This is a genomic window from Actinoplanes sp. CA-252034 (genome assembly GCF_050956125.1).
GTDB lineage: Bacteria > Actinomycetota > Actinomycetes > Mycobacteriales > Micromonosporaceae > Actinoplanes.
Window position 1 is genome coordinate 9,889,563 of record NZ_CP191846.1, and the last position, 57,671, is coordinate 9,947,233.

At 70.6% G+C, this 57,671-nt stretch carries 48 protein-coding genes, 1 tRNA gene and 3 pseudogenes (1 of these 52 only partly in view); 24 read left to right on the plus strand and 28 right to left on the minus strand.

Annotation, left to right across the window (positions count from 1 at the left end; translation table 11 throughout):
* Positions 1–485: 485 nt before the first annotated feature.
* The 3 genes and pseudogenes from ACQPZW_RS44625 to ACQPZW_RS44635 form a co-directional block, all read right to left on the minus strand.
* Positions 486–559 (minus strand) — tRNA-Met (locus tag ACQPZW_RS44625).
* 62 nt (positions 560–621) lie between these two features.
* Positions 622–3,569, minus strand: a pseudogene (locus ACQPZW_RS44630) (UPF0182 family membrane protein).
* A gap of 129 nt (positions 3,570–3,698) precedes the next feature.
* A complete protein-coding gene (locus ACQPZW_RS44635) occupies positions 3,699–4,727 on the minus strand; it encodes a YlbL family protein (RefSeq protein ID WP_433792041.1) in 1,029 nt (342 codons plus the stop codon).
* Between the two features lie 90 nt (positions 4,728–4,817).
* Here ACQPZW_RS44635 and ACQPZW_RS44640 point away from each other — a divergent pair, with 90 nt between their 5' ends.
* Positions 4,818–6,053, plus strand: coding sequence for a zinc-dependent metalloprotease (locus tag ACQPZW_RS44640; RefSeq protein WP_433792042.1), 1,236 nt, complete (start codon positions 4,818–4,820; stop codon positions 6,051–6,053).
* Positions 6,054–6,062: 9 nt separating this feature from the next.
* Here ACQPZW_RS44640 and ACQPZW_RS44645 read toward each other — a convergent pair whose 3' ends face one another.
* Together ACQPZW_RS44645 and ACQPZW_RS44650 are read right to left on the minus strand one after the other, a co-directional pair.
* Entirely contained in the window at positions 6,063–6,659 is a 597-nt protein-coding gene (locus ACQPZW_RS44645; RefSeq protein ID WP_433792043.1) for a hypothetical protein, read from the minus strand.
* A gap of 113 nt (positions 6,660–6,772) precedes the next feature.
* On the minus strand, positions 6,773–7,303 hold the full coding sequence (locus ACQPZW_RS44650) for a M48 metallopeptidase family protein (protein WP_433792044.1): 531 nt from the start codon (positions 7,301–7,303) through the stop codon (positions 6,773–6,775).
* Between the two features lie 446 nt (positions 7,304–7,749).
* On the opposite strand from ACQPZW_RS44650, the gene ACQPZW_RS44655 reads away from it, so the two are divergent.
* The 3 genes and pseudogenes from ACQPZW_RS44655 (at position 7,750) to ACQPZW_RS44665 (ending at position 10,616) form a co-directional block, all read left to right on the plus strand.
* Positions 7,750–7,911: a DUF5679 domain-containing protein gene (locus ACQPZW_RS44655; RefSeq protein ID WP_170153756.1), complete on the plus strand. Its 162-nt coding sequence runs from the start codon at positions 7,750–7,752 to the stop codon at positions 7,909–7,911.
* A gap of 207 nt (positions 7,912–8,118) precedes the next feature.
* Positions 8,119–9,242: pseudogene (locus tag ACQPZW_RS44660) on the plus strand (hypothetical protein).
* Between the two features lie 27 nt (positions 9,243–9,269).
* On the plus strand, positions 9,270–10,616 hold the full coding sequence (locus tag ACQPZW_RS44665) for an ABC1 kinase family protein (protein ID WP_433792045.1): 1,347 nt from the start codon (positions 9,270–9,272) through the stop codon (positions 10,614–10,616).
* 374 nt (positions 10,617–10,990) lie between these two features.
* On the opposite strand, the gene ACQPZW_RS44670 is transcribed toward ACQPZW_RS44665, so the two are convergent.
* The 3 genes from ACQPZW_RS44670 to ACQPZW_RS44680 all read right to left on the minus strand — a co-directional run bounded on the left by ACQPZW_RS44670 (position 10,991) and on the right by ACQPZW_RS44680 (position 14,088).
* A complete protein-coding gene (locus ACQPZW_RS44670; RefSeq protein WP_093619169.1) occupies positions 10,991–11,353 on the minus strand; it encodes a WhiB family transcriptional regulator in 363 nt (120 codons plus the stop codon).
* Between the two features lie 145 nt (positions 11,354–11,498).
* Positions 11,499–11,831 (minus strand): hypothetical protein, encoded by a 333-nt coding sequence (locus tag ACQPZW_RS44675; protein WP_433792046.1) that lies wholly within the window; start codon positions 11,829–11,831, stop codon positions 11,499–11,501.
* A gap of 118 nt (positions 11,832–11,949) precedes the next feature.
* Positions 11,950–14,088 carry an ATP-dependent DNA helicase UvrD2 gene (locus ACQPZW_RS44680; RefSeq protein ID WP_433792047.1) on the minus strand — a complete coding sequence of 713 codons (2,139 nt, stop codon included), beginning with the start codon at positions 14,086–14,088 and terminating at the stop codon, positions 11,950–11,952.
* Between the two features lie 83 nt (positions 14,089–14,171).
* Here ACQPZW_RS44680 and ACQPZW_RS44685 point away from each other — a divergent pair, with 83 nt between their 5' ends.
* The gene (locus ACQPZW_RS44685; RefSeq protein WP_433792048.1) at positions 14,172–14,420 is read left to right on the plus strand and encodes a mycoredoxin; all 249 of its coding nucleotides are present in this window, start codon (positions 14,172–14,174) and stop codon (positions 14,418–14,420) included.
* 37 nt (positions 14,421–14,457) lie between these two features.
* On the opposite strand, the gene ACQPZW_RS44690 is transcribed toward ACQPZW_RS44685, so the two are convergent.
* Positions 14,458–15,042: an SMI1/KNR4 family protein gene (locus ACQPZW_RS44690; RefSeq protein WP_433792049.1), complete on the minus strand. Its 585-nt coding sequence runs from the start codon at positions 15,040–15,042 to the stop codon at positions 14,458–14,460.
* Positions 15,043–15,214: 172 nt separating this feature from the next.
* Between ACQPZW_RS44690 and ACQPZW_RS44695 the strand changes: the two genes are divergently transcribed.
* A complete protein-coding gene (locus ACQPZW_RS44695) occupies positions 15,215–16,558 on the plus strand; it encodes a hypothetical protein (protein WP_433792050.1) in 1,344 nt (447 codons plus the stop codon).
* A complete protein-coding gene (locus ACQPZW_RS44700) occupies positions 16,540–20,094 on the plus strand; it encodes a GDSL-type esterase/lipase family protein (protein WP_433792051.1) in 3,555 nt (1,184 codons plus the stop codon). Before ACQPZW_RS44695 ends, ACQPZW_RS44700 begins: the two co-directional genes overlap by 19 nt.
* Before the next feature lie 50 nt (positions 20,095–20,144).
* Here ACQPZW_RS44700 and ACQPZW_RS44705 read toward each other — a convergent pair whose 3' ends face one another.
* From ACQPZW_RS44705 to ACQPZW_RS44720, 4 genes and pseudogenes are all read right to left on the minus strand, one after another.
* Complete coding sequence (locus ACQPZW_RS44705) at positions 20,145–21,026, minus strand: phytanoyl-CoA dioxygenase family protein (protein WP_433792052.1); 882 nt, start codon at positions 21,024–21,026, stop codon at positions 20,145–20,147.
* A 56-nt stretch (positions 21,027–21,082) separates the two neighbouring features.
* The gene (gene nudC / locus ACQPZW_RS44710; protein WP_433792053.1) at positions 21,083–22,030 is read right to left on the minus strand and encodes an NAD(+) diphosphatase; all 948 of its coding nucleotides are present in this window, start codon (positions 22,028–22,030) and stop codon (positions 21,083–21,085) included.
* A pseudogene (locus ACQPZW_RS44715) lies at positions 22,027–23,342 on the minus strand (M16 family metallopeptidase). The gene nudC and the pseudogene ACQPZW_RS44715 overlap by 4 nt, the downstream one beginning before the upstream one ends.
* Positions 23,339–24,646 (minus strand): M16 family metallopeptidase, encoded by a 1,308-nt coding sequence (locus ACQPZW_RS44720; RefSeq protein WP_433792054.1) that lies wholly within the window; start codon positions 24,644–24,646, stop codon positions 23,339–23,341. The pseudogene ACQPZW_RS44715 and the gene ACQPZW_RS44720 overlap by 4 nt, the downstream one beginning before the upstream one ends.
* A 294-nt stretch (positions 24,647–24,940) precedes the next feature.
* Here ACQPZW_RS44720 and ACQPZW_RS44725 point away from each other — a divergent pair, with 294 nt between their 5' ends.
* The 4 genes from ACQPZW_RS44725 to ACQPZW_RS44740 are packed head-to-tail and all read left to right on the plus strand — an operon-like array spanning position 24,941 to position 28,147.
* Positions 24,941–25,354 carry an RrF2 family transcriptional regulator gene (locus ACQPZW_RS44725; protein WP_433792055.1) on the plus strand — a complete coding sequence of 138 codons (414 nt, stop codon included), beginning with the start codon at positions 24,941–24,943 and terminating at the stop codon, positions 25,352–25,354.
* Positions 25,355–25,362: 8 nt separating this feature from the next.
* Positions 25,363–26,442 carry an ABC transporter substrate-binding protein gene (locus ACQPZW_RS44730; protein WP_433792056.1) on the plus strand — a complete coding sequence of 360 codons (1,080 nt, stop codon included), beginning with the start codon at positions 25,363–25,365 and terminating at the stop codon, positions 26,440–26,442.
* Positions 26,443–26,469: 27 nt separating this feature from the next.
* A complete protein-coding gene (locus ACQPZW_RS44735; protein ID WP_433792057.1) occupies positions 26,470–27,216 on the plus strand; it encodes an ABC transporter ATP-binding protein in 747 nt (248 codons plus the stop codon).
* Entirely contained in the window at positions 27,206–28,147 is a 942-nt protein-coding gene (locus tag ACQPZW_RS44740) for an ABC transporter permease (RefSeq protein WP_433792058.1), read from the plus strand. Before ACQPZW_RS44735 ends, ACQPZW_RS44740 begins: the two co-directional genes overlap by 11 nt.
* Here ACQPZW_RS44740 and ACQPZW_RS44745 read toward each other — a convergent pair.
* Complete coding sequence (locus ACQPZW_RS44745; protein ID WP_433792059.1) at positions 28,144–29,037, minus strand: hypothetical protein; 894 nt, start codon at positions 29,035–29,037, stop codon at positions 28,144–28,146. The two genes, ACQPZW_RS44740 and ACQPZW_RS44745, sit on opposite strands and share 4 nt — an antisense overlap.
* Positions 29,038–29,310: 273 nt before the next feature.
* Here ACQPZW_RS44745 and ACQPZW_RS44750 point away from each other — a divergent pair, with 273 nt between their 5' ends.
* The gene (locus tag ACQPZW_RS44750; protein ID WP_433792060.1) at positions 29,311–30,024 is read left to right on the plus strand and encodes a lysophospholipid acyltransferase family protein; all 714 of its coding nucleotides are present in this window, start codon (positions 29,311–29,313) and stop codon (positions 30,022–30,024) included.
* Positions 30,025–30,248: 224 nt separating this feature from the next.
* Here ACQPZW_RS44750 and cspE read toward each other — a convergent pair whose 3' ends face one another.
* Positions 30,249–30,452 (minus strand): transcription antiterminator/RNA stability regulator CspE, encoded by a 204-nt coding sequence (gene cspE / locus ACQPZW_RS44755; RefSeq protein WP_093619181.1) that lies wholly within the window; start codon positions 30,450–30,452, stop codon positions 30,249–30,251.
* Positions 30,453–30,675: 223 nt separating this feature from the next.
* On the opposite strand from cspE, the gene ACQPZW_RS44760 reads away from it, so the two are divergent.
* Positions 30,676–31,080 carry a pilus assembly protein CpaE gene (locus ACQPZW_RS44760; protein ID WP_433792061.1) on the plus strand — a complete coding sequence of 135 codons (405 nt, stop codon included), beginning with the start codon at positions 30,676–30,678 and terminating at the stop codon, positions 31,078–31,080.
* Positions 31,081–32,140: 1,060 nt separating this feature from the next.
* Here the strand turns inward: ACQPZW_RS44760 and ACQPZW_RS44765 are convergent.
* The 4 genes from ACQPZW_RS44765 to ACQPZW_RS44780 form a co-directional block, all read right to left on the minus strand.
* Positions 32,141–35,833, minus strand: coding sequence for an ATP-dependent helicase (locus ACQPZW_RS44765; RefSeq protein WP_433792062.1), 3,693 nt, complete (start codon positions 35,831–35,833; stop codon positions 32,141–32,143).
* The gene (locus tag ACQPZW_RS44770; RefSeq protein WP_433792063.1) at positions 35,830–40,182 is read right to left on the minus strand and encodes a UvrD-helicase domain-containing protein; all 4,353 of its coding nucleotides are present in this window, start codon (positions 40,180–40,182) and stop codon (positions 35,830–35,832) included. The genes ACQPZW_RS44765 and ACQPZW_RS44770 overlap by 4 nt, the downstream gene beginning before the upstream one ends.
* 315 nt (positions 40,183–40,497) lie before the next feature.
* Positions 40,498–41,103: a TIGR00730 family Rossman fold protein gene (locus ACQPZW_RS44775; protein WP_433792064.1), complete on the minus strand. Its 606-nt coding sequence runs from the start codon at positions 41,101–41,103 to the stop codon at positions 40,498–40,500.
* A 1-nt stretch (position 41,104) separates the two neighbouring features.
* On the minus strand, positions 41,105–41,866 hold the full coding sequence (locus ACQPZW_RS44780) for a TIGR00730 family Rossman fold protein (RefSeq protein ID WP_433792065.1): 762 nt from the start codon (positions 41,864–41,866) through the stop codon (positions 41,105–41,107).
* Positions 41,867–42,038: 172 nt separating this feature from the next.
* Here ACQPZW_RS44780 and ACQPZW_RS44785 point away from each other — a divergent pair, with 172 nt between their 5' ends.
* Complete coding sequence (locus tag ACQPZW_RS44785; protein WP_433792066.1) at positions 42,039–42,209, plus strand: hypothetical protein; 171 nt, start codon at positions 42,039–42,041, stop codon at positions 42,207–42,209.
* Here the strand turns inward: ACQPZW_RS44785 and dapE are convergent.
* Entirely contained in the window at positions 42,206–43,276 is a 1,071-nt protein-coding gene (dapE, locus tag ACQPZW_RS44790) for a succinyl-diaminopimelate desuccinylase (RefSeq protein ID WP_433792067.1), read from the minus strand. The genes ACQPZW_RS44785 and dapE overlap by 4 nt on opposite strands.
* A 67-nt stretch (positions 43,277–43,343) precedes the next feature.
* Between dapE and dapD the strand changes: the two genes are divergently transcribed.
* Positions 43,344–44,291 (plus strand): 2,3,4,5-tetrahydropyridine-2,6-dicarboxylate N-succinyltransferase, encoded by a 948-nt coding sequence (gene dapD / locus ACQPZW_RS44795; protein ID WP_433792068.1) that lies wholly within the window; start codon positions 43,344–43,346, stop codon positions 44,289–44,291.
* Between the two features lies 1 nt (position 44,292).
* Here dapD and ACQPZW_RS44800 read toward each other — a convergent pair whose 3' ends face one another.
* Positions 44,293–45,099: a LysR family transcriptional regulator ArgP gene (locus tag ACQPZW_RS44800; protein ID WP_433792069.1), complete on the minus strand. Its 807-nt coding sequence runs from the start codon at positions 45,097–45,099 to the stop codon at positions 44,293–44,295.
* A gap of 70 nt (positions 45,100–45,169) precedes the next feature.
* Between ACQPZW_RS44800 and ACQPZW_RS44805 the strand changes: the two genes are divergently transcribed.
* From ACQPZW_RS44805 to ACQPZW_RS44840, 8 genes are all read left to right on the plus strand, one after another.
* Entirely contained in the window at positions 45,170–45,772 is a 603-nt protein-coding gene (locus ACQPZW_RS44805; protein ID WP_433792070.1) for a LysE/ArgO family amino acid transporter, read from the plus strand.
* Positions 45,769–46,857, plus strand: coding sequence for a MerR family transcriptional regulator (locus ACQPZW_RS44810; RefSeq protein WP_433792071.1), 1,089 nt, complete (start codon positions 45,769–45,771; stop codon positions 46,855–46,857). The genes ACQPZW_RS44805 and ACQPZW_RS44810 overlap by 4 nt, the downstream gene beginning before the upstream one ends.
* A gap of 493 nt (positions 46,858–47,350) precedes the next feature.
* Positions 47,351–47,869, plus strand: coding sequence for a class I SAM-dependent methyltransferase (locus ACQPZW_RS44815; protein WP_433792072.1), 519 nt, complete (start codon positions 47,351–47,353; stop codon positions 47,867–47,869).
* A gap of 500 nt (positions 47,870–48,369) precedes the next feature.
* A complete protein-coding gene (locus ACQPZW_RS44820) occupies positions 48,370–48,879 on the plus strand; it encodes an LEA type 2 family protein (RefSeq protein WP_433792073.1) in 510 nt (169 codons plus the stop codon).
* 72 nt (positions 48,880–48,951) lie between these two features.
* Positions 48,952–49,446 carry a hypothetical protein gene (locus ACQPZW_RS44825; RefSeq protein ID WP_433792074.1) on the plus strand — a complete coding sequence of 165 codons (495 nt, stop codon included), beginning with the start codon at positions 48,952–48,954 and terminating at the stop codon, positions 49,444–49,446.
* 31 nt (positions 49,447–49,477) lie between these two features.
* A complete protein-coding gene (locus ACQPZW_RS44830; protein ID WP_433792075.1) occupies positions 49,478–49,903 on the plus strand; it encodes a hypothetical protein in 426 nt (141 codons plus the stop codon).
* Entirely contained in the window at positions 49,900–50,559 is a 660-nt protein-coding gene (locus tag ACQPZW_RS44835; protein ID WP_433792076.1) for a hypothetical protein, read from the plus strand. The genes ACQPZW_RS44830 and ACQPZW_RS44835 overlap by 4 nt, the downstream gene beginning before the upstream one ends.
* A gap of 321 nt (positions 50,560–50,880) precedes the next feature.
* Positions 50,881–51,492: a hypothetical protein gene (locus ACQPZW_RS44840; RefSeq protein ID WP_433792077.1), complete on the plus strand. Its 612-nt coding sequence runs from the start codon at positions 50,881–50,883 to the stop codon at positions 51,490–51,492.
* Positions 51,493–51,498: 6 nt separating this feature from the next.
* On the opposite strand, the gene ACQPZW_RS44845 is transcribed toward ACQPZW_RS44840, so the two are convergent.
* Genes ACQPZW_RS44845 through fdxA form a run of 4 tightly spaced genes read right to left on the minus strand, consistent with a single transcriptional unit; the run spans position 51,499 to position 54,892 of the window.
* Entirely contained in the window at positions 51,499–52,746 is a 1,248-nt protein-coding gene (locus ACQPZW_RS44845; protein ID WP_433792078.1) for a DUF4407 domain-containing protein, read from the minus strand.
* Positions 52,747–52,797: 51 nt separating this feature from the next.
* Positions 52,798–53,448, minus strand: coding sequence for an SIMPL domain-containing protein (locus ACQPZW_RS44850; RefSeq protein ID WP_433792079.1), 651 nt, complete (start codon positions 53,446–53,448; stop codon positions 52,798–52,800).
* A gap of 20 nt (positions 53,449–53,468) precedes the next feature.
* Positions 53,469–54,569, minus strand: coding sequence for a succinyldiaminopimelate transaminase (gene dapC, locus ACQPZW_RS44855; RefSeq protein WP_433797823.1), 1,101 nt, complete (start codon positions 54,567–54,569; stop codon positions 53,469–53,471).
* The gene (gene fdxA, locus ACQPZW_RS44860) at positions 54,566–54,892 is read right to left on the minus strand and encodes a ferredoxin (protein ID WP_433792080.1); all 327 of its coding nucleotides are present in this window, start codon (positions 54,890–54,892) and stop codon (positions 54,566–54,568) included. Before fdxA ends, dapC begins: the two co-directional genes overlap by 4 nt.
* 83 nt (positions 54,893–54,975) lie before the next feature.
* Between fdxA and ACQPZW_RS44865 the strand changes: the two genes are divergently transcribed.
* Positions 54,976–55,938, plus strand: a complete 963-nt coding sequence (locus ACQPZW_RS44865) for a GNAT family N-acetyltransferase (RefSeq protein ID WP_433792081.1) — start codon at positions 54,976–54,978, stop codon at positions 55,936–55,938.
* On the opposite strand, the gene ACQPZW_RS44870 is transcribed toward ACQPZW_RS44865, so the two are convergent.
* The 3 genes in view from ACQPZW_RS44870 to mshB are tightly spaced (at most 58 nt apart) and all read right to left on the minus strand, a layout consistent with a single transcriptional unit that may run on beyond the window.
* Positions 55,935–56,420, minus strand: a complete 486-nt coding sequence (locus ACQPZW_RS44870; RefSeq protein WP_433792082.1) for a hypothetical protein — start codon at positions 56,418–56,420, stop codon at positions 55,935–55,937. The genes ACQPZW_RS44865 and ACQPZW_RS44870 overlap by 4 nt on opposite strands.
* 58 nt (positions 56,421–56,478) lie before the next feature.
* The gene (locus ACQPZW_RS44875; RefSeq protein WP_433792083.1) at positions 56,479–56,961 is read right to left on the minus strand and encodes a hypothetical protein; all 483 of its coding nucleotides are present in this window, start codon (positions 56,959–56,961) and stop codon (positions 56,479–56,481) included.
* Positions 56,958–57,671, minus strand: the 3' portion of a protein-coding gene (gene mshB, locus ACQPZW_RS44880; RefSeq protein ID WP_433792084.1) for an N-acetyl-1-D-myo-inositol-2-amino-2-deoxy-alpha-D-glucopyranoside deacetylase. The gene runs 153 nt beyond the window's last position; 714 of the gene's 867 nt are visible here — the last part of the coding sequence; its start codon lies off the right edge, out of view; the stop codon is at positions 56,958–56,960. Before mshB ends, ACQPZW_RS44875 begins: the two co-directional genes overlap by 4 nt.

Below are 57,671 nucleotides of genomic sequence, written 5' to 3' on the forward strand. Positions count from 1 at the left end.
AACTGGTTCTTCGTCGACGAAAAGAACTGGCGGAGGCCGGTCCGGGGGGAGCTGCAAATTTAGGCACCCGCGAAGGACGGAGGGGCGAAGGCAAAGGGGCGAGGAGGCGAGAGGACGAAGGAAAGGGGCGAAGCCCCGAACACGCGCCGCAAGGGCTGAAGCCCGAACACACGCCGCGAGGAGCGAAGCCCCGAACACGCGCCGCAAAGGGCGACGCCCGAACACGCGCCGCGAGGGGCGAAGCCCGACCACGCGCCGCAGGGGCTGAAGCCCCGACCACACGCCGCAAGGGGCGACGCCCGAACACGCGCCGCGAGGGGCGAAGCCCCGAAGCACCCACCACCAGGGGCGAAGCCCCGAAGTGACCAGCACCACACGACCACCCGCAGCCAACCGTAACGCGGGGGTCCGGGGGCTCGGCCCCCGGTGAAACGCGAAGAGGGCCCCAGTCCGCGCTTTCCGCGGACAAGGGCCCCCTGCACTCGTAGCGGGGACAGGATTTGAACCTGCGACCTCTGGGTTATGAGCCCAGCGAGCTACCGAGCTGCTCCACCCCGCGTCGGTTCCTAAACACTAGCGCACTTGCTCCGGGGGCCGCAAAACGGCCCCCGGAGACAAGGCTCACCCGCTTGGTGTGGGTGTGGGGCTGGTGTTCGTGCCGGCCTTCTGCACGGTCTGGAACTGGTTGATCGCGTCATCGAGGGCCTTGGTGGCCTCACCGATCTTGATCCAGTCGTTGGCCCGCTGTGCGGACTTGAGGTCCTCGATCGCCTTGTCGACGGCGGCGGCTGCCGCCGTCAGGTCGCCGGGGACCTGTACGGGCGGGCTGGACGGCGACGCGCTGGTGCTGGGCGTCGGCGAGGCCCCGGGGCTCGGTGTGGTCGGCGTGCTGGGCGTGCCGGCGGGCGGCGCGACGTTCTTGCCCAGGGCGGCGATCGCTTCGAGGCCCTTGGTGAGGTTGTCCTCGAGGACGACGTACGTACCACCGTCACCGTAGGACATCAGCACCTTCTGCAGCAGTGGTGCGGCGTTGGCCTGGCTGCTCTTCACGTAGACGGGTTCGACGTACAGGATGTCGTTGCCCAGTGGCAGTGAGATCAGGTTGCCGTAGAGGACCGAGGCCTGGCCGTTCCGGTTGAGCAGGGTCAGCTGGTTGGCGATGGTCTCCTTGTTGACCATCAGCTGGTGCACCTGGACCGGCCCGGGGCGATCGTGTCGTCGCGTAGCTCCAGTATCTCCAGCCGTGGTTCGCCGTTGACGTACGAGCCGGAGACGAGGGCCGCCATGTTCTCCCGTTTGAGCGGGGTCACGCCGGCGGTCAGCTGGAAGCGGGTCTCGTCCTGCTCGGGGAGCTTGACGTTGAGGTAGAACGGTGGCTGGAACCCGCTCTGCGGCGCGTCGGGCGCGTTCGGCACCTGCCAGAAGTCCTCGCCGGAGAAGTACGTCCGCGGGTCGGTGACGTGGAACCGGGTGAGCAGGTTGCGCTGCACCTTGAACATGTCGGCCGGGTAGCGGAAGTGCTCGGCGAGCGTCTGCGGGATCTTGTCCTTCGGCACGATCAGGTCGCCGCCGAAGGCCTTGTTCCACGCCTTGAGGATCGGGTCCTTCTCGTCGTACTCGTAGAGGGTGACCGAGCCGTCGTACGCGTCGACGGTCGCCTTGACCGAGTTGCGTATGTAGTTGACGTCGTCGCGGGCGAGCGCGAACGACCCCGTGCCGGTGAGCTCGTCCTTGGTCTCGGTGGCCAGGTTGATCTTCTGGGCGTACGGGTAGGTCTTCGCGGTCGTGTAGCCGTCGAGGATCCACACGATGCGCCCGTCGACGACGGCCGGGTACGGGTCGCCGTCGATGGTGAGGAACGGCGCGACCTTGGCCACGCGCTCCCGGGGCTCGCGGATGTACATCACCTTGGAGTTCGAGTTGACCGCGTCGGACAGCACGAAGTTGCTCTCGGTGTTCTTGATCGCGAAGACCATCCGGCGGAAGAACGACCCGATCTCGACGCCGCCCTTGCCGGTGTACGTGTAGTACACCTCACCGGCGTTGCTGGCCTCGCCCTGCGGCCGGTCGAACTCGACGTTCTTGCCGGCCTCGCTCTGGCCGACGATGGCGTACTCCGTCGACTTCTCGCCGTAGTAGATCCGGGGCTGCGCGGCTTCGAGCTGCTCGGTCGGCGTGATGCAGTCGTTGACGTTCTCGGAGCTGTCACTGCCGAGGACACCGGAGGCGAAGTACGGCAGACCGGTGCCGCACTTCTGGTTGGCCGGCGCGGCCACCAGGCCGTAGCCGTGGGTGTAGACGGTGTGGCGGTTGAGCCAGTTGCTCTGCTGCGGGGTCAGCTTCTCGTCGTCGATCTCGCGGGCGCCGACCACGTAGTCCTGGGTCTTGCCGTTGATCGTGTAGCGGTCGACGTCGAGCTTGTCGCCGAAGTCGTAGAAGCCGCGGGACTGCTGCGACACCGTGAACGCCTGCGAGACGAGCTGCGGGTCGATGATCCGGACGTTCTGGGCGCTGACGTCCGACGCCAGTGTCTCGGGTGGCCGGCCGTTTCCGGTCGGATACTGCGAGACCTCGGTGTTCTCCAGCCCGAACGCCGTTCGCGTGGCCGCGATGGACCGCGCTATGTAGTCCTGTTCCTTGTCGTACAGGCTCGGCTTGACCTGGAAGTTCTGAACGGCGAGCGGGTAGATGCCGCCGATCGCGACCGCCGAGATCGCCAGCAGGGCCAGCGAGACGCCGGGCCAGACGAGGTTACGCATCACCGCGTTGGAGAAGACGATGATCGCGATCGCCACCACCACGGAGATGTAGGCGAGGATCTCCTTGGCCGGCAGCAGCGCGTTCACGTCGGTGTAGCCCGCGCCGTACAGCCCCGGCGACACGTGCTGCTCGAGCAGGAGCGCACGCCGGTCCAGCACATACGCCACCGCCTTGAGCAGCACGAACACCGCGACCAGCGAGGTCAGGTGGGCGCGGGCCGCGGCGGTCATCCGGTCGCCGACGCCCTGCAGGCGCACACCGCCGAAGATGTAGTGCACGGCGAGCGAGCCGATCACCGACAGCACCACGGCGGTGAAGCCGAGACCGAGCACGTAACGCCACAGCGGGTACTCGAAGATGTAGAAGGAGAGGTCAACGCCGAACTGGGGATCGGTCTCCCCGAACGAGCCGCCGTTCTGGAACAGCATCCAGTCGCTCCACCGGCTCTGCGCGGAGAGTCCCGCGAAGAAGCCGATGATGACGCCGGTGACGGCGATCCAGGTGCCCAGGCGGGGCGCCAGGATCATGCGGTAGCGCTCGAGCGTGGCCTGTTCCGCTGAATGTGGGCGCAGCAGCGGGCGCAGACGGTACGCCAGGTAGAGGTTGCCGGCGACGATCGCCGTCATCGCCGCGCCGACCACCAGGAACAGGACGAGCCGGGTGATCAGCACCCCGGAGAAGACCTGGGTCTTCTGCACCTCGTCGAACCACAGGTAGTCGGTGTAGGCGTCGATGCCCCAACCGAGCAGCGTGAAAAGAATGAATACCCCGACCAGGACGCCGACGGTCACGCGACCGCGCCGGCTCATCCTCGGCAGAGGACTGTTACGCATGACCAACGTTGGCTCCACACTTCGTCTGGCCGGTGTTTCACCTTACGATGTCGCATCCAGCTTCTATACGCGGCAGAACTGTCTCGTCACTACCGGCGTGTGCAATCACGATGCCGAGCACGGTTTCGGGTCGTTCCCGGCGGTGAAGGTCTTGAGCGCGGTGAGCGCGTCGTCCACCGTGGCCACCTCGGCCATGGTGAGGCCGGGCCGGGCGTTGCGCAGCGCCTCCGCACAGTTTTCCTGGGGGACCAGGAAGAGCTCGGCCCCGGCTTTCTCGGCGCCCGCCAGTTTCTGCGGGATGCCACCGATCGCGCCGACCTTGCCGTCGTCGTTGATCGTCCCCGTACCGGCGATGATCTTGCCGCCGGTCAGGTCCTCGGGACGCATCTTGTCGATGATGCCTAGGGCGAACATCAGGCCCGCGCTCGGGCCGCCGATCTTGTCTAGATCGATCTCGATCTCGAACGGGTGGGGCTGTTTGGTGGCGATCTCGATGCCGATCCTCGGTTTGCCGTCCGTCGCGTCCGCCCGTGAGGTGATCCGCGCGGTCGCCGCCTTGCCGCCGCGCTCGTAGGCGACCGTCAGCGCGGTCCCGGCCGGCTTGGCCCGGACCAGCTCCGCGACCTGGCTGTCCCGGGTGATCTCGGTGCCGTCGATCGCGGTGATGACGTCGTCGGCCTGGAGTACGCCCTCGGCGGCCCCGCCGGCCGTGACCTTGCCCACGGAGACCACCACCGGATAGCCCAGCTCGCGTAGGGCGACCGTCTCGGCGCTGGTCTGCGACTCTTTCCACTCCTGGGCGTTCTGCTCCTGGACCTGGGCCTCGCTGCGGTCCGGCGGGTAGATCAACTCGCGTGGCACCACCGCGTCGGAGTCGCTCAGCCAGCCGCGGATCGCCCACACCAGCTCCACCTGCGATTGCACGTTGACCGTGGTGAGGCGCAGCTGCCCGGCGGACTTGGAGGTCTCGCCCTTCGTGACCTGGATGACCTCGGTCCCGTTCTCGACTCCGAGGGTGTCGACCGTGGGACCGGGCTTGAGAACCACGTAGGGCATCGGTGCGACCATCACACCGGCGGCCAGCAGAGCGGTGATCAGGGCGCCGAGGATGACGGTGACACCGCGACGTCTCATGCGCGTGAGCGTACCCACCCTGTCTGAGTTCTCTCTGAGCTGATACCTCCGTCAGTCCGCTGCGGGCTTTTCGCGCGTACCGTTGGGGACGTGCCTGATATCCCGTTCGGCTTCTCCCTGCCGGGCGCGCAGCCGCCCGACCCCTCCGACCCGCAGCAGATGCAGCAGTTCATGGCGCAGCTGCAGCAGATGTTCGCCGCACCCGGCAGTGGCCCGGTCAACTGGGACCTGGCCCGTCAGGTGGCCGCCAGCCAGCTCTCGGCGGCCGGTGACCCCGCGGTGAACATGCTGGAGCGCCACCAGGTCGAGGAGGCTCTGCGCCTCGCCGACCTGTGGCTCGATCCGGTGTGCGCGCTCCCCAGTGGCATCCACAAGTCCGTCGCATGGAACCGCAACGAGTGGATCTACAACACTCTCGACGTCTGGAAGAAGCTGTGTGAGCCGATCGCCGGCCGCATGGTGGGCGCCATGGGCGACCTGGTGCCCGAGGAGGCCCGGCTCCAGCTCGGCCCGATGCAGTCGATGGTCGCCACGCTCGGCGGCGCGCTCTTCGGTGGTCAGCTCGGGCAGGCCTTCGGCCAGCTCGCCGCCGAGGTGCTCTCGGCCGGCGACATCGGGCTCCCGCTCGGTCCGGCCGGCACCGCCGCCCTCGTTCCGGCCAACATCAAGGCGTACGGTTCCGGGCTCGAGCTCCCCGAGGACCAGGTCCGGTTGTACGTGGCGTTGCGCGAGGCCGCCCACCAGCGGCTCTTCGGCCACGTCCCGTGGCTGCGCGCGCACGTCCTGAGCGCCGTCGAGACCTATGCCAGTGGCATCACGGTCAACCGGGAGGCGATCGAGGAGGCGATGAGCCGCGTCGACCCGACCGATCCGGAGTCGATGCAGGCGATGGCCCTCGAGGGCATCTTCACGCCCGAGGACACCCCGCAACAGAAGGCCGGCCTGGCCCGGCTGGAGACCGCACTCGCCCTGGTCGAGGGCTGGGTCGGTCAGGTGGTGGACGCCGCCGCCGGAGACCGGTTGCCGTCGGTGGTGCCGCTCGGTGAGGCGTTCCGCCGTCGCCGGGCCGCCGGCGGGCCGGCCGAGCAGACGTTCGCCGCCCTGGTCGGTCTGGAGCTGCGGCCGCGCCGCCTGCGTGAGGCCGGCGCCCTGTGGACCGCGGTCACCGAGCACCGGGGCATCCCGGGGCGGGACGCTCTCTGGGATCACCCGGACCTGCTGCCGACCGACGAGGACTTCGCCGATCCGGAGGTCTTCGCCCGCACCCGTTCCGACTGGGACATCAGCGAGCTGGACAACCTGGGCGAGGGCCCGAAAGAGGACTGACCAGCACGATCAGCCGCCGAGGAGGGCCCGGGTGTTGTCCCAGCCCTCCAGGGCGGGGTCGAGGCCGGCCAGGTCGGCCGGGCCGCGCAGCCGCCGCCACGGTGGCGTCGAGGTGACGTCGCCGGGCGTCGGCGCGGTGCGGCGCAGCAGCTGCGCCGACGCGGTGTCCAGGTCGTGGTCGACCAGCCAGTCCGGCGCGGGCAGACCGGCGGCGACACCGAAGAGACCCCCTCCGGGGCCTGCGGGGGCCACCGCGACAGCCTTGCCGTCCAAGGGCCGCAAAAGCTTTCCCAGAGTCATTCCGGGTACGTCCGGAGCGTCGCCGGCTATCACGGCGGCCTGGTCGAACCCGTCCGCGGCGGCCGCGGCGAGCACGGGCAGCACGGTCGGTGCCGGGATCTCGTAGATGCGCATGCCCGGCCAGGCGATCTCCTCGGCCAGTGCCCGGTCGGCCGGCATCGCGGCGATCGCGGCCTCGGCCTGGGCGAGTCGTGCGAGCAGGTCGACGACGTCCTCGGCCATGGCGGCGCGCCAAGCCGTCAGGTCGACTCCGGGTGGGCTCCACGGCACCGGGACCAGCATCGTCACCACTACACGCCGCGTCACAGCGCCACCCTACTCAGCGTGCTCACGGTCGGGTGCTCACGGCGTACCCCCGGAGTCGCCGAAGGCGCCGGATCGTCGGTGACGGGATCGCGGGGCCGCCGCCGCGCCTGATCCTATTCGGCCATCACCAGGGTGCCGGCCGCTGAGACGCCCTCCAGGTAGCCGCGTGCGCGCTCGGCCTTGGGGAAGCGGTTGACCAGGTCCCAGAAGCGGGTGCTGTGGCTGGGGACGACGAGGTGGACCAGCTCGTGCAGGAGCACGTAGTCGATGACCCAATCGGGCATCTCCTGGATGCGGTGCGAGATCCGGATCGTCGCGTCGTCGGGAGTGCAGGAGCCCCAGCGCCCGTTCTGGTTCGTCACCCAGCGCACACTCGCCGGGACGACCCGGTCGGCGTGATCGGCCAGGTACCGGCTGATCAGGCGGTGGGCGCGGGCCAGCAGCTCGGCATCGGTGCACCGCAGCCGTTCCTCGCGAGCTTCCAGACGGGCGAGCATGCGCTCGACCCACTCCGTCTCCTCCGCGCGGGAGAAGCGGTCCGGGATGAGCACCACGACTCGCTCGCCGTCGCGATAGGCGGACACCGTCCGTCGCCGGCGCTGGCTGCGCCGCACTTCCACGACAGGCTTGCGCACGCGGGCCATTACCGGCTCGCGTGGCCCAGATTCGGGTTCACATTGAGACGCTAATCCGCCGCACCCCGGTTACCGCAAGAGTACGGACAATGACGGTCGCGGTATATGAGCACTTCGCCCGCATATACCCGAAAAAAATTTCCCCACCGGCAACAGTGGTGACACCCGTCAACCTAGACCATCGTCGACTCACACGCCCAACCGGCATTTCTGTCCGTTTTATGCCTTTACGATGGGAATCGTCGGCGTGTCCCGGCAAAACTGGCCAAAAAGGGCAGGCCGGACCGGCACACTCACGTCGTCGGCGACAGCGCCGACGCTGCGCTGACATGGAACCGGCCTGACCTGGGTAAGTGACCGCCCCGGACGGGTGGCCACATCCGCGTGGCAGGTTCGCGCCCGCCGCCGCAACTGGGCGACGGGCCGGGCGGCCGACGATACGACGAGGAGGAACCGTGGCCGACAACACGTACAACGGCTACTGCGTGAAGTGCAAGGAGAAGCGCGACTTCCAGGGTGAGGTGGCGGTCTCCAAGACCGGTATGAACATGGCCAAGGGCAAGTGCCCGGTCTGCGGCACCACGATGAACCGCATCCTGGGCAAGGCCAAGGCGTGAACGAGATCCGGGGAGGACAGCCGGAGACGGCCGCCCTCCCCGGCAGGCTCCACCCGTAACCGTGGTCACTCTGACACGTTGAGTCAAGTAAGCCACTAGAGCACCTGTGGATAACTCACGTAAAGCTGTGGACAACCCTCGCCAGGGCAGTGAGGGTCTGTGGATAACATCATCGCTCCGCAGCTTTGCAGTGACACCCTGTCACTCATGAACCGGACACCCCTGCCCCGGCCTACCCTCATCCCGGGGCTCCCCCGTTTCTGGCGTGGCCCCGGAGAGCTTCAGCTCGGTCTCGATCCCGAGCACGGCGTGGTCGTGCAGCTGCCCGATCCACGCGCTGCCGGGGTGCTCGACCTGCTCGACGGCCGGCACTCCGAGCGCCTCGTCCTGGCTCGAGCTGCCGGCCTGGGCGTGCCCGCCGCCGAGACGCTCGCCCTCCTCGACCTGCTCCACTCGGTGGGTCTCGTGCTTCCGTCGCCGGCACTGCTGCCGCCGGCTCTACCCGCCGTCATCCGGCACCGGCTCACCTGCGAAGCGGCCGCGCTCGCCCTCGGCTCGGCCGGTCCCCGCCCCCGGCCCGGGGACGATCCGTCGCCGGCACGCGTCCTGCGGCGCCGCCGGTCGGCCCGGGTCGTGGTCAGCGGGCGCGGGCGGCTCGGCGCCACGGTCGCGGTCGCGCTGGCCGAGGCCGGTGTCGGCCACGTCCATCCCGAGCTGTCCGGTGTCGTCGGGGCGGCCGAGATCACCGGTTCGCCGCTGCGGCCGGAGGACATCGGGGCGCCGAGGCGGGTCGCCGTGGAGACCGCGATCCTGCGGACCGCTCCGGGCACCGGCGTCCATCCGGTACGGCGTACGCCCGCCTCCCTGGTCGTGCAACTCGCCCACGACGAGCCGCCCGCCCTCCTCGCCGCCGGATTCGCCGCGCGGCGTCAGCCCCACCTCGCGGTCGCGATCCGCGACGGCGTCGCCGTGATCGGCCCTCTCGTGCCCGCCGGCGGTGGCCCCTGCTTGCAGTGCGTCGACCTGCACCGCCGGGAGCGTGACGGCGGCTGGACCGGGGCGCAGGCGGCCGCACCGGGCGGCGCCGAGCCGTGCGCGGTGGCCACCCTGCTGGCCGCCACCGCCTACGCGACCGGGGAGGCTCTCACGTTCCTGGACGGCGGCGCACCGGAGACCCTCGGCGTCGCCGTCGAGATCTCCGCCCCGGCCGTTTCCGTCGGCGGACCTGGACGGCACACCCGGCCTGTGCGTGCCAACAGCGTCGACGGAGGCCAACCTTCACGGGACCTTCACCGCATAACCGCCAAACCACCTCGCGACGGGCCGGGTGAGGGCAGGCCGTCGGTCACAATGATCTGGTGACGGACATACCGCGCCGCGCCGCGTCCCGGACAGCCAAGCTCGCCGCACTCCCGCTCGGTTTCGCCGGGCGAGCCGCGCTGGGCCTCGGCAAGCGGGCAGTCGGCATAGCCTCCGATGTCATCTCCGCCGATATTCAGCAGCGGACCGCCGAGCAGCTCTTCAGCGTGCTGGGGCAGCTCAAGGGCGGGGCGATGAAATTCGGTCAGGCCCTGTCGGTGTTCGAGGCGGCCCTGCCCGACGAGATGGCCGGCCCGTACCGGCAGGCGCTGACCAAACTGCAGGAGGCGGCGCCGCCGATGCCGGTGGCCAACGTGCACAAGGCGCTGACCGAGCAGCTCGGGCCGGACTGGCGGGACCTGTTCGCCGAGTTCGACGACACCCCGGCCGCCGCCGCGAGCATCGGCCAGGTGCACCGGGCGGTCTGGAAACTGCCGCCCGCCCGCCGCAACGCGAAGCCGAAACTGTTGCCCGTGGCCGTCAAGGTGCAGTATCCGGGCGCCGGCGACGCCCTGGTCGCCGACCTGAAGCAGCTCTCCCGGCTGGCCGGCATGTTCAAGATCATTCAGCCCGGCATGGACATGAAGCCGCTGATCGCCGAGCTCCGCGACCGGATCGTCGAGGAGCTCGACTACGAGATGGAGGCGGAGAGCCAGCGCGCGTTCGCGGCCGCCTACCAGGACGACCCGGAGATCTTCGTCCCACGGGTGGTGGCGTCCGCGCCGCAGATCCTGGTCACCGAGTGGGTCGACGGCACTCCGCTGTCCGCGGTCATCGCCGACGGCACCCAGGCCGATCGCGACGAGGCCGGCCGTCTGATGGCGATCCTGCACTTCTCCGCGCCCAGCCGGGCCGGGCTGCTGCACGCCGACCCGCACCCCGGCAACTTCCGGATCCTGCCGGACGGCCGCCTCGGCGTCATCGACTTCGGCGCCGTCGCCCGCCTTCCCGGGGGTCACCCCGAGCCGATCGGCCGCCTGGTCCGGCTAGCCCTGGACGGTGAGGCGCAGGCGGTCGTCGACGGCTTGCGCGAGGAGGGTTTCGTCAAGCCGACCGACGACATCGACGCCCGGGCGCTGCTCGACTTCCTGCTCCCGATGATCGAGCCGGTCGCGGTCGACCGGTTCCGCTTCACCCGCAGCTGGATCCGCAACGAGGCCGGGCGGTTGGCCAACCCGAGGGGCCCGGCTTATGCGTTGAGCCGCAAGCTCAACCTGCCACCGTCCTACCTGCTGATCCACCGCGTGACGCTCGGCTCGATCGGTGTCCTCAGCCAACTCGAGGCCGAGGCCGCTTACCGCGAGATCCTCCAGAAATGGCTGCCCGGCTTCGCCCCCGTCACCTGACCGACCTCCATGGACTCGCTCGCCGGGCGCTCCGATGAGCGCCCGGCGACGTCGTCACGCTCCTGACCGGACCCGCCGATGACGGCCTCGGCCGGGTAAAGGGGAACGGCCCGTCCGCATCGGCGGACGGGCCGTTCCTCATCGATGGTGGTCGTCAGAGTCCGGCGCCGAGCTCACGGGACGTCCGGCTGCGAGCGTCCATGGTGATGCGGCGAGCGGAGCGGTAGGCCTCAGGTGCACGGTCACGCTGAGGCCGAGGCATTCGGGCCCTCGACAACGCCTCTTGAAGGATTCTCATCTTGGTCTCTCCGTTTGCAGTCATCTCGGTTCTCGGCTTTCGGATCTCGATCTCGGTTACGGGGAGGGTGGTCATCTCATGCAGCCAAACGAACTGAGCTGCGGGTGTCGAGGCCGTTGGCGGCGAGGCGCTCCTCCACCTCGACAGCCAGCTCGGCGTCGCGAGCGACGTCGGCCTTACGCGGACGGCCACGGGGCCGCTTGCGCGGGACCACGGCGCCACGCTCGAAGATCTCGCCACCCCAGACACCCCAGGGCTCCGCACGGTCGACCGCACCGGCCAGGCACTCGGCGCGCAGCGGGCAGTCCCCGCAGAGCGACTTGGCCAGCTCCAGCTGGGCCGGGGAGTCGGAGAACCACATGTCCGGGTCGAACTTCCGACAGGGCAGGTTTGCCTCGAGGTCGACGGTCATGTCGATCGGGGCCAGCGCCAGACTCATAAAGCCCGGTCACCTCTCTCTTCTTCTCGATCTTCTGGATCGTTGTTCAATTCGTACTTCCGGCCGGTTCGGCCGGAAAAAGATTCGAGGCCGCGGATCCCGGTTAGGGGTTCCGCGGCCTCGAGGTGAGCCGGTTGGTCTGTTGTCAGACCGGCCTTCCTCGAGGCGGGACACCGCTGCCACCATCCGTGTAGCGCTTGACGGAGATGGTGCTGTTGCTGCCCTTGAAGCCAGTGGTCCCGTTGTGTCCGCTGATACGCACCAGGGCCGATTCGCCCAATTCGGCCTGGGCCGGGACCTGGTGCACCTGCGGAGCCGGGACGAACCTTGCCGCGGTCGGCAGGGTCCGGACGAGCTCGACCTGGGTCCGCTCAGCGGTCAGCCACGCCGGAGCGGCGGTGGCGGGCAGCGAAACGGGCAGAGCGCAGGCAGGGTTCAGCAGCGTCGACGGAACGCGCATCAGCATGTCGAGCTTCATCTTGGCCACCTCCTCCGTTGCATTGCACTCGTAGTCGAACCCCCGCGAACCCACTGCTCGCCAAGGTGTGTTCTGAGGCTATGCCTGCCCTACACGAGAGGGCAAACGAATTAACGGACTAGTTTTCAAAGTTTTTCGTCGCAAGATCATTCGGGCTCGCTCCGGCCACCAGAGCGAAGACCGCGTCGCCGTACTGGCCCAGCTTGCGGGGGCCGATCCCGGCGATCGCGAGCAACTGGGCCGGGTTCGCCGGGCGGCGTTCCGCGACGGCCACCAACGTCGCATCCGTGAACACCACGTAAGCAGGGACTTTGAGTTCGGCTGCGGTGCTCGCGCGCCACACCTGGAGACGCTCGTAGAGGTCTTCGTCCAGGTCGGACGGGCAGGTCGGGCAGCGGCCCAGCTTCCGGTCGGCGCCGGCCAGCAGGGTGACCCCGCAGATCCGGCAGGAGGACACCTGAGGGCGGCGACGCTCGGGCCTCCGGCCGGGCTCGGCGGTGCGCGGTTCGACCCCACCACCGCGTGTGAGCTGCGGCAGGAAACGGCACGGGCGCCGGGTTCGGCCGCCCGGGGAGCGCGATTGGCCGTACGACAGCCAGAGCACGTGGCGGGCGCGGGTCACTCCGACGTAGAGCAGGCGGCGCTCCTCCTCCAATTGCTCGGCCGTCTTCGCGTACGTCGTCGGGAGGGTGCCGTCAGCGAGGCCGACCAGGAACACCGCGTCCCATTCGAGGCCTTTGGCGGAGTGCAGTGAGGCGAGAGTGACTCCGGACACAGTCGGCGCGTGCTGCTGCTCGGCCCGGCGGATCAGCTCGTCGTTGAAGGCGGCGAGTGACACCTCCCGCTGCAGCCGGCCGGCCTCGCCGATCGGCAGGATCTCCGGCGACGCCGCATACTCCTCGGCCAGCGCCACCAGGGCGGCCAAGGCCTCCCACTGCTCGCGGGCGGCGCCGCCGGGCGGAGGCTGGTGCCGGTTCCAGCCGGTCGCCGAGAGCGCCTCCACGACCGCCTCCACGAGCGGCGTCTCCCCCGGAGTCGACCGCACGGCGGCACGCAGCGCGACCATCGCCTTCCGTACCTCGGCCCGCTCGAAGAACCGCTCGGCGCCGCGGACCAGGTACGGCACCTCGGCGTCGGCGAGCGCCTCCTCGTACGTCTCGGACTGCGCGTTGGTGCGGAAGAGGACCGCGATCTCGCTCGCCGGGGTGCCGGCCGCGATCAGCTCACGGCAGCGCCGGGCCACCGCGACCGCCTCGCCGTGCTCGTCCGGGAAGATCTTGAGCTCCGGCTCGGGCCCGGGCGGCCGCTGGCCGACCAGCTCCAGCCGCAGTTTCGCCTCGGTGCCGCGGGCCTGCTGGATCACCGCGTTGGCCAGACCGACCACCTGCGGCGTGGAACGATAGTCACGGACCAGCCGCACCACCACGGCGCCGCGGCGCTGCCGGGGGAAATCGATGAGGTATGCCGAGGTCGCACCCGTGAACGAGTAGATCGTCTGACTCGCGTCGCCCACCACGGTCACGTCGTCCCGCCCGCCCAGCCAGGCCTCCAGCAGCCGCTGCTGCAACGGGTTGACGTCCTGGTACTCGTCGACCACGAAGTGCCGGTACTGGGCGCGGATCTGGTCGGCGACGTCCTGGTGCTCCTCGATGCCCCAGACCGCGGCGCGCAGCAGGTCCTCGAAGTCGATCACGCCCTGCCGGCGTTTGAGCTGCTCGTAGGCGGCGAAGACCTCACCCATCCGGGCCGGCTCGTACGGTGGCTCGCGCAGCGCCTTGGCCGCGGCCACCGCATACTCCCCCGGCTCGACCAGGGACGACTTGGCCCACTCGATCTCGCCGGCCAGGTCTCGTGCGGTGGTGCGGTCCGCGCGTACCCCCGCTCGGGCCGCCGCGAGGCCCACCAACCGGGCCTTGCTCTCCAGCAGCTCGGGCATCTGCCGGCCTTCGAGGAGCCGTGGAGCGAAGTAGCGGACCTGCCGCAGCGCGGCGGCGTGGAAGGTCCGGGCCTGCACCCCGCCGGCGCCGAGCGCACCGAGCCGGGCCCGCATCTCGGCCGCGGCCCGCGCGGTGAAGGTGACCGCGAGCACATGCCGCGGGCTGATCTCGCCGGACATCGTCCGGTACGCGATCCGATGGGTGACCGCCCGGGTCTTGCCCGTGCCGGCGCCGGCCAGGATGCAGACCGGACCAGCGGGCGCGGTCACCGCCGTACGCTGATCGGGGTCGAGCCCGGCCAGCACTCCTTCAGTCCGCACGGTAGGGAATCATGACACCCCGGCGGGGTGTTGTGCCTGTCAGCCGCACCGCTGTGTGACCTGTATCGAAGGAGCCCTGACCGATGCTGACCATGTACTCGACGTCCTGGTGTGGGTATTGCCACCGCCTCAAGTCGCAGCTCGACCGCGAGGGCATCGCCTACGACGTCGTCGACATCGAGCAGGACGAGGCCTCGGCCGCGTTCGTGCGCAGCGTCAACGGCGGCAACCAGACGGTCCCGACGATCCGTATCGTCCCGGAGGCCGGCGGCGACGAGATCGTCCTGACGAACCCGTCGATCGTGCAGCTGAAAGCAGCTCTGGCCGCCTGATCCCACAGAAAGGCCCCGGTTCTCGCCGGGGCCTTTCTCATGTCAGCTTCCGGATCTCCGGTGGGACGTTGAACGGGATGTCCCACTCCTCGTCCTCCTGGGACCAGACGAAGAAGCCGCGCTCGATACCCTCGGCCCAGCCCCGGACCACCTCTCCGAACGAGGCGACGACCGGGGTGAAGACGCCGGTGGGCTGCTGGGCCCACAGGTGGATCGGCACCGCGTCATCGGTGGCGGAGGAGAGGTCGGCGAAGAGGAACGCGGTGTGCCCGGAGACCACCGGGAACCACCACGGCGCCCACTCGCCGTTCCAGTTCTCTCGATTCTCGGGGAACGAGCCGGACCACTCGACCCGCTCGCGCCACGCCTCGATCGCCTCCTCGAGCGAGAGGAACAGCCACGCTCCCGCGCCGATGCGGCTCTCGCTGACCCAGCAGCCTTCCCGGACCCCGTCGTGCCAGCCCCACCAGCGCCGTAGCTCCCCGGGGAGGACGAGCCCCGTCTCGGCCTCCAGCTCCGCACGGCGGGCATCGGTCAGACCGGGGGCGAGCTCGTCGGCGATCGGTGAGCCCTGCGAACGCCAGGCCGCTTCCAGACGAGCCAGATCGTCATCTCCCAACATCGGCACATCATGTCATCCGAGCGCAGATCGCCGGCCGTCGATCACGGCGACATTGTGATCCACGGCATAGGCCGTTCGGGTTCAACGGGACGCTGGGACATCGACCGGAAACCTATCGTCATCAACTCATGATCTTCCACATATGGATGGAAGCGTTGAGGCGAGAGGCCATATGAACAAGAGACGACTGCTTCGTACGGCACATGCCGCGCTGGCTTCGCTCGGTGCGATCCTGGTGCTGTCCGCCCCGGCGGTGGCGGTGCCCCCGATCGCCGAGCCGGTGCCGCCGGTGGAGCCAGCTCCGGCCGCCACCACCGTGCCCGAGCCGCTCCCACCCGTCGACCGGGTGGCACCGGACGACCGGGACAAGGTCCTGCCGACGGGCTGGCGCGCGTCCAAGGACCGGATCTGGACGACCACCGGGGACGCGAACGGCTTCCACGTGCTGACGGCCACCGCGAAGAGCGGATACGTCTGGGAGACAGCGGCCAGCCTGTCCGAGCCGGGGTTCGACGTGGACCTGTGGATCGGCAACGCCTGCGTCACCGGCTCGGGCCGACGGCTCGTGGTGGTCTACGCGCCGCGGACCTTCACCAACAAGGCGGACCTGTTCGACCGAGGCGGGTTCACCGCCGTGGTGGACCTCGAGACGCATCGGGTCAAGAAACTGCCGGTGCAGTCCTCGCTGGCCTACTTCAACCCGGGCTGCGGCGCCGGCGAGAAGGCGGTGATCACACAGTTCGACGGTGAGCGGCACGAGGACCCCGAGGACACCACGACGCAGAGCCGCCTGTTCACCATCGACGCGGCCGCCCGGACGCTGTCCAAGCCGATCCTGCTGAACACCGAGCTGAGCTCACCCGTACCCGTGAAGAACGGCATCGCTGCGGCGGCGGCCGGCGGCCTCGTCTCGGTGAGCTCCGACGGCAAGGTCTCCCGGACCGCGGAGGCCGCCGGGGTGCCGTTCCGGCTCGCGCCGGACGCCTCCGGTGGTGTCGTGTTCATGGAGAAGGCCGGCGATCAGGCCCGGGTGAAGCGGGCGGTCGGCAAGAAGGTGGCCGAGCTGGCCACCGGGCCCACCGACGATGTCGGTGTCGCCCGGGGCGAGGCCGGGCAGGTGTTCATCACCGGTGAGCCGGCCCGGGTCGGCAAACTGCCGTCAGGTGTACGCCGGATCGCCGTCGCCCGGGAGAGCCAGGTGTCCACCCGGGGCGAACTGGCGCTGACCGAGGTGAAGGCCGTCGGGGCCGGTGACCCGCGCACCGACACCGTGGATCCGACCGTGGCCAGGGACGTCACGATGTCGGCGACGGTCATCCCGACCGGCAAGCCCCTGACCTTCGAGGTGAGCCCGGCCGCGATCGGCGCGGAGGCGATCGCGGGACGAGCTGTGCACCCGGAGCTGGGCACGCCGGCGGCCACGCCGAAGGCGGGGCGAAGAGCCTGGCACAGGCCGGCTCGCCGACCGACCCGGTCGAGGACGAGCGGTACTGCTCGGTGGCCCGTAACGACGTGAACAACCAGGCCGTGCAGCCCAAGCCGCGCAACGTGGAGTGGGCGGTCGACCAGGCGATCGTCGGGAAACTCAACCAGGTGGCGTCCCGGCCGGCGAACTGGAAGGGCTACGGCATGCCGGCGTACGCGCCACAGACGCTGTTCCCGGCACCGGCGCTGCTCGGCGGCGGCCGGGTCCCGGCGCAGATCATGCTGGGCATCATCGCGCAGGAGTCCAACATGTGGCAGGCGTCGAAGTTCGCGCTGCCCGGCGTGACCGCCAACCCGCTGATGGGCAACTACTACGGCCGCGACATCTACAACACCACCTCGTCCGACGACTGGGACATCGTGTGGGAGGACGCCGACTGCGGTTACGGCCTGACCCAGGCCACCGACGGGATGCGGATGGCCGGTAAGGAGAAGACCGACGCCAACGGCAACAAGGTCGAGGTCGCTCTGCCGTACCAGACCCAGCGGGCGGTCGCCGTGGACTTCACCGCGAACATCGCCTACGGGCTGAGGATCCTGCAGGACAAGTGGAACCAGACCTACGCCGCCGGGCTGAAGGTCCACAACGCCGATCCGTCGGCGATCGAGAACTGGTTCTTCGCGGTCTGGGCGTACAACTCCGGCTTCTACCCCAACAAGAACGACGGCCAGCCGTGGGGTGTGGGCTGGCTGAACAACCCGGCCAACCCGCGCTACGACCAGCAGCGACACCCCTTCATGAGCAAGTACGAGGACGCGAAGGACCCGCAGAAGTGGCCGTACCCGGAGAAGGTGATGGGCTGGGCCGCCAACCCGATCACCATGACCGAGTCGCCGGGCGTCGAGAGGTCCGGCTACAACTACGCCTGGTGGACCACCGACGCCGACAAGGCCAGTGCCAAGCCGCCGATGTACACCTTCTGCACCGCGGAGAACAACTGCTACCCGGGCGTCGAGCAGAAGCCGAACGCACCCGGGATGGAGACTGAGAAGCCCGGCCCGTGCCTGCACACCAACGCCGCGGGTCAGTACGACCTGAAGTGCTGGGCGCACTCCCCCGTCTCCTGGCAGAAGACCAACACGGCCGGGGCCTGCACCAACTGCGGGCACGAGCAGTTGCGCTTCGACCCGGGCTACCCGTGGTGCTCGACCGCCGGGCAGACCAACTGCGAGAGTGACGGCATCAGCTACCCCGTCTACTGCGACAGCGCGAAGGCCCTGCCCGAGGGCGCCGAGGTGGTCGACAACGTGCCGGCCGGCTCACCGTCGCCACGTGGATGCGGATCCTCCCTGAAGAGGGACGGCTCGTTCCGGTTGTCGTTCGCCGGCGCCGGGAACGGCACCTACCCGTCGAAGATCGACTTTCATCAGGTGGGTGGCGGTTACGGCGGCCACTACTGGCGGGGCAGCACACGCACCGCGGGCGCCGAGGACGGCAAACTCAAGGTCACCGGCACGTGGCGGGCGAAGGAGGACCCCTACTACTCCTATCCGGGGCGCACGACGTCGGTGCGGGTGCAGGTCTTCGTGCCCGAGTTCGGCGCGTGGACCGAGCAGGCGAAGTACGTCATCAACCTCGGCGACGGCCAGACCCGGTACCGCGTCATCAACCAGACGTGGCAGGCCAACAAGTGGGTCGACCTCGGGGTCTTCCCCTTCAAGGACACCCCTGAGGTCTCGCTGACCACCGTGGCCAAGGACGGAACGGGCGACGACAGCATCGTGTTCGACGCGGTCGCGTTCAGCCGCGAGCACTCGGACGTGCCGGCCCAGCACCGGGAGAAGGGCATCGGGTCGGAGAGCGGAGTCACGCCGCTGGTCAAGGCGCCTCTGCTGGAATACGTTCCGGCGCCGCGCTACGTGGCGATGGGCGACTCCTACTCGTCCGGTGAGGGGCTGTCGCCGTACGACCGCAACAGCGACCTGATGCGTACCAACGGCACCAAGGGATCGGAGAAGAACGCGTGCCACCGGTCACGCAACGGCGCCTATCCCCGTCTGGTCACCATGCCCGGCGCCGACAAGCCGACCGGATGGGGCGCCGAGGACCACTTCACCATCGAGACGATGGCGCGCGATTTCAGCGCGGGCAGTTTCGGGTTCATCGCCTGTTCGGGCGCGAGCACCGTCTCGGTGACGCGGGACGCTCTCAACGTCCCGGCGGCCGACTCCGACGTCGCCGGGCACACCGACTGGGGCACCGCACACGACCAGTGGGGTGAGCTGACGCAGGTGGAGCAGGGCTGGCTGGACCCGGAGACCACCCACGTGTCGATCTCGATCGGCGGCAACGACGCCCGGTTCCTGGACGTCCTGCGCGGCTGCATCGCCGCGACGGGCGACTGTTCGGCCGAGGACTACCGGCTGACCCGGCCGACCGGGAAGGTCGACCCGGAATCACTGCGGGACTACGAAGCGAAGATCATCCGGGATTGGCTGCCGGCGAAGCTGAAGGCCACCTATCGGGCGATTCACCGGGCGGCGCCGAACGCAAAGATCTACGTGGTCGGCTACCCGCAGCTGTTCCCCAACGAGACGGGGAACGTCACCAACATCTGCTACAACATCGGCGCGGACGCGGAGCAGTTCCTCAACGTCCTCGCCGGGCGGCTCGCCATCACGATCTCGCGGGCCGTCGAGGACGTGGCCGCGGAGGGCGTCGACATCCGCTACGTCGACACGACGACGGCGATCAGCGTCGGAGACTACGGGCGGAAGAAGTGGGCCTGCCGCGGTGACGACGGCCACCGGTGGCTGAACGCGGTCACCGCGAAGAGCGAGGACGGCAGTGGCACCAGCCTGCCGGGCACCGGGACCTTCCACCCGACCGCTCTCGGCCAGCGGGGCTTCGCCGAGCTGCTCACCACCGCCTTCGGCCAGGACCAGAATCTGCACGAGTGGCTGGTGGCGGCGGTGAAGAAACGCATCGTCGACTATGCCAACACGCGCTGGCCCGGCGACGACAAGGGCCGGTGGATCCTCACCGACGCACAGGCGGAGTTGGCCGCCGAGGAGTGCCTGCGGATGACCCGGCGGGGTGGTCTCGTCGACCAGCCCTGTCTGACCGAGCCGATCGTCTTCCCCACCGCCTTCGACGCGAGGGCCGCGGCACGCAACGACGAGGCCGCGATCTGGGCCAACCCGCCCTGGGTGCAGTTGCGGTACGTCAACGGGGAGAACGAGAAGAAGAAGACCCTCAAGGACCGCGCCTGGTTCAACCAGAAGAAGTACGCGCAGACGTCGTGTCCCTTGAAACGGCCCCAGGATCAGTGCGACGAGTACCCGTTCTACACCTCGGAGCTGGGCGGGGCGTGGGACTTCTGGACCGGTGGTCAGCACTCGCCGATGAGCACGCGACTGCTGATGATCGACAAGTCGGAGAACATCGTCGAGGGCAACATGCTCGGCGCAATGTACAGCTCCTGCAAAGTGCCGACGGCCACCTACGAGGACAGCATCGTTCCCGGGTGGAAGAACCAGCTCCTCACCAACGGCGGCGAATACCTGACGGTCCCGCTGATCGATGAGGCGGCGACACAGGGCGCCAAGACGTTCTACGTCTGTTGACGGCAACGGGTGGGAGGGGCCGGCCGGCCCCTCCCACCCGGCACGGCCCTTTACGGGATCAGCGCCGGGATGCTCGAGTCGAGCAGGCCGCGCTCCTTGAGAGCGCCGTAGAGCGGCGTGGTCTCCGGGTAGTGACCCCACTGGTGGTCGCCGTCGCCGTTGCCGAAGCCACCGAGCAGCTGCCTCTGCACGTCGTTGAAGCCCGCCCACTCCGGCCGGTTCGGCAGGTCGGCGTTCTCGTCGCGCATGGCGATCCAGCGCGGGGTGTAGCCGAAGAACGCGCCGACACGGGTGATGTCGGAGTAGTTGTCCGACCGGGCGTGCCAGATGCGCCGGTCGAAGACGACCAGGTCGCCGGCGTTCGCGGTGATCTGGGTGGCGCCCTCGGGCTGCGGGTACGGAAGGCCACGGTTCTGCGGACCGGGCAGCCAGTTGGTCTTGTGGCTGCCGGGCAGCACGGTGAAGTTTCCCCGGCCGGTCTCGCTCACGTCCGAGAACCAGTACGCCAGCTTGACCGACAGCATCGGCCGCGGGTCGGTCTCGATCTCCCGGTTCTGCCGGCCGCCGTCCTGGTGCCAGTGCCACCAGTCCTTCTGCTTCTCGTGCAGCTGCGGGTGCACGTCGATGTGCGAGTGGTAGATGTGCAGGTTCCACCCGAGCAGCGACCAGATGTAGTTGAAAGCCTTGGGGTGGTCGATCAGGAAGGCGAGCTCGGGCACGTGGGCGATCGGCGACAGCTGGTGCAGGGCACCGGTCGCGCTCAGCCCGCCCTCGGACCTCTGCTTCTCGTAATACCCCAGGATCGCGGCGCGACCGGCCTCGATCTCGCTCCCGCTCAGCACCGACGGCACGACGATGTAGCCGTCGCGGTCGAACGCCTCCCGCTCGTCTGCGGTCATCGGCGTCCACGCCGGTGCCTCCACCTGAGTCATCGGATCCCCTCTCGTCTTTGCAAGGAAGACGCGATGGCCGGACCGCCAGGTTGCCGCTAACCAGAAATATCTTCTGGATCCTCGAGCAGCCACTTCTCGATCAGATAGAAGGCGATCGAGGAGTTCATCGGAACCGACTGCGGGCTCTCACCGAAGAACATCTTCGCGACGTCCTCCCTGGTGAACCAGTGCGCCTCGTCGATCTCCTCCGGGTCCAGGACCAGCGGCTCCCCCGGATCGGCGGTCCCGAAGAAACCGAGCATCAACGAGCCGGGGTACGGCCAGGACTGGCTCCCCTCGTACCGGATCTCGGCGAGGCCGATGCCCACCTCCTCGTACACCTCGCGGGCGACCGCGGCCTCAGCCGACTCGCCGGCCTCGACGAACCCGGCCAGGCAGGAGAAGCGCCGCCCGCCGTCGGGCCGGGGCGGCCAGGACGCGTTATGGCCGAGCAGGCAGCGGCCCAGCGGGCCGGGCACCCCGTCGTGCACCAGGATGATCATCGCGGGGTCGGTCCGCGGCCACATCATGACGCCGTCCGGGTCGACCCGCGCCCAACCGGCCTCCACCACCTCGGTCGGCTTCCCGGTGCGCGGCGAGTAGAGGTGGCTGCGGTGCCAGTTGCCGAGGGCGACCGCCGTGGTGAGCAGGCCGGTCCCCAGGTCGTCGAGCAGGTGCCCGGACTCCCGCAGCCCGGTGGAGCGAGCCTCCTCCACCACCGGAAGCGGAGCGTCGACGGCCCAGTAGGGCGTGCCGTCCGGGCCGACGCCGAGGAACCAGCGCTCGCCCTCGGGCGCCTCCGGCGACGGCACCAGGATCAGACCGGCGCCGCCGTCGGGACGGTCGGTGACCAGGGCCCGGCCGCCCTTGGCCAGGTCGACGACGAGGACCCGGCCGCGATCCCAGGCGGCGGCGAGCCAATCCTCGTCACGACGGTGCTCGGCCGCGCGGTCGAGGGTGGTACGAGCGAGCGGAGGACCGCTCGGCTTCTCGGAGCTGATCACGCTGCGCTGCGCTCCACGACGGTCAGGGCGGACAGCTGCGACTCGATCTTCTCGGCGTCACCGAGGACCACGGTCACCGCCCGGGACGGGGCAAGGTACTCGGCGGCCGCCGCGGCGACCTCCTCGCGGGTGGCCGCGGACAGCGCCGCAGAATACTCGCGCAGGTGGTCGAGACGGAGCCCGAAACCGGAGTACATACCGGCCAGAGCGGCGAGCCCGGCCTGGGTGGACATGCCGAGGCGGAGTGTGCCGAGGGCGTAGCGCCGGGCCTGCTCCAGCTCCTCCTCGCCGGGCGGCAGGCTGGCGATGCGGCCCAGCTCGTAGACCGACTCCAGCAGCGACGGGCCGGTCACCTCGGTGGCCACCTCGGCCGCCGCGACCAGGGCGGACCCGGCGACGTAGTGGTCGATCGACGAGTACGACCCGTAGGTGTAGCCCTTGTCCTCCCGGATGTTCTCGGTCCACCGGGACGAGAAGTAACCGCCGAACACCAGGTTGGCCAGGTGGAGCGCGGCGTAGCCGGGATCGGTGCGGGTCAGCGCGGGCAGCGCTATCCGCAGCGACGACTGCACCGAGCCGGGCCGGTCGACGAGCAGCAGCGGGCCGGTCTCCAGCGCCGGGATGGGCGGCAGGCTGCCGTCCGCCGCGCTGCCCGTCCAGCCGCCGAGGATCTTCTCCGCGGTGTCGATGGCCTGGTCCGGGTCGATGTCGCCGACCAGGACGAGCACCGCGCCGGCCGGGCGGACCCGGGCGGCGTGCAGGTCGCGCAACGGCTCCGGGGACAGCGCCCGGATCTCCTCGGGCTGCGGGGTCTGCACCGCGTACGGGTGGGTGCCGTACATCCGCTTGAGCAGGGCCACCCGGGCCAGGTGCGCCGGCTGGCTGAGCGCGACCTGGATGTGGTCGACGAGCCGGTCCCGCTCGGTGGACACCTCCTCGACCGGGTAGGTGGCGTCGGTCAGCACCGAGGCGAGCAGCTCCAGCGTCCGGTCCAGCCCGTCGGCGAGCGCGTTGCCGCTGATCAGCAGCCGGTCCGGGTCGAGGCCGGCGGACAGGCCGCCGCCGACGGCCTGCAGCTCGGCGGCGATGTCGATGCTGTTCATACCGCTGGTGCCGGTGAAGAGCGCCTGCGAGAGCAGGGTGGCCGAGGCCAGCGGGCCCGCCCGAACGGGATCCGCAGCCGCACCTCGACCAGGGGCACCGCGGACCGCTTGATCGCGATGACGGTGAGCCCGTTGGGGAGGGTCCGCTCGCGCTCCCGCGGCAGGTTCAGCTCGGCGTCCGGCACCAGGTCGGGCAGGGTCTTGGTCACGAGGAGGCTCCCGGGATCACTTCGACGGAGGCGCGGCGCTCGGGCCGCAGGGTGGCCGCGGCGGCGACGATCTGCTCCTCGCGCACCTCGCTGATCAGCTTGGGCAGGTCGTTGAGCAGGCCGGGGCGGCCGCGCTGCAGCTCCAGGACGGCCATCGGCTGAGCCCGGCCGAGCACGTCGTCGGTGCCGTTCAGCGCGCGGGTCGCCATCCGCGCCTGGGTGCGGTCCAGCTCGCCGGGCTTGAGACCGTCGGCGGCCAGCCGGTCCAGCTCCTCGTCGATGGTGCGCAGCACCTTGTCGGCGTCGCCGCCCGGGGGCAGGTGGGCCTGCAGCAGCAGCGCGGTCGGGTTGCGCACCAGATACTCGTCGCCCATGAAGCCGAGGTAGCCGCCCAGGGTGGTGGCCGTGCGGTCGCGCTGGACCAGGCGCTCGACCAGCCGGGACGCGTCGCCGTCGGTGAGAACCTCGGCGAGCACCACGTACGGCAGGTAGTCCTCGAAGGTGCCGATCGGGTCGGGCACGCGCCATCCGGCGGCCACGGCCGGCAGCGGGGCGATGCGATCGGTGTACGACTCGCGCCGCTCCCCGCTCAGGTCGGCCTCGTCGAAGTCGGGCAGCCGCGGGGCGGGTCGCGCCGGCACGTCGCTGAAGTGCCGCTCGATCATCGCGGTCGCCTCGGCCACGTCGAAGTCGCCGGCGACCGAGAGCACCGCGTTGCCACAGGCGTAGTAGCGGTCGAAGAAGCCCTGCGCGTCCTCGACGGTGGCGCTCTCCAGGTCCTCGAACGACCCGTAGCCGTCGTGCGCGTTGGCGAAGGTGCCGAACATCACCGGCGGCAGCTTCAGCCAGGGGAACCCGCCGTACGGCCGGTTCAGCACGTTGACCCGGATCTCCTCCTTGACCACGTCGACCTGGTTGCGCAGATTTTCCTCGGTGAGCCGGGGACCGCGCATCCGGTCGGCCTCGAGGAAGAGCGCGCGCTCGAGCCCGCCGGTCGGCAGGACCTCGAAGTAGTCGGTGTAGTCCAGGTGGGTGGAGCCGTTGAAACTGCCGCCCGCGCCCTGCACGTGGCGGAAGTGCGCCAGCTTCTCCAGGTTCTCCGAGCCCTGGAACATCAGGTGCTCGAAGAGGTGGGCGAAACCGGTACGGCCCTCGGGCTCGCTGCGGATGCCGACGTCGTAGACGACGGCCACACCGACGACAGGGGCGCTGCGATCCGGAGAGAGGACCACGCGCAGACCATTGCCGAGGGTGAACCGCTCGACCGGGTATTTCGTCGCGGGGATCTTGATTTTGGGCGCCACGGTACGAATCTAGCGGACACTTCTGCGTAGTCGAACGGCGACGCCGAGTAAATACATCAATATCCGTTCCCGATCTTCCGCCGCGAATCGGACCCCGGCGTGGCGCGTCGATGTCGTCCCGGTCACCCAGTCGGGGAAGTCGGGCACGATACACCCCGAAAATACCCTCGATGCCGGTTTCCCACGCCCCGGGCCAGGCTTGACGCACCAAACCCCTATGGTCCAGTATTCCCATCCATCAGATAGGGAAACCGAAGTATCGACGGCAGGTGTCGACGGGAGGGGGAGCGCGGCGTGTACGTCTCGGCTCGCACGGACTACGCCGTACGCGCGATGCTGGCGGTCACCGCCGAGCACCCACGCCTGGTCAAGGCGGCTGGACTGGCCGCCGTCCAGGAGATCCCGCTCAGCTTTCTGCAGGGCATCCTGCTCGATCTGCGCCGTGCCGGGCTGCTGCACAGCCACCGCGGCGTGGACGGCGGGTACGCCTTGGCCCGCCCGGCCGAGGAGATCACCGTCGGCGACGTGGTTCGCGCCGTCGGGGGTGCCCTCACCACAGTCCGGGGGCTGCCCACGTCCACGGCGACCTACCACGGTGCGGCGACGGCGCTGCACGACGTGTGGGTCGCCGTCGAGGCTGCCATCGAGGGTGTGGTCGACCACAAGACCATGGCCGAACTCTCCAGTATCTCAGTGAAACGAAATTAGGAGTGAGCATGAGCTCCCGCACCCTACGTGCGCTGGCCCTTGCCTCGGCTGCCCTGGTGGCCACGACCGCGCTGGCCGCCTGCGGTTCCAAGGAAGAGGAGAAGACCGCCGCCGAGGCGGCCTCCGGAAACGCCGCCGAGGCCCCGGCCATCAAGCTGGGCTACTTCCCCAACATCACCCACGCCCCCGCCCTGGTCGGCGTCAACAAGGGCATCTTCGCCGAGAAGCTGGGCAGCACCAAGCTCGAGGCGACCACCTTCAACGCCGGCCCGGCCGCGATCGAGGCGCTGCTCTCGGGCGCGATCGACGCCACCTACATCGGCCCGAACCCGGCGATCAACGGCTGGTCCAAGTCCAAGGGCACCGCGCTGAAGATCATCGCGGGCAGCACCTCGGGCGGCGCCGGCCTGGTCGTCAAGGAGGGCATCAACACCCCGGCCGACCTCAAGGGCAAGAAGATCGCCACCCCGCAGCTGGGCAACACCCAGGACGTCGCGCTGCGCGCCTGGCTGAAGTCGAACGGCCTGAACGCCGACACCAGCGGCGGCGGCGACGTCTCGGTCCTGCCGCAGGACAACGCGACCGCGGTCCAGGCGTTCGCGCAGGGCAGCATCGACGGCGCCTGGGTTCCCGAGCCCAACTTCAGCAAGCTGGTCCTCGAGTCCAAGGGCAAGGTCCTGGTCGACGAGAAGACGCTGTGGCCGAGCCAGGAGTTCGTGACCACCCACCTGATCGTCAGCCAGAAGTTCCTGAAGGAATACCCGGGCACGGTCAAGAAGCTGCTCCAGGGCCACATCGCGGCGGTCAAGTACATCAAGGACGACAACGCCGGCGCGCAGAAGGCCGCGAACGCCCAGATCGAGGCCCTCACCAGCAAGCCGCTGAAGGAGGAGATCCTCACCGCCGCCTTCGCGAACCTGAAGTTCACCTACGACCCGATCGCGTCCTCGCTCTTCACCAGCGCGAAGCACGCCGAGGAGGTCGGCCTGCTCGACCCGGTGGACCTCAAGGGCATCTACGACATCACGCTGCTGAACGAGCTGCTGAAGGCGGACGGCCAGGCCGAGGTCAGCGACTCCGCGGCCTGATCCGGCGGGATTGACGGGAGGGCGAGTATGAGCACGGTTGTCCGGATCGACGACGTCACCAAGCAGTACGGTTCGGGGAGCAGCGCTCTGCTCGCCCTCGATCACGTCTCGCTCGACGTCGACAAGGGGGAGTTCGTCTGCCTCCTCGGCGCCTCCGGCTGCGGCAAGAGCACCCTGCTCTCGCTGGTCGCCGGCCTCGACGAGATCACCAGCGGCACTCTGGACATCGACGGGCGGCACGTCGCGCTGATGTTCCAGGAGGCCGCCCTCTTCCCCTGGCTCTCGGTGGCCGGCAACGTCGAGCTGCCGCTGAAGCTGCAGGGGGTGGGCCGCGCCGAGCGTAAGCAGCGGGCCCTGGAACTGCTCGAGATCGTGCGGCTGGAGGGCTTCGGCGACAAACGGCCGCACGAGCTCTCCGGCGGCATGCGGCAGCGGGTCGCCCTGGCCCGGGCCCTGGCCCAGAACGCCGACGTCCTGCTGATGGACGAGCCGTTCGGCGCGCTCGACGCGATGACCCGCGACATCCTGCACGACGAGCTGGAGCGGATCTGGCGCGAGCAGGAGCTGACCGTCCTCTTCGTCACCCACAACGTCCGTGAGGCGGTCCGCCTCGGTGACCGGGTGATCCTGCTGAGCAGCCGTCCCGGGCGCGTCATCGAGGACTTCAAGATCGACCACCCGCGGCCGCGGCGCATCGACTCCCCCGAGGTCTCCGGCCAGGCCGCCGAGATCACCGACCGGCTCCGCGCGGAGGTCGCCCGTCATGCCAACTGAATTCCCCAGCGCCCGGGCCGGGTTGGAAGGCGTCTTCCAGCCGGAGATCCCTCCGATGGTGGAGAAACCGAAGGACCCGGATCTGGCCGCCGCCGATCGGATCAGCGGCCTCGACTCGCTGGATCTCGCGCCCAAGAAGGACAAGGGCAAACTCGGCAAGCGGATCTGGGCGAGTACCTGGCCCAAACTGCTGGCGATCGCCATCGTCATCGGCGCGTGGCAACTCGTCTACCTGTCCGAGTGGCGGCCGCCCTATGTGCTGCCGGCGCCAGCCGACGTGTTCGGCGAACTCGGCGAGCTGATCACCGAGCCGAAGTTCTGGGACGGCGTACAGCTGACCATGACCCGGGCGCTCACCGGCTTCGCGCTGGCGGTGGCGATCGGCACGCTGATCGGCGCGCTGGTCTCCCAGTTCAAGCCGCTGCGCGCCGCGATCGGCTCGCTGATCACCGGCCTGCAGACCATGCCGTCGATCATGTGGTTCCCGCTCGCCATCCTGCTCTTCCAGCTCGGCGAGGAGGCGATCCTCTTCGTGGTCGTCATCGGCGCCGCGCCGTCGGTGGCGAACGGCCTGATCAGCGGCATCGACTACGTGCCGCGGACCTGGCTGCGGGTCGGACAGGTGATGGGCATGCGGGGCATCGCGAAGTACCGGCACCTGATCCTGCCCGCGTCACTGCCGTCCTTCGTCTCCGGGCTCAAGCAGGGCTGGGCGTTCTCCTGGCGCAGCCTGATGGCCGGCGAGCTGCTGGTCATCGTGCCGGGCACGGTGTCCATCGGCGTACGGATGCAGACCGCCCGTGACCTGAACGACGCGGTCGCCGTCCTCGCGTACATCATCGTGGTCTTGATCGTCGGCATCCTGGTCGACCAGTTGTTCAACGCTGCCGACGGCGCCCTGCGCAAGCGCTGGGGCCTGACCGGGAGCTAGATCGGCCGCACCGAGTCGAGGACCTCGTCCACCACGTAGTCGAACTGCCTATGGGTGTCCGGGACCGAGACGTACAGGATCGCCGCCGTGGGTTTGCCGACATCGATGACCGCCACCGCGGAGAGCTCCGAGGTGGCGGTCAGTCCCGGTTCCTTGAACCCGAGCCGGAACTCACTCACCCACGCCGGGCGCCCGCCGAGCGTCGTCACCTCGTCGCGGAGCGGCTCCAGGGTGTTCGGCTGCGGGTAGTACTCGGCCCGCACATCCGCCATGACCTGCCGGCCCACACACTCCAGATCGAGCGTCACGGCGTCGTTGTCGGCAGCCGGAACCGCCGCCGACAGGATCGACGCATGGTACTGCCCACTCTGGTAGACCTCGGTCACGAAGTGCTGCCCCACCCGGTACGGCACCTGCAGGGTGCCGGCGTTCCACACGTCGGTCCAGGTGACCCAGGGCGCCCCGTACCTCCTGTAGGAGATCCCGGCCTCCGGATCGACGGTGCGCTCGCCCTCGGCCGGCGGCGCGGCCGGAGCGCTCGGCGCGGTGGTCGCCGCACCGCCGGGTGAGACGGTGGGCGCCGGGCAGGCCTGCGCGAGCGGAGGCCGCAGATCGGCCGGCGGCGCCGCCTTCTCCCCGAACGGATCACCGTCACCGCCGAGGAGCACCGCGAGCAGGACGGCGAGCCCAGCCGCGAGGATCACCCCGGCCACCCCACCGAAGATCATCAACTGCCGCCGGCGCCGCTCGGGTCCGTCCGGGCGGGGCGGCTCGGGGGGCGCGTCCGGCTGCGGCGCCTGCTGGGGTACGTGGTGAGCCGTCACCATCCCCGAGGACCACGGCGCGCCCGGCCGCTCCCACGCGGGCGTCGGCGGCTTCGGCTCGGACATGCACACCAGTGAACACCACCGGCACAGTGACCGCGTCCGCCACCACGCCATCCCACGCGCCGACCGGCCCGACGTCCCACGCACCGGCCGGCCCGGCGTCCCGCTCGCTGGCCGGCCTGCCGTCCCACGGGCCGGCCACCACGCCGTCCCACGCGCTGGCCGGCCCGGCGTCCCACTCGCTGGCTGGCCTGCCGTCCCCGCGAGCCGGTCGGCCTGCTGGATTCGTGCATCCCGACCCGCGCCGTTCCCAGGAACTTCGGTTACCGTGCTGCCATGGAACTGGTGTATCCCCCGGTCGTCGCCCTTGCCAAGACGATGTTCCGCGCGCTCGACAACAAGATCACCGTCGAGGGTGCCGAGCACATCCCCGCGACCGGCGGGGCGGTGCTCGCCAGCAACCACTCCAGCTACCTGGACTTCATCTACTGCGGGTTCGGCGCCCAGCCGGCCAAGCGCCTGGTCCGGTTCATGGCTAAGAAGCAGGTCTTCGACCACAAGATCAGTGGCCCGCTGATGCGTGGCATGCGGCACATCCCGGTCGACCGCAAGGCCGGCACCGCCGCCTTCAAGCACGCCATCGACTCACTGAAGAGCGGTGAGATCGTCGGCGTCTTCCCGGAGGCGACGATCAGCGAGTCGTTCACCATCAAGGCGCTGAAGTCGGGAGCGGCCCGGATGGCCCAGGAGGCGTCGGTCCCGCTGATCCCGATGGCCGTGTGGGGGCCGCACCGGCTCTGGACCAAGGGACGCAAGAAAGAGCTGACCAAGCGCCACGTGCCGGTCATCATCAAGATCGGCGAGCCGATCCCGGTGGCCGCCGACGCGACGCCGGAGTCGATCACCGCGACGCTGAAGGAACGGCTCACCGTGCTGCTCGACTCGGTGCAGCGGGCCTATCCGGACGAGCCCTCCGGGCCGGACGACCGCTGGTGGCTGCCGGCGCACCTCGGCGGCACCGCGCCGTTGCCGAGCGCCGCTTCCGTCTGACCGATACCGATCACCAAAGGCTCCCGGCGCGCCGGGAGCCTTTCACGTGTCCGCGGCTCGCACCGCACCGGATGCCACGCCCGCGTGCCGTCGGCCGGCTGCCAGACCCGGGTGTCACGCCCGGAAATTGAATGTGGGGAGCCCGGACGCTCTACGCGCCCGAACTCCCCACGCTCGTTTCACAGCTGCCCGGCCGCACGAGGCGGCCGAAACTCAGAGGTGAATCAGAGGGCCCGGATGTTGGCGGCCTGCGGGCCCTTCTGGCCCTGGGTCACCTCGAACTCAACCCGCTGGTTCTCCTCCAGGGCCCGGTAGCCGGACATCTGGATTGCGGAGAAGTGGGCGAAGACGTCGGCGCCGCCGTCGTCCGGGGTGATGAACCCGAAGCCCTTGTCCGCGTTGAACCACTTCACAACACCGGTAACCATGCTCGTCTCCTCGACGATCGATCGCTCCAGACCATTATGGACGGGAACGAGGTAATAAGACCCGCGTTCTGTGGGTCTCGTGTCGTCGTACTGATCGCCCGACCGGAGAAACCCGGGTTACGACAAAGAGCGCCTGGGGCAGACTTCCCCACAGGCGCTCCTGAGTACTTGGGAACCAAACTGACAACGCTGAGGAGCCTAGCACGGAGAGGGAGGCCGCGAGGTGCTCGGCGTCGAAGTGGCATCGCAGCTCAAAGCAGCCGGATTGGCGTGGAAGCCGCAGCTCGGCGACCGTTTCGCTGTCCCCGAACGGGACCTCGACGACGAGGTTTTCGTACTCAGCAACATGACGATTCAGGTCCACGATCGCCCGGAGGGGCGAATCATCGGCTTCAACGGCACCACCGAGTGGGCGCTCGACGACGTCGATCTGGACGAGGCACTGTGGCTGCCCCGCGAGGACCAGCTGCGTGAGCTGCTCGGCGGCACGTTCCGGTCACTTCATCAAGATCAAGACACCCATACGGTACGCACGGAACTGCTCGGCCACCATCAGGAGTTCTCCGCCGCCACCGCCGCCGGGGCCTACGCCGCCGCCCTCCTCCACCTTCTCAGCGCCGCCCGATAGCAGCTTCAGTGCCGCCCGGTAGACACCTCTTGAAGTCAGGGTCTGCCTCGGCACAGCTTGGCGGGGTGGCGAGCGTCGACGTGCGGTCGAGGGCGGCTCCCGAGCGGTAGTTCGGATTGGCGTGGCGTTTCCTAGCCGGTCCCGGGCCGGACCGGGCCCGGGACCGAGGCTTGGGCGGGGGCGGCTGGTGTGCCCGATGCCGCCGCTGGGTTTGATCACCGCCGATAGAGGGGCGGCAAGAGTGCCCAGACCCGCCGTGGTCGGCAGTGGCCCAGCGTAGAAGCCTGGCTCGGCGTCTTGTATCGATGGGACTAGAGAGCTTTCGGAATAGGGTCTGCGCCGGCGTCGGCTGGCCATAGCTCAGCCAGGTCATGACGTCGCCGCAAGCCCGTTCACGCCGCGGTTCACGGACTGGTCACCGAGACGTCCGCTGCCCCCGGCCCGGGGGGACTGGCCACCAAGACGTCTCCGGCCCATCGCCCCGAGGGACTGGCACCAAGACGTCTCCGGCCCATTGCCCCGAGAGACTGGTCGCCAGACGTCCGCTGCCCTTGCCCCGGGGGACTCCTCACCAGGACGTTCCCTGCCTTCGCCGAGCACGAGGACGAGGCGCACACGAACACCGATCGTGCGACCCCAGCCACGCCCCCACGACCACCAGCGCACACACAACCCCGATCGTGGGCTCTCACCAACGCCAGGGCGACGACCAGCGCACACGCAACCGCTACGTGTGCGCCCATCACCGCCGGCGACCACAGAGAAAATCGACTACACGGACCACTGACACGCGTGAGCCGGGTCGTCGACGCCGGTGTCGCGCCGCAGTCGCACCCGAGCAGCGGTTCGGGTAGGCACAAGACCCATCGCCGGAGCCGTCCGGTGCACCCGGTAGGGGAACCCGGGCTCGGCCACCGACCGCAGACGGCGGCGACAACACCCGAACCCGGCAGGTAGACCGGCCGAGGCGGCGGTGACCCGGCACAGACCCTGACCTCGGAAGCTCCCTAGCGGGGCGTGATTCGGCGGCGGGTCTGCCCTGAGCACGGACACGGACTCTTCACGGGGCGGCCGGCGGGATCTCCTCGATCAGGGCGGCCAGCTCGGCGGCGTCCATCAGGTCGGCCGGGCGGACCGTCACCTGCTCACGGACATAGTGGAAGCCGGCGCGGACCTTGCGCACCGGCACCCCGGCCAGCGACGCCCAGGCGATCCGGTACGCCGACAACTGAACCGCGGCAGCCTCGGCCTCCGCACCCGACGGGCGGCGGCCGGTCTTCCAGTCGATCACGTCGAAGCGGCCGTCCGGATCGGCGTAGACCGCGTCCATCCGCCCGCGCACCACCACCCCGGCGACCGTCGTGGCGAACGGCACCTCCACCTCGATCGGCGTCCGCTCGGCCCACTCCCCGGTCAGGAACGCCTCCTGCAACGCCGCCAGTTCGTCGTCTTCGGCGGCGCCGTCGTCCGCAGCCCCCGGCAGGTCGTCGATGTCGAGCAGCCGGACCGCGCCGAACCGCTGCTCCAGCCAGGCGTGGAAGGCGGTGCCCCGGCGGGCCTGCGGCGCCGGGCGGTGCGGCAGCGGGCGGCGCAGCGACCGGGCCAGCGACTGCGGGTCACGGCGCAGCACGACAAGCTGCGACACCGACAGGTGAGCCGGAACCGTCACCTCGATCGGGCCGTCCTTCCTGGCCCGTTCCTCCCGCTCGGCCAGCAGCAATGTCGCCTCCCGGCGCCAGCGGGCGATGTCCGGGTCCTCGGATGCCGCCGCCCGGTCCGCCGCCTCGACCGCGGCCAGCAGCGCGGCCCGATCCGGCGACTCCACCATCGCCGCCGGGCTCGATAGCGGGTCGGCATGGCCCGCCGTCGCCGCAGGGCTCGAGGGCGGGGCGGGGCGGGGTGAAGGCGGGGCGGGACGATCGGAATCGGACTCCCCGGGGGCGGCGGCCGGGCCGGGCTGTCGTGGGAGCCGGAGAGAGGGCGGGGCGGACGGATCGTCGGGGGGAGGTGGGGACGCTTCGGTACGCCGTACCGCCGCATGGGGTTTCGACCAACCGGCACCGTCGGGGACCTCGCCCGGACCGGCCAGGCCGACCAGATCGGCCGCCAGGCCCGCCCGGGCCGCCACCTGCGGATCCGCGGCGGCCAGGTCGGCGAACGCCTCGGCCGCGGAGGCGTCCGGGTTCTCGATCATGCGACGGATCAGGTCGGCGGCCGCCGCCATCGCCGGACGGCGCAGGCCCAGCGGATCGGCGGGCCACTCGGCCGTCGCCACCACCTGATCGCTCGGATTGGTGTCGCCCGGGGCGGGCTCGGGGGTCCACACGTCGACGACCCCGGCACCGTCCGCGCAGGTCTGGCGGATCTCGTCGAGGAAGACCGACGGGCCGCGGGGACGTTTCACGCCGTCGCCCCACCAGTAGCCGGAACACAGCAGCAACCGGCGTGGCCGGGTCACCGCGACGTAGGCGAGGCGGCGCTCCTCCCGCTCGTCGTGCTCGCGCCACGAGCGACCGAAAGCGGTCACCGCGGCAGCCACGTCCTTCTGATCCATGGCGTCGGACAGATCCAGCGGCGGCAGACCCGACGAGTCGCCGCGCAGCGGGAACGGCAGCACCCCGATCCCGCCGAGATAGTGGTCGGACGAGCGGGCCAGCCCCGGCCAGACGCCCCGGCACAGGCCGGCCGCCGACACGACGTCCCACTCCAGGCCCTTCGCGGCGTGCGCGGTCAGGATCTGCACCGCGCCCTCCACCACGTCGACCTGCCCCGGCTCCAGGCCGCGCTCCTCCTCCTCGGCCGCGGTCAGGAACGCCAGGAACCCGGTGAGGGTGCCGGCCTCGTTCTCGGCGCCGTAACGGGTCGCCGCCTCGCCCAGCGCGTCCAGGTGGCCTCGGGCCAGGCCGGCGTCACCGGCCGCCCAGCCGCGCACCGCCACCTCCACGTCCAGGCCGATCGTGCGCTCGATGTCGGCCAGCAGGTCCGGCAGCGGCTGGTCCAGGCGGCGGCGCAGCGCGGCCAACTCCCGGCCGAACTCCTGGAGACGGCGGTGGCCCTCCCCCGAGTAGTTGCGGGGCGCGCCCAGATCGGCCATCGCCTCGACCAGGGACGCGTCGTCCAGCCGGTCGGTGTTCACCTGTTCCGGGTCCGAGGCCGTACGCCCCGACGACGCCACCCGGGCGTTGGCGATCACCCGCGACCGCCGGTGCAGGGCCACCAGGTCACGCGGGCCGATCCGCCAGCGCGCCCCGGTGAGCAGCCGCAACAGCGACGCGCCGTCGGTCGGGTCGGCCAGTACCCGCAGCGTGCACACCACATCGCGAACCTCGGGCGTGTCCAGCAGCCCGCCCAGCCCCACCACCTCGACCGGCAGGCCCCGCGCCCGCAGCGCCTCCTCGATCACCGGGATCTGGCTGCGGACCCGGACCAGGACCGCGCTGGTCGGGCGGCGCTCCAGCGGGATCTCCCCCGGCTGCGCCGACGGCATCCCGGCGACCAGACGCCACGCGGTCAGCATCGAATCGGCGATCCAGCCGGCCTCGTCGGCGTACGTCGGGAGCAGCGCGCACGTCACGGTCCGGCCGCCGACCGCCTCCGCCGTCCGGTCCGCCGCCTGCAACCGGTGCACCTGGGCGCGCAGCGGGGCCGAGATCGTGTTCGCCACCCGGAGGATCTCCGGACGGTTCCGCCAGCTCCGGGTCAGCGTGCGGACCCACGACGGATGGCCGGCCGAGTCACGGAACTCCTCCGGGAACCGCTCCAGCGTGCCCGCCGACGCGCCCCGCCAGCCGTAGATGGACTGGCACGGGTCGCCGACCGCGGTCACCGGATGCCCGCCCCCGAACAGGTTGTTCAGCATCGTCACCTGGGCGTGGCTGGTGTCCTGGTACTCGTCGAGCAGCACGATCCGGAACCGGCCCCGCTCGATCGCCCCGACCTCCGGATGGTCCCGGGCCACCAGCGCGCCGCGGGCCATCTGATCACCGAAGTCCATCGCCTCCAGGTCGAGTTTGCGCTGCGCATAGAGACGGACCAGGGGCAGCAGGGTCAGTCTGTTCTGCTGGCGGCGAAGCACCTCGGAGACGTCGGAGTAGACCCGGCCCGGATACTCCTGGACATCGGCGAAGAACCGGCCCGTCCACGCGGCCAGATCGTCGGGGTCGACCAGGTGCTCGGACATCTCGGCGGAGAGCGCCAGCACGTCGTCGGTGACCGTGCCGGGCGCCCGGTTCAACCCGGTCATCTCGCCGGTGTAGGTGCGGACCAGCGAATCCACGATCTGCCAGCGGGCCGCCTCGGTGAGCAGGCGCGCAGACGGCTCGTACCCGGCGCGCAGACCGTGCTCGGTAACCACCCGGGCGGCGTACGCGTGGTAGGTCGAGATCGTCGGCTCGCCGGCCAGCGCCTCGTCCCGGCCCAGGCGGCTGCCGAGCTGGCTCAGCCTGGTGCGGACACGGTGCGCCAACTCCCCCGCCGCCTTCCGGGTGAAGGTGAGGCCGAGGATCTCGCCGGGGTGGGCGTAACCGTTCGCGACCAGCCACACCACCCGTGACGCCATCGTCTCCGTCTTGCCCGAACCGGCGCCCGCCACCACCAGCAGCGGCTCCACCGGGGCGGCGATGATCGCCTCCTGCTCGGACGTCGGAGCCGGCAGCCGCAGCAGCCGGGCCAGCTCACGTGGTGTGAAACGGGGACCCGACTGGGCACGACGGCCGGGCCCGGGCCCTTCGGCGAACAACGTCGGCTGCGTCATCGATCCTGATCCGGTCCGTTCGGCTCGACGACCTGCCGGCCTTTGCCGGAGATCGGGCAACTCGTTCGTACCGGGCAGACCCGGCACCGGCTGTTCGCCACCGCCGAGAACGTGGACGCGGCCATCGCCGCCGCCGTCCGGCGCACCATGCCGTCCGCCCAGCCCGGATCGGCCGCCTCGGTCAGCGGCACCTGCATCTGCTCGCGGGCGTCCTTGCCCGGCCCCAGCTGCACCAGCGCCGCCCCGCCGCTGTCCGTGCCGAAATCCGCGAACGCGCCCGCATCGATGGCCGCCTGATAGCCGCCGAGCTGCGCGTTCTCCGCCACGTCGGCCGCCGACACGGCTGTCGTCTTCCCGGTCTTCAGGTCGATCACGACGAGCCGGCCCGCCTCGTCCACCTCCAGCCGGTCCACCCGGCCGGTCAGCTGGATCGGGTTCCGCTCGTCCTCCAGCCGCACCGTGAACTCGTGCTCGATCGCCAGCAGCCGTCGCGGGTTCACCGCCAGCCAGCGCAACAGCTTGTCCACCATCGCCTGGGCACGGTCCTGCTCCGGGCCGGCCAGCCACTGCGCGGCCAACTCGATCGAGTCGAACCGGGCCGACACGTACTCGACCAGCTTCTCCCGGTCCGCGTTGGCATCCTCGGCCAGCATCGCCGCGGCGTGCACCAGGTTGCCGATGCCCTGCGCCGGGCCGGCCGGCGCCGCACCACCGTGCCGCTCCAACAGCCAGCGCAGACTGCAGCGCAGCGCGCTCTCCATCGACGACGGCGTCACCTTGACCGGCTCGCCCTCGTCGACGAGCGGCCGGTCGTCGGACAGCGGCCGCAAACCCCACCACTCGTCCGGATGCGCTCCCGGCACACCGGCCGCCGCGAGGCGTGCGAGCTCGGCCGCCGCGGCGCGCCTCCGGCTGGGCGTCTCGGCACTTCCCACCACGACGGTACGCAACTCGGCCACCAGCGAGGCCAGGGTGAGAGCTCGCGGCGGCCGTCCCACCGGAAGCTCCACCTCCCCGTCCGTCTCCAGCCCGTCCCCGGCGGGGGCAGGCTCGGCGTCACCGTCCCGGCCGCGCGAGGGACCGTCGCCCGGAACCGGTCCGTCGCCCCCGGCCGGGCCCAGCCCATTGCCGCCGGTCAGGCGTGGCGCGTCGGCATCCGTCGCCTGGTGGTCGCGGTCTGAGGACTGGTCGTCTTCTTGGACCAGGGCCTCGCCGCCGCTTGGGTCCGGCTCCGCGTTGTGTGGGGGACTCGTCGTCTCGGGGCGGCCGTCGTCGTCCGGGGACGGTGCGCCGCCCGTCGGGTGGGCCGGGATGTCGGGTGGGCCGGTGTCCCAGGGGTCCGGTTGCGGGGGACCCGGTGGGAGCTCACCACCGGGGCCGCGGCGCGGGGTGGCCAACTCGGTCAGGAAACGGCTGGGCTGCTCCTCGCCGACCGAGCCGCCCACGCTCGCCGACGCCACCGCGGTCACCACCAGACGGCGGCGAGCCCGGGTGGTGGCCACGTAGAAGAGCCGTCGCTCCTCGTCCAACAGGGCCGACGTCTCGCCGAGGATCGCCTCCGGGCCGGTCGCCGGGCGGCCTGCCAACACGTCGACCAGGCGCTCCGAGCCCAGCAGGCTCCCCCGGAGGCGCAGGTCCGGCCAGATGCCCTCCTGAACGCCGGCGATGATCACGACATCCCACTCCAGGCCCTTCGCGGCGTGGGCGGTCAGCAGCCGCACCGCCTCACCCCGGTCGGCGCTCGGGGCGATCGAGTCGGCGGGCAGGTCCTGGCCGAGAACGTGATCCAGGAACACCGCGACCCCTGCGCCGGGCAGACGGTCCACGAACCGGGCCGCGGCGTCGAACAGGACCACCATCGCATCCAGGTCGCGGTCGGCTGCCTCGGAACGCCACTCACGGGCGCGAGCCGAGTCACGCTGATCCGGCATCGGGGTGTTCCCGGTGCTCATCGCATACCAGCGGTCGTGTAGTCCGCTCTCCCGCCAGACCGTCCAGAGGACCTGCTCGGCTGAGGCGCCCGGCTCGGCAGCCGCCTCCCGCGCCACGGTCAGCAGCCGGGCGACGGTCTGCGCCGGGCGGGCCCAGCGCCGTTCCACCAGATCGAGGCCGGCCGGATCACGAACCGCGTCGACCAGCAGCTCCCCGGAGGGGCGGCGATCACCGGCGCTGATCGCCAGCGCGCGCAGGCCCTGCCGCAGCCGGCGCTCGGCCAGCGGGTCGGCGCCGCCGAGCGGGGAGTGCAGCAGAGCGACGGCCGCCTCCTCGTTCAGCGCGGCCGGGTCGACGGCACAGCGCAACAACAGCAGGAACGGCGCGACAGCCGGTTGCAGATGCAGCGGCAGATCCTCGGCATGGATGATCGTCGGCACCCCGGCCGCCGCCAGCGCCCGCTGCACCGACGGCTGCTGCAACGTCGTCGAACGCATCAGCACCGCCATCCGCGACCACGGCACACCGTGCAGCAGGTGGGCTTCGCGTAGGGCGTGCGCGATGTAGGCGGTCTCGGCGGCCGTCGACCGGAACGTCCGGACCACGGCGCCCGGCACCGGTCCGAAGTCCACTTCCGCGTCGGCGATGCCAGGGGTGCCAGCGGTCGGAGACCCCGCAGCCACACCAGGGGCACCGGCAGGCGAAGGCCCCGCAGGCACACCAGGAACGCCGCCAGACGAAGACCCCACAGCCACACCAGGAACGCCGCCAGACGAAGACCCCACAGCCACACCAGGAACGCCGCCAGACGAAGACCCCACAGCCACACCAGGAACGCCGCCAGACGAAGACCCCACAGCCACACCAGGAACGCCGCCAGACGAAGACCCCACAGCCACACCAGGAACGCCGCCAGACGAAGACCCCACAGCCACACCAGGAACGCCGCCAGGCGAAGGCCCCGCAGGCACACCAGGAACGCCGGCAGACGAAGGCCCCGCAGGCACACCAGGAACGCCGGCAGACGAAGACCCCACAGCCACACCAGGAACGCCGGCAGACGAAGACCCATCGGCCGCGCCGGGAGCACTGGCGGACTCCGAAGCGGTAGTTCCCTCCGGCGCCGAAGCAGTAGAGGCGCCGGGTGACAAAGGGACGCCGGCTGACAAGGGACCGCCGGGTGACACGGGAGTGCCGGGTGACACGGGAGCGCTAGGTGACGCCGGACCGCCGGGTGACACGGGACTGCCGGGTGACACCGGAGCGTCGGGTGCTGGCGGCGCCGCCGAGGTGCTGGGAGAGGGGACGGCGGTGGGGGGCGGAGGCTGCATGAAGCGGCGGCCCATGGGACCGCGCATACGGCGGGTCACCCTGGTGGTGGCGGTGAGCAGGGGTGGGGCGGCTCGGTAGTTGGTGTGCAGGACGACGGTCTCGGCGGGGGCGCCGGAGATCGACCGGAAGCGGGGTGGGAAGGCAGTGACCACGGCCGGGTCGGCGCCTCGGAAACCGTAGATCGAGGAGTCCGGGTCGGCGAAGGCGATCAGGGACTTGCCGCCGCCGGCCACCTGGGCCAGCAGGTCGACCTGGGCGGGGTCGGTCTCGGCCAGCTCGTCGACGTAGACGTGGGCCAGGCGGCGGCGCTCGGCCTCCAGCAGGCCGGGGTCGTCGGAGAGCAGGCCGGACGCGGCACGGACCAGCTCGGCCGGGTCGTAGGCGGCGGAGCCTCGGGTGGTGACGTCTCGCAGGGCGAGGACCGCCACATACTCCCGCAGGAACCGGGCGGCGGCCGGCCAGTCGTCGCGGCCCAGGCGCTCGCCGAGGCGGGCCAGCTCGACCGGGCCGACGCCGCGCTCGGCGGCGCGCTGCATCAGGTCGCGGAGCTGCTGGGCGAACGCCCGGGTGGGCAGGGCGGGGCGCAGGGACTCGGGCCAGCCGATCTCGTCGGTGGCCTCGGGATCGGCGACGACAGCCAGCAACTCGCGGATGATGAGGTCCTGCTCGGGGCCGGTCAACAGGCGCGGGGAGGGCTCGCCCCGCTCGGCTGCCGCCCGGCGGAGCAGGCCGAACGCGTAGGCGTGGAAGGTGCGGACCAGGGGCTCGTGGACGATCCGGCCCGGGTCGTCGGCGATCCGGGCCTCGATGCGGTCGCGGAGGGCCGCAGCGCTGCGGCGGCCGAACGTCAGGACCAGGATGCGCTCCGGGTCGGTGCCCTCGGCGATCCGGGCGGCGACCGACTCGACCAGCACCGACGTCTTACCGGTGCCGGGGCCGCCGACGACCAGGAGCGGGCCGGAGGTGTGACCGACGACGCGGCGCTGGACCGGGTCGGCCGGCAGCGCGGGCGCCACCGGGCGGGGGCGACGGACCAGGCGATAGGTGGGCCGGCGCACCGGGGGAAGGGATACCGGCGTGCTCACGGCATCTATGAGAGCACGCCGGTATGACGTTATTCCGGGCCAGGAAGGGCGACCGCACCGGAATCACACCGAACGGCCGATGAGAGACCTCCGTCCGGCCGGGTTCACCAGCCGCGGCCGGCCGGCCGATCCGGCACCCGGCACATGGCGGAGCGACCGCCCACCTGGACCCGCACCGGGGAACCGGCGCGCGGGACGTGGGTGGGCGACGGCTCGCGTGCCGGTGACGGACGGCGGGGGCCGGCGCCCGGCCCGGGGCTGGAGGCGATGTGCCTCTTGCGTGGGGGCGGGAGGCGTGGACCGTACCGGAAAAGGTCAGTGGGTGGCGGGACTCGTTGCACCGGAGGTGGCGCCGGACGGGCCGCTTCGCGGGCCGGCGGCGAGGGTCGCCTCGGTGAGGTCGATGGCTTCGGTGACCGTACGGGCGGTGAGCAGCATGTCCATCGCCGCCGGGCGGACGAATCCCTGGTCGGCGAGGGTGCCGAGCCAGCGGGTGAGGCCGTCGTAGAAGCCGTCCGGGTCGAGCAGGATGATCGGCTTGGAGTGGACGTCGAGGGTGGAGGTGGTCCAGACCTCGAAGAGCTCGTCGAGCGTGCCGAGGCCGCCGGGCAGGGTGAGGAAGGCGTCCGACCGGTCGATCATCACCGTCTTGCGGGCGGCCATGTCGTCGGTGATCACCAACTCGGTGGAGGCCTCGTCGGCGACCTCGAGGTCGACCAGGCGCTGCGGGATGATGCCGAGGGTGTGGCCGCCGGCCGAGCGGGCACCGTCGGTGACGGCACCCATCATGCCGACCCGGCCGCCGCCGGAGACCAGGGTGTGACCGCGGCGGGCCAGCTCCCGTCCGGTCTCGGCGGCCAGGTCGAGCCAGCGCTGGTCGAGCGTGGTCGAGGAGGCGCAGAAGACGCAGATCGCGGCCATGTCAATCCTGTCCGGCGGGGTCGGCCTCGGTGATGATCCGGACGGCCTCGGCGACGTCGTCGGTGACCCGGATGAGATCGAGGTCCGCGCCACTGATCTTGCCGTCGTCGAGCATCCGGCTCTTCATCCAGTCGAGAAGGCCGCCCCAGTACTCGGTGCCCATCAGGATCACCGGGAAGCGGGTCACCTTCTTGGTCTGGACCAGGGTGATCGCCTCGAACAGCTCGTCCAGGGTGCCGAAGCCGCCGGGCAGGACCACGAACGCCTGCGCGTACTTGACGAACATGGTCTTGCGGACGAAGAAATAGCGGAAGTCGATGCCGATGTCGACCCAGTCGTTGAGGCCCTGCTCGAAGGGGAGCTCGATGCCGAGGCCGACGGACATGCCGCCGGCGTCGGTGGCGCCCTTGTTGGCCGCCTCCATGACGCCGGGGCCGCCACCGGTGATCACGGCGTAGCCGGCCTCGGCGAGGGCGGCGCCCAGGTTCTCGGCCAGCTCGCACTCGAAGCTGTCGGGGGCGCTGCGGGCCGAGCCGAAGACACTGACCGCTCGCGGCAGGTCGGCGAGCGTGTCGAAGCCCTCCACGAACTCGGAGAGGATCCGCAGCGCCCGCCAGGCGTCCTTGGTCTTCCACTCCTCCCGGTTGTGGGAGTCGAGCAGTTTCTGATCAGCCGTGCTCGGCGGGATGGCGTCACGGCGCAACGTGACGGCTCCTCGATGACGCTCCGGCGCCGGCTGTCGCCCGTTGGTGCTCTCCGTCATGCCACAAAGGTAGTGCGGACGGTCAGTACCCGGTGAATAACCGGCTGCGTTTCGGTAAGAGGATTGCGACCCGCAGACCTTTTTGCCAGATTGAATCAACCGACAGTAGCTCTGACGCGTCTGTACGGTTACCGCCCTGGCATCACCGGCTCCCCGCGAAGGAGCGACCACCGTGACGAATCGACACGAGCGCCTCAGGATGCAGCACCGGATACGTCTGGTGCTGGAGGAACGGCGGGCTGCCTTCGCGGCCCGTGACACGGAGCCGGCCGTCGACCCGGAGGCGACGATGGAGATCCCACCGCCGCAGCGTGCCGTCGGCCGGGTGACGGTGCGGTACTAGGGGGCCAGCCAACGGTAGAGGGTGGCCGCCCCGTCGCGGATCTTGCCGATCTCGACGTGCTCGTCCGGCGCGTGGGCCAGCGCCGGGTCGCCGGGGCCGTAGTTGAGCGCCGGGATGCCGAGCGCCGCGAACCGGGCCACGTCGGTCCAGCCCAGCTTCGCGGCCGGCTCGATGCCGACGGCGGCGAGGAACTCACGGGCCGGCGCCGCGTCGAGGCCCGGCAGCGCGCCCGGCGCCGAGTCGGTGACCTCCACGTCGAAGCCCTGGAAGACCTCGCGCAGGTGCTCGGTCGCCTGCTCCTCCGAACGGTCCGGGGCGAACCGCAGGTTGACCTCGACGACACACTCGTCGGGCACCACGTTGCCGGCGACGCCACCGGAGATCCGGACCGCGCTCAGCCCCTCCCGGTAGGTGCAGCCGTCGATGGTGACAGTCCGCGGGTGGTACGCCTCGAGCCGTCGCAGCACCTCACCGGCCGCATGGATGGCGTTGACGCCACGCCAGGAACGGGCCGAGTGCGCCCGTCGGCCCCGGGTGGTCACCCGCGCCAGCATGGTGCCCTGGCAGCCGGCCTCGACCGCGCCGAACGTCGGCTCGAGCAGCACCGCGAAGTCGGCCCGCAGCCACTTGGGGTGCTCCTCGGCGACCAGGTTGAGCCCGTTGAACTCGGACTCGATCTCCTCGGACTCGTAGAACAGGTAGGTCACGTCGTACTGCGGGTCGGGCAGGGTGACCGCCAGGTGCAGGGCGAGCGCGACGCCGCCCTTCATGTCGGCGGTGCCGCAGCCGTAGATCAGGTCGTCGACGACGGTCGACGGCAGGTTTCCGTTGACCGGGACGGTGTCGAGGTGACCGGCGAGGATCACCCGCTGGTCGCGACCCAGTTTGGTACGGGCCATCACCGTGTTCCCGACGCGGCGGACGCTCAGGTGGCCGGCCTCCTTGAGGACGTCCTCGACGCAGTCGGCGATCGCCTTCTCGTCGCGGGACACGGACTCGACGTCGACGAGGGCGCGGGTCAGCACCACGGGGTCGACCAGCACGTCCGGGGTAAGCGGGTTGGCCATGTGCGCACCATACCGGGGCACGCCGAGCCTCCTGATCACTCATCGAGGGTCCGGTAGGGTTCGGGTCGTGGAAACCGCGATCTCGACTTCGCCCGCCTGGGGCATCGGCCTCGCCACCGTGACCGCTGAGGGGCAGGTCCTCGACACCTGGTTCCCCGCGGGACACCTCGGCCTGGGTGAGGAGCCCGCCGAGCCGCCGGTGCTGCCGGCCGGCCAGACCGGCCCGAAACTGCTTCCCGGCCTGAGCACCGTCGAGGTGCGGGTGCTGGTCAAGTCGCTGGCCGACCCGATCGGTGACGCGTCGGACGCCTACCTGCGGCTGCACCTGCTGTCGCACCGGATGGTCCGGCCCAACGAGGTGAACCTGGACGGCGTCTTCGGCAAGCTGGCCAACGTGGCGTGGACGTCGGCCGGCCCGGTGCCGCCGGAGCGGGTCGACGAGCTGCGGTTCCTGGAGCGGGCGGCGGGCCGTCATCTGGCCGTCTACGGGGTCGACAAGTTCCCCCGCATGATCGACTACGTGGTCCCGTCGGGTGTGCGGATCGCCGACGCCGACCGGGTCCGTCTCGGCGCCCACCTGGCCTCCGGCACCACCGTGATGCACGAGGGCTTCGTCAACTTCAACGCCGGCACGCTCGGCACCTCGATGGTCGAAGGCCGGATCGTGCAGGGTGTGGTCGTCGGTGACGGCTCGGACATCGGCGGCGGCTCGTCGATCATGGGCACGCTGTCCGGGGGCGGCAAGGAGAAGGTGCGGATCGGTGAGCGCAGTCTGCTCGGCGCCAACGCGGGTGTCGGCATCTCGCTGGGCGACGACTGCGTGGTCGAGGCCGGCACCTACATCACGGCCGCCTCGAAGATCACCCTGCCCGACGGCCGTGTGGTGAAGGCCATCGAGCTGTCCGGTGTGAACAATCTCCTGTTCTGGCGCAACTCGGTCTCCGGCGCGCTGGAGGCCCGCTCACGCAAGGGCACCGGCATCGAGCTGAACAGCGCTTTGCACGCCAACGACTGAGCTATTCCCGACGCAGTGCCCTGGCGGCCGCCGTTTGCACGGCGGCCGTCAGTGCGTCCAGGGCCGGGGAGGAGAGCCGCCAGCACTGCCAGTAGAGCGGAACGTCCAGGTGGCTGCCGGGGCGGATCTCGACGAGACGGCCCGCCTCCAGATGCGGGCGGGCCTCCTGCTCGAAGAGCATTCCCCAGCCGAGGCCCATCAGCAGGGCCCGGTTGAACGCGGCCGTGGCCGGCAGGTAGTGGATCGGCGTGTCGTGGGCCAGGTCGAGGAACCGGTGCTGGAGCCGATCCTTGCGGTTGTAGAGAAGCGCCGGCGCGGACCCGCCGAGGCCGGGCGCGGCCACCCCGAGATAGCGCATGACGCCCAGCTTCTCCACCCCGCAGCCCTGCACCGGCACGTGCTCGGAGGTGACCGCCGCCATTGCTGCCCCCGACCGCAGCAGCTCGGTGGTGTGCTCCTGGTCGTCGGTGTGGATCTCGAAGAGCACGCCGGGCACGCTCGTCAGCACCGGAAGGAACCAGCTGTCCAACGAGTCGGCGTTGACGACGACCGAGATGCGCACATTGTCGGCGCCCAGGAGCTCGCGCTCCAGCAGGGCCACCTGGTGGGCGAAGCGGAGCAGCCCCTGACCGGCCGTGGTGGCCGTGCACGGCTTGGCACGGCGCACCAGCACCTGGCCCACGGCCTGCTCGAGCGCCTTGATCCGCTGGCTGACCGCGGACGGTGTGACGTGCAGCGCGCGGGCCGCCGCCTCGAAACTGCCCTGCTCCACGACGGCCCGGAAGGTCGCCAGCTGCACCTGGTCCACATCAGGAAAACTAATCCATCGTCAAAATGATTAGCTGGAGTGGTGCCGGGGACGACCGTACCGTCGGGGCATGCTCTCCTCCGCCATCGCCGGGTTCGTCGCGTCAGCCGTGCTGATCATCGCCATCGGGGCTCAGAACGCGTTCGTCCTGCGTCAAGGGTTGCGCCGGGAGCACGTACTCCCCGTGGTGTTGACCTGCGCCCTCTCCGACCTCGCGCTGATCGGGGCCGGCATCGCCGGCCTCGGCGCTGTCCTGACCGCGCAACCCGCCCTGATCACCGCGATCCGGTGGGCGGGGGCCGCCTTCCTGATCGGGTACGCGATCCTCGCCGCCCGCCGAGCGCTGCGCCCCCGGGCCGCCCTCGACCCGGCCGCGCAGGCCCCGGCGACGCTGCGGGCCACCCTGCTCACCTGCCTGGCCCTCACCTACCTCAACCCGCACGTCTACCTCGACACCGTGCTGCTGCTCGGCTCGGTCGCCCAGCAGCACGCCAGCCGCTGGGCGTTCGGCCTCGGGGCTGCCGCCGCCAGCCTCGGCTGGTTCGTCGCGCTCGGTGTCGGCGCACGACGCCTCGCTCCACTTCTGGCCCGGCCCGCGGCGTGGCGGGTGCTGGACGGTTCGATCGCACTGGTCATGGCGGTTCTGGGCGTGACCCTGATCGTGCAGGCTTGACCCTCGACGAGGTCGAGGCACCAGGGTTCCGGACTGTGGAGAGCGACATGCGAGGGATCGGCGAGGCGGCCCGGGCCAGCGGGCTGAGCATCAGCGCGCTGCGGTTCTACGACAGCGCGGGCGTGCTGGTCCCGGCCGCGGTGGACCCGGCGACCGGCTACCGCCGGTATACGTCCGAGCAGGTCAGAGCGGCCCGGCTGATCGCCGGCCTGCGGCGGGTGGGCATGCCGGTCGCCGAGATCGCGGCGGCGGTCCAAGACCTTCTCAACGACCCCGCGGCGGTACGGGCGAAGCTGGACGACCACCTGCTCCGGCTGGAGTCCGGTCTCGCCGACGCCAGACGTGAGCTCCTCCGCCTACACACCCTGCTCGACCTGGAGGAGAACCTGATGACCCGGATCACCCTGCCCGCCGCCGACCTGTCCGCGGCCCTCGGCGCCGTGCTGTTCGCCGCCGCCGGCGCCACCGGGCCGATCCCGGCCGGCGTGCTGTTCGAGACGGGCGACGACACCGTCACGCTGGTCGCGACCGATCGCTTCCGGCTCGCGGCCGCCACCGCCCCGGCCGTCGTGGAGGGCTCGCCGGCCCGGCTGTTCCTGCCCTTGCCGCCGGCCGAGGAGCTGCACGGCATCCGTACCGGCTCGATCACCGTGGACCTCACCGACGACCTGGTCACCGCCCGTGCCGGCGACCGGACCGTCTCCGGCGAGCCGATCGACATGGACTTCCCCGACTACCGGCGTCTGCTCCCGCCGCCCGGCGCCACCCTCACCGTCGACGTGGCCGAGTTGCGTGACCTGCTCGCCGCCGCGCCGGTGATCGACCGCGAGCACGAGGGCCGGCCGTACCCGGTGTCGGTCCTCGGCGTCGACCATGAGGGCCGGGTGCGCTTCGCCGGCGCCGACGAGTGGGCCGCCGACACCGAGTCGCACGTGGCGGTCAACCGGGAGTTCCTGCTGCAGGCACTCGACGCCGGCGCCGCCGGTCAGCTCGAGCTCGAGCTCGACGGGCCGGTCCGCCCGCTGATCGTCCGCCCGGTGGGAGCGGCGTCTCATTTCTCGCTCCTCATGCCTGTCCGGCACTGAGCGGCCGCCGCCCCTGATGGTCGCCGCCGCTCCACGTGGCTGCCGCCCCTGGTGGTCGCCGCCGCTTCTCGAAGCCGCCACCGCACCACGTGGCCGCCGGCGTTTCTCGGTAGCCGCCGGCGTTTCTCGGTAGCCGCCGTCGCTCCTTCGTGGCGGTCGCTCTTGAGAGGTTGGTAACCGTTCAGCCACAGTCCGGCACCGGTCCTGGAAAGGCCGTGAGATCGAGTCGCTGCTGGAGACCCGGCCCGGCTACTTTCGCAGACGTGCGCAGCAACCGGCAGGAGGAAGAGCTCAACGCCGCGGCTACCGGCGCCTCCATGACCGGGTGGGAGTTCGCCTGGCTGGACGGCCTGGCCGTGGCGTCCGAGCCGTCCTGGTCGTACCTCGATCTGGCCCGCCCCCTGGTGCGCCGCGCCGGCAGCGTCCTCGACCTCGACACCGGCGGCGGCGAGCTGCTCGCCGAGTTGGCCCCACTCCCCCGCGCACCGTCGCGGTGGAGACGTGGGCCCGCAACACACCCGCCGCCCGCGAACGGCTCGCCCCGTTCGGGGTGGCGGTGCAGACCGAGCTGCCATCCGAGGAGAACGAGTTCGACCTCGTCCTCAGCCGGCACGGGCGGCTTCCCGCCGCCGACATCGCCCGCCTGCTCAAACCCGGCGGGGTCCTGCTCACCCAGCAGGTCGGCAGCGGCGACCTGGCCGAGCTCAACACCGCCCTCGGCGCGCCGCCGCCGCATCCGCGCCGGTGGGACGCCGAGGTCGCGGTCGGCACGCTGCGCGCAGCCGGGCTGCACGTCACCGACGTCCGCGAGGAGCATCCGCTCCTCGCCTTCCACGACATCGCCGCGGTGGTCCATCAACTGCGGTCGGTGCCTTGGCAGATCAGAGACTTCACCCCCATGCGGTACGAACGGGAGCTCGCCCGTCTGTCGGCGACCATCCGGGCGCGGGGCTCTTTCACGGTCCGGTCCCACCGGTTCCTCGTCCGCGCCGAGCGACCGACAGAGGCATAAGCGCCAAGCCTCTTTCAGGGGAACGCGCGCCGAGGAGCCGTTAACCCATTAGGGTCCACCGGGCTGAAATTGTTCCGAGAATCGCTCCGATTTTGTCGTTAATCGGGCCGGTAATTCACGTTCCGGGCATCATTCCGGGCGTATTCGGCAATCCGAGTCAAACTCGGGGTTGCCCGCACGGGCGGCCGGTGCATCACACTCATCGATGCAGCTCAAGGCCAGTTTCATCGATCTTCGCCACGGCGTGCCGGTGATCACGGCGACAGGCGCAGTCACGCCGACGGGGTAACCGGGACGGACCGCAACCGCCGCCGTCTCGCATGCAACAGGCGAACGATATGGACGATCGTCGCCTTGGGCCGGGTCCGCCATCTTTGTCGCAGCGCCGGGTGGTCTTACGGCCCCGGCGACACCCGATTAACGACGTGCACCCCGAGTAAGTCGCTCGTGACTCATCCGGGGTGAATACACCCTGAACCCGTTCCAGGAGGAACATTCCCATGCGCAAGATCACCAAGCGTTCCGCTGCCGTCATCACCGCCGCCGTCGTGGCCGTCGGCGCGGCCGGCGCGGCGTGGGCCGTCTGGGGTGTGAACGGAGTCGGCACCGCTTCCGCGTCGGCCGGCAACGTCCTGCCTCTCGGTGTCGGCACCGCCATCACGCTGAACCCGCCGGCGTTCTTCCCGGGCAGCCAGCACAGTGTCGCCTTCACCGTGACGAACCCGAACCCGTTCCCGGTCGAGATCCAGGGCATCACCATCACCGACATCGACAGCGGGTCGGCGGCTTGCGCGGACGACAACGTCCTCGCCGTCGCCGGAGCCACTCCCGCCGCCGGCGCTGTCCTGGAGATTCCCGCGAACACCACCATCCCGCAGTCGGTTACCTACAACAACGCGATCCGGATGATCGCCGACGCGGCGAACGGCTGCAAGACGGTCCCCTTCACCTTCAAGGTCAACGTCCAGGCCGGCAGCGACGCCACCGACCCGGCCCCTGTCGCGCCCTGATCCATCGGTTCGGGGGGCATCCGGTGATGCCCTCCGAACCTTCTGCTCCCGACCAGAGACAGGAATGGCTACGTGCTCACATCGTCGCTGCGCGCCCGGCCCGTAATCGCGGTCGCAACCGTTGCAGCTCTGCTGATGACGGGTGGTGCGGCGTGGGCACTGTGGCAGGTCACGGGGTCCCAGGCGGCGACGACAGCCGCGCAGAACGCAACCGACCTCCGGCTCGTCGGACGACCGGACCCGAACCGGCCGCTCTACCCGGGAGTCAGGGTGGACCTTGCCGTCACGGTGCACAACGACAATCCGTTCCCCGTGCTCGTCAACGTGCTCCGTATGGGAAACAGCCCGGTCACCGCTGACCCGCCTCATCGAGATGCCGGCTGCATCGTCACCGGCGTTGCGCTGGTCACCTCGCCGATGACGGTCACCTGGCGGGTCAATCCGAACACCAAGAAGGACTTCATCCTCACCGAAGGCCTGACCATGTCCAACGACTCGGACTCGGCCTGTCAGGGTGCCGCCTTCAGTGTTCCGCTCACCGCGAGCGGGCGAAGCAATGTCTCGTGACCGTCGGCGACGGCGGTGGCTGAAGAAGCTGGTGGCCAGCGGGACGGCTGTGAGCTGCGTGTGGGTCGCGGGCGATTCGCGTACCGAAGCGTCTGTGGTCGGATCTGCCGACCGGACCGCTTTCGCGTTCACGGTGAGCGGGACCGTGATGCGGGATCTTCACCCGGGCGCCGTCAGGCGCACTCGGGTGACCGTTGCGAATCCCTATCCGTTTCCGATCAAGGTGCGATCGATCGAGGCCCGCGTCATGTCGACCTCCCAGCGGCGCTGCCGTCCTACGCCGGCCAATCTGGGGGTCGGCTCCTATCGCGGCGCGCTGCCGCTGACCGTACCGGCGCACGGACGCAGGACCGGTGGGGATTTCGAGGTGAGGATGCCGAACACGGTGGCCGAGGCCTGCAAGAACACGACGTTCGAGCTGGAGTTCACGGCCCGGGCCGGCCGGGTGTCGCGGTGAGGCGGCGGACGGCGGCCGGGATCGTCGCGGCGGGGGCGGTCGCGGCGGTCGCGCTGGGCAGCGGGCTGACCGCCTGGGCGGGCTGGGCGGTGGGGACGAGCAACGGGGCGGCGACTCTCCGCGGGGAGACGCTGCCTTCGGTGGGGAAGCCGGAAGCGGTGCTGAACGGCGCCGGGGTGCCGAGAGTCAGCTGGGTGGGGGTCGAGTTTCCGTCGGGGGCGGCGGTCGGCGGCTACGCGGTGACGCGGCATGTGGGGGCGGTGCGGGTCGAGGTCTGCCGGGTGGCGGCGGCGACCTCGACCTGCACCGATTTGACGGCGGAGCCGGGGAGCTCGGTCACCTACACGGTGCGGGCCGTGGCCGGGGACCGGTGGGCGGGGGCGGCGAGTCCGAAGAGTGGATCGCTCACCGTTCCGGGTGGCGCCACCGCGGCGAAGAGACCCACCCCAGCGGTTACCGACAGTGACATGGGCGCGGGGAAGAAGGTCGTGTCGGACGGCGGCGGCGACGGGGTGGACGGCGCGGCGGCGACGCCGACGAGCCCCGCGCCGGGTCCCCCGTCGTCCGCACCTTCGGCCACCGCCGGGCCGGCGACGAGTAGCGCTTCGCCGTCGCCGTCGGTGACGGCTGGAGGGGAGGGCGGGGGCGCCGGATAGGGGTCGCGTCATCGGAGGGGTGTGCGGCGGTGGACATGGCCGGACAGGCGATGTTTCAGCCGGTTGTGGACGGGTCGATCGTCTGGCGCGGGTTGGCCGGACGGTCGATTTCGTCACCCCGCAGGGGTAAGCCGTAACGGCAGACCTGTCCGATTTATGCGCTGGGAAGGGCGGACGGAAAACCGATCACATCGGACATCCGCGTCGGGGAACGTTATATGAGCGCCGAACCCGGCATCTTTCCCACCGGCCTCGAGGAGGAACGAGCCGCATGCCCGAACCAAGGGATCCCCGCGCGGCGGCTGCCACCGAGGTCGCTTCGTGAATCGGCGCGACACCCTGCCCGGATTCACCGAGAGCGACGGCCGGATGCCCTCGCATCTGGAACTCGACCCCGCCGATCACGAGGAGCCCACCTGGGAGGTACTGCATCCGGCGAAGCGGCGGCGGTTCGATCGGCGTGCCCGGGTCATCCTCGCCGTCGCGGCGCTGGCGGCGCTGCTCGCGAACGCGGGTGCCGCGTGGGCCTACTGGCGGTTCAACAATCCGGCCGGGGAGCACGACTGGACGTCCGGGACCACCGTGGAGGTGACGTTGACGGCCATCTCCGATCCGGGACGGCCGCTGCGGCCGGGCATGTCGGGGAATCTCACGGTGACCGTCACCAACCAGCACGGGGTGCCGGTGCGGGTCACCGAGATCTTGCCGGGTGAGGGGGCTGTGATCGCCGACGGGATCCACCGGGAGTCCGGCTGCGCCGACCCGAGGGTGGAGTTCACGCGGGAGCGATTCCCGGTCTCGTGGGAGGTGCCACGGAACACGGTGGGGGCGTTCATTCTCAACGGCGCGCTGTCGGTACGGGCCGGCGGCGATCCGGCGTGCCAGGGGGCGACGTTCACCGTTCCGGTACGGGCGACGGCCGTACGCCCATGATCCGGGTCAGACGTTGAGGCGGTGGCGCGGGATCGGGCGCTCGATGCGGGCCGGGTCGACGACCACCGCGTCGTGCAGGACGTGCCGGGCCCGGTCGGTGGCGGCGCGCGTGAGGCGGCCGTCGTGGGAGGCCGCCTCGATGCCGTCGGCGATCACCTTGGCGGTGGCCTCGCCGTACGTACGGGCGTCGTGGATCTCGCGTTCGTGCATGAGGGACGCCTCGTGCTCGCGGAGCCGGGCGGCCCGCGCCTCGGCCCGCTCGTACGCGTTCCCGCGGGACACGAGCTTCAGCCCGATGGCCGCGCAGTCCAGGGCCACCAGCAGCAGCGCGACACCGAGGTAGAAGACGCCGACGCCCCAGACGTCGGTGCGGATGAGGTGCCACATCGCCGCGGTGCGGGCGCCGAAGCCGGAGTCGCCGCGTACCACCTCGGCGTTGGCGGCCCGTTCGGCGCTGATCCGTTCGGCCAGACGGGACTGTTCGCCGGCCCGTGCCGCCCGGGACTCGTGCTGGTGGTGCTGCAGGGCGGCGGCCTGCCGTTCCAGCCGGACGGCCTGGTCGTCGAGGGTGCGGGAACGGCGTACCAGTTGATGGCAGTAGCCGTTGCGAGGGCAGCCGGGGCTACGCGTGACACCGCGCCCGGCCGAGTCGTCGAGGGCCTGCCCGTACATGAGGCGGGCGTCCTCGCGTTTCTCGGCGGCCCGGTCGACGAGACGGCGTACCGCGGTGTCGTCGGCGGCGGTCTCCTCGCGCAGCTCGGCGAGGCGGGCCGTGTATCCGGCGACGGCCCCGCCCGCGTCCAGGTCGCTGAGCTGCTCACTGTGCACGGTGGCCAGGTGGGCGTCGATCTCGCCGCGGTACCGGGCCAGCATGAGCGGCTCGGTGATGACGATCGCGAACAGCAGCGCCAGGCTGAGCCGGCCCAGATAGAGGCCGAGAGTCGGCGGGCGCAGCAGGTGCCGCGGGTCCGACGAGTCCAGCCGTTCGTAGCTGATGGTCACCCGGCCCACGACCGCGCGGTCGTAGGCGACCACACCGATCGCCACGAGCGGCCCGACCACCCACTGGTACCAGGGATGGGCGTAGCCGGAGCTGGCGTCGATGAACGCGGCGCCACCCACCGTCGCGTAGACGAAGTACAGCAGGATGAAGACGCCGATCGATCGATACAGAACGCGGTCCGAGTGTGTGGTGACACTTCGGGGATTCACGTTCGCCACCCGCAGCAGCAGGTGCCCGAGGCCCTTGCGCATGCTGCCGAGTCTTGCCCACTCCCCGGCCGCCCGGAGGCGTTTTCGCCAGGATCAGGGGCGCAGGACCGTCGGCTCCGTGATGGTGACCCGCAGCAGGACCCGGGCCTCGACGGTCTGCTGCCGCGGATCCAGGTCGAAAGCGGCGCTGTCCTCGGCCTGGGCCGCCCCACCGGCCGCCCGCATCATCATCGGGTGGGCGCCGGCCGCCTCGGCGTCCGAGATCTCGACGATCCGGTCCAGCTCCGAGCCGACCGCCGCGGCGTACTCCCGGGCGCGGTCCAGGGCGTCGGTGACGGCCTCACGGCGTACGTCGGCTCCCGCTCGGCTGCCTGGCCGAAGCTGCCACCAGGGGCCGGAGACCGAGATGGACTCGCCGGTGGCGAGCCGGGCGAGCAACTCGCCGAGCGGGTCGAAGTCGGTGACCGTGACCGTGGTGGTCAGCGAGCCGGTGTGGATGGCGTTGCGATCGCTGCGGCGCCGGTACTCCTCGTAGACGTGCAGGCCGGCGGTCTCCCGGCGCTCGATGGCCGTCGCATATCCGTCGAGGATCGCCGCCACCTCGGCCGACCGCTCGGTGAGGCGGGCGACCACGGTGGGTTTGTCGCGGTCGCGCGCGGACACCGTCACGGAGAAGACGGCCTGTTCCGGGGGCACCTCACGGCGTGCCTCGCCGTGGACGGTCACGATCGTCGGGTCCACCACGGCGAGACTCTCCCTCTGCGTCAGAACGGCTCACTCAGGCGGTCGGCCGCGGCCGCCACCCGCTCGTCGGTCGCGGTCATCGCGATCCGCACGTGCTTCGCCGCGGCGGGGCCGTAGAAGGCGCCCGGAGCGGCCAGGATGCCCCGCCGGGCGAGCCGGTCGACGGTCGTCCAGCAGTCCTCGTCACGGGTCGCCCACAGGTAGAGGCCCGCCTCCGAGTGGCTGATCTCGAACCCGGCCTTGACCAGCGCGGACCGCAGGATCTCGCGGCGGGCGGCATAGCGCTCACGCTGCTCCCCCACATGCGTCTCGTCGGTCAGGGCGGCCACCATGGCGGCCTGCACCGGCGCCGGGACGATCATGCCGGCGTGCTTGCGGACCGCCAGCAGCTCGGCGATCAGCGCCGGGTCGCCGCCGACGAAACCGGCCCGGTAACCGGCCAGGTTGGAGCGTTTGGAGAGCGAGTGGACGGCCAGCACGCCGGTGTAGTCGCCGCCGGTCACCCGGTCGTCGAGCACCGACACGGGCGTGCTCTCCCAGCCGAGCGACAGGTAGCACTCGTCGCTGACCACGGTCACGCCGCGCTCGCGCCCCCAGTCGACGACCTTGCGCAGATGCTCCTCGGGGAGCACCCGGCCGGTCGGATTGGACGGTGAGTTGATCCAGATCAGCTTGATCCGGCGATCGGGGCCGAGCGCGGTGAGCGAGTCCGACCGGACCACCTCGGCGCCGGCCAGCCGGACGCCCGCCTCGTAGGTCGGGTAGCAGACCGACGGGATGACGACCACGTCGCCCGGCCGGACGCCGAGCAGCGTCGGCAGCCAGGCCACCAGCTCCTTCGAGCCGATCGTGGGCAGCACGCCGAGGTCACCGCTCGCCCGGCACTCCCGGGCGAGCCAGCCCGCGATCGCGGCACGCAGCTGCGGCGTGCCGGCGGTCAGCGGGTAGCCGGGCGCGTCGGAGGCCTCCGCGAGGGCCTGCCGGACCGACGCCGGAACCGAGTCGACCGGCGTGCCGATCGACAGGTCCACGATGCCGCCCGGGTGTGCCGAGGCGAGCTTCTTGGCCGGCTCCAGCAGGTCCCAGGGGAAGTCCGGCAGGGCCGATGACAGAGCGCTCAGTGTGCGTCCCCACGCGGAGGCTGTGCGAGCACGAACGGCGTGTCCTTGTCGATCTTGCCGACCTTGGAGGCGCCACCGGGCGAGCCGAGGTCCTCGAAGAACTCGTAGTTCGCGTTCGTGTAGTCCTTCCACTGCTCCGGCACGTCGTCCTCGTAGAAGATCGCTTCCACCGGGCAGACCGGCTCACAGGCTCCGCAGTCGACGCACTCATCGGGGTGGATGTAGAGCATCCGGTTGCCCTCGTAGATGCAGTCGACCGGGCATTCTTCGATACATGCCTTGTCCAGAACATCGACGCAGGGCTCAGCGATGATGTAGGTCACGGATCTTTCCCTCCAAAGCCACGCCGCGGAAACCGTCGACGATGAATTGCAGAGCCTAGTATTCCCGCCGAGGGAGGTAATGCGTGCTCCGACAGCAGGATGTGGGACACCGGGTGGTGGTACGGCGAATTGTAGGCGTATCCGGGGACAGGACGCTCTTCACGGATGCCCTGGGTGAGCTTGTGGACCTCACCGAGACCGATCTCACACTGGCCACGGCCAAAGGCACCATCCGGGTGCCCCTGCGCGAGGTGCACCGCGCCAAACGGGTGCCCGCCGCGCGCCGGCCCAGTGCCGCCGCCGTGATCGCCCTCGAGCACGCCGCCGACGAGGCGTGGCCCGCCCCGGTGCGCGGCCGGCTCGGCGGCTGGCTGCTGCGGGCCGCGGACAACTGGACCGGCCGCGCCAACTCCGCTCTCGCGGTCGGCGATCCGGACCGCCCGCTGGAGGCGGCCATCGACGCGGTCGTCCAGTGGTATGGCGAACGCGGCCAGCAACCCCTGATCAACGCCCCACTGCCGCTCGCCGCGCCGGTCAACGCGACCCTCGACGAGCGCGGCTGGACGAGCCGGCCGCTGACGCTGGTGCAGACCGCCCCGCTGGCCCCGATGCTGGCCGCCGCGGCCCGGGCCGACCTGCCGCCGGTCGATCTGGCCGACGCGGCCGGCGACGACTGGTATGCGATGGTCGCCGATCACAAGGGCACCCTGCCCGCGGCCGCGCTGACCATCCTGAACGGCGTGCCGGACCGGGTCTTCGCCCACGTCCGCGACACCGACGGCGAGTTGCTCGCGGTGGCCCGCGGCGCGGTGACCGGCCCGGATCGCTGGCTCGGCGTGTCGCTGGTGCAGGCCGCCCCGGCCGCTCGCCGGCGCGGCCTGGGCGGACACGTCGTCCGGGCGCTGGCGCACTGGGCGTCACAGCGCGGCGCCAGTCGTGCCTACCTGCAGGTGGAGGAGCGGAACACGGCGGCCGTCGCGTTGTACGGCCGGCTCGGCTTCAGCACCCACCACACCTATCTCACCAGGGAAGCCCCGGCGGATTAGCGGCCGACGACCCGGCGGGGGCGGGACTTGCGGGCCTCCGTGTACGCCTTCAGCGCCCGGGACCGGTAGTCACGGCCGAGCATGACGGCCGTCCAGTAGCCGACCAGCGTGCCCGCGATCGCACAGGCGCCATACAGCCAGATCTGCGCGAAGAAGTCACCGGCCCCGTTGGCAAACGGGCCGTGGCCACTCACGAGCGGCCCGGCCAGGACGGTCAGGGCCATGCCGCCGAGAGCGCCGAGCCCGACGTCGGGCAGCCAGTCGCCCGGCGCCTGCCGCTGCGACCGGAGGAATGCCAGGACGGCCAGGGTCACCGCGATCACCGCGAACATGACGATCGAGGCGACACTCTGGCCGCCGTCGTCCTCCGCGGAGAGCCTGATGACCAGCCGGGCGATCACGTTGACCGCGAACAGGGCGACGGCCAGCACCGTGATCCGGAACCAGCGCTGCTGCCTCATCTCGTCCTCCAGAAAGAGCACCGTGAATTACCGTGGCGGGATCGTAGCGCTCATCCTGGCCGATGGCGCCCCTGGATTCCTAGACGCTGCCCGACAGTTCGCTGTCCTTGCTCAACGGGGTGTCGCCGACCCTGTTCACCGGGATGAGGATCATCCGGTACACGTACACGGCGAAGGTCAGGCTCCCGGCCAGGATGGTCACCAGCGCCACCCAGTTCGTCCCGCCGACCAGGTAGTCGCCCTCGGACGTACGGGTACCGGCGGCGGCCAGCATGATCAGCGTCCACAGCGCCCACGGTGGGCCGGCCGCCCAGCGGCGGCCGGTCGTCGTCACGGCGAACCACGAGATCGCCAGGTTGACCCCGATCGCGAGCGGGACGGCGATCGGCAGCGGGGCGCCACTGCCGGTGTAGGGCGAGTCGCCGTCGAGCACCGCCCCGATCGCGCCGGTCCGCAGGGCGCTCAGCTGCAACTCGAGGAAGGCGGTCACCAGGGTGGCCACGAGCGCGACGCACATGCCGGCCGCCCGGATGAGCCGGCCGGCCGATGTCTCGTCGGTCATGCCAGCCCGCTGAACAGGTCGGACTCCCAGCCGTGCGGGCCCGAGCCGGGACCGCGGGTGCCCTTGACGAGTGTGTAGTACTCCACGCCCATGAACTCGCCGCCGAAGTCGCCGGCGATCCCGTAGAGCCACGAGTTGTCCGGGATCTGGGTGGCGTGGGCGCGCATCGCCGCGGTCTTCTTCGCATAGTGGTCGGTGCCGTCGACACGGGCCGCGATCTCCTCGTCCGGGGTCCCGAACGGCAGATCGTCGACCTTCTCCACGTCGGCGAACGGGTTGCTCTCCGACTCGCGGAACGCCTCCATGCCGTCCAGCAGGACGCTCAGCGGCATGGCCGTCCAGTAGATCTTCTCCGGGCCGTCGGCGCCGGCCAGCTCGGCGGCGCGCATCGCGACCCGGTGGGCCTGGATGTGGTCGGGATGGCCGTAGAACCCGTTCTCGTCATAGGTGATCATGACCTGCGGGCGGATCTCGCGCATGATCTCGACCAGGTGACCGGCCGCCTCGTCGAGGTCGGCCTGCCAGAACGCGCGGGGATGCTCGTTGGTGGGCAGGCCCATCATCCCGGAGTCACGGTAGCGACCGGGACCGCCGAGCATGCGGCGGTCGGTGACACCGAGCTCGGCGCAGGCGCGCTCCCACTCGACCAGGCGGTAACCGCCCAGCTGGTCGGCCTCGGCGGCGGCGAGCCGGGACAGCTCGGGGACGTG

Excerpts from the sequence above, each read along its gene's own strand:
- ACQPZW_RS44635 (WP_433792041.1), bottom strand. The coding sequence starts at position 4,727 with ATGAGACGTCGCGGTGTCACCGTCATCCTCGGCGCCCTGATCACCGCT.
- ACQPZW_RS44650 (WP_433792044.1), bottom strand. The coding sequence starts at position 7,303 with ATGGCCCGCGTGCGCAAGCCTGTCGTGGAAGTGCGGCGCAGCCAGCGC.
- ACQPZW_RS44670 (WP_093619169.1), bottom strand. The coding sequence starts at position 11,353 with ATGAGTCTGGCGCTGGCCCCGATCGACATGACCGTCGACCTCGAGGCA.
- ACQPZW_RS44675 (WP_433792046.1), bottom strand. The coding sequence starts at position 11,831 with ATGAAGCTCGACATGCTGATGCGCGTTCCGTCGACGCTGCTGAACCCT.
- ACQPZW_RS44685 (WP_433792048.1), top strand. The coding sequence starts at position 14,172 with ATGCTGACCATGTACTCGACGTCCTGGTGTGGGTATTGCCACCGCCTC.
- ACQPZW_RS44690 (WP_433792049.1), bottom strand. The coding sequence starts at position 15,042 with ATGTTGGGAGATGACGATCTGGCTCGTCTGGAAGCGGCCTGGCGTTCG.
- ACQPZW_RS44695 (WP_433792050.1), top strand. The coding sequence starts at position 15,215 with ATGAACAAGAGACGACTGCTTCGTACGGCACATGCCGCGCTGGCTTCG.
- ACQPZW_RS44705 (WP_433792052.1), bottom strand. The coding sequence starts at position 21,026 with ATGACTCAGGTGGAGGCACCGGCGTGGACGCCGATGACCGCAGACGAG.
- ACQPZW_RS44730 (WP_433792056.1), top strand. The coding sequence starts at position 25,363 with ATGAGCTCCCGCACCCTACGTGCGCTGGCCCTTGCCTCGGCTGCCCTG.
- ACQPZW_RS44735 (WP_433792057.1), top strand. The coding sequence starts at position 26,470 with ATGAGCACGGTTGTCCGGATCGACGACGTCACCAAGCAGTACGGTTCG.
- ACQPZW_RS44740 (WP_433792058.1), top strand. The coding sequence starts at position 27,206 with ATGCCAACTGAATTCCCCAGCGCCCGGGCCGGGTTGGAAGGCGTCTTC.
- ACQPZW_RS44745 (WP_433792059.1), bottom strand. The coding sequence starts at position 29,037 with ATGTCCGAGCCGAAGCCGCCGACGCCCGCGTGGGAGCGGCCGGGCGCG.
- ACQPZW_RS44750 (WP_433792060.1), top strand. The coding sequence starts at position 29,311 with ATGGAACTGGTGTATCCCCCGGTCGTCGCCCTTGCCAAGACGATGTTC.
- cspE (WP_093619181.1), bottom strand. The coding sequence starts at position 30,452 with ATGGTTACCGGTGTTGTGAAGTGGTTCAACGCGGACAAGGGCTTCGGG.
- ACQPZW_RS44765 (WP_433792062.1), bottom strand. The coding sequence starts at position 35,833 with ATGACGCAGCCGACGTTGTTCGCCGAAGGGCCCGGGCCCGGCCGTCGT.
- ACQPZW_RS44775 (WP_433792064.1), bottom strand. The coding sequence starts at position 41,103 with ATGGCCGCGATCTGCGTCTTCTGCGCCTCCTCGACCACGCTCGACCAG.
- ACQPZW_RS44780 (WP_433792065.1), bottom strand. The coding sequence starts at position 41,866 with ATGACGGAGAGCACCAACGGGCGACAGCCGGCGCCGGAGCGTCATCGA.
- dapE (WP_433792067.1), bottom strand. The coding sequence starts at position 43,276 with ATGGCCAACCCGCTTACCCCGGACGTGCTGGTCGACCCCGTGGTGCTG.
- ACQPZW_RS44805 (WP_433792070.1), top strand. The coding sequence starts at position 45,170 with ATGCTCTCCTCCGCCATCGCCGGGTTCGTCGCGTCAGCCGTGCTGATC.
- ACQPZW_RS44820 (WP_433792073.1), top strand. The coding sequence starts at position 48,370 with ATGCGCAAGATCACCAAGCGTTCCGCTGCCGTCATCACCGCCGCCGTC.
- ACQPZW_RS44845 (WP_433792078.1), bottom strand. The coding sequence starts at position 52,746 with ATGCGCAAGGGCCTCGGGCACCTGCTGCTGCGGGTGGCGAACGTGAAT.
- ACQPZW_RS44875 (WP_433792083.1), bottom strand. The coding sequence starts at position 56,961 with ATGACCGACGAGACATCGGCCGGCCGGCTCATCCGGGCGGCCGGCATG.